The sequence below is a fragment of the Pedobacter cryoconitis genome, assembly GCF_014200605.1.
GTDB classification, from domain to species: Bacteria; Bacteroidota; Bacteroidia; order Sphingobacteriales; family Sphingobacteriaceae; genus Pedobacter; species Pedobacter cryoconitis_B.
The window spans coordinates 1,326,443-1,384,113 of record NZ_JACHCE010000001.1 but is presented as its reverse complement, the minus strand read 5'-3'; the positions used below and the strand labels follow the sequence as shown (position 1 = coordinate 1,384,113).

Genomic DNA, 57,671 nt, shown 5'->3' with positions numbered 1-57,671 from the left:
GCGATAGCGGCCGATTTGAAAAGCAGGACCGATACGGTACTTATCTTATGGGAACATAAAGGCATCAGTCCTATTGTTAAGAGTTTAGGCATTCAGGATAACAACCTTAAATGGCCTGACAATGATTATGATAGTATCTGGATTGTAACTTTTAAAGATGGAATAGCGAAGCTGGAAAAGGATAAAGAAAATATAAATCCCGCTAACGGATGTGAGTTTTAAATTGTCTTTCTGAAAGACAGCCCTTTTCTTCTCTTAGATTTTTCGGAGAAGAAAAGGGTAATTAACCGGATTGTACCACCGGATAATTCAGCACAATGGTTTGATCAGCTGCTTCAGGTATACCCGCCTTCTTTTTCCTGTAAAAATAAACATAAGAAAGCCCGGTCCCTGTAAGGCCAATCATAGATACGATTCCAGCTCCATGTACAAAAAAACTGCCCCATGATAATGTCGTATGCCCAAACTGTTTAAACAGCAAAATACAGACGCTCCCCAGATAACCTATAGAATCTGCCAGATAAATCATAAAACCTACATTGCTTTTATATCTGAAAGTGGCAATCAGCCTTTCAAAGAAAATAATTGAATAAGGTACATAGGCCAGGTAAAGACCTAATGTAACGATATACATATAAGTCATGTTATGGATTATATCTCCGGTAAGTGCCCATGTTCCCATACCAATCAGCAGGAACCCGAAACCGATGCAGCAATGGGCAAGTTTAAAAGCAAGGAAATTCTTTTTGACCAGCATAAGGAGTGACATCAGCAGCAATACTACAATTGAAATTGGTATATCAATCTGACTGTAGATACCCGGGTTATTTTTATAACCAAAGTCTGTCCAGATCTCCACTTCAAAGTTATCCCTGAAATCCCGCATCACGGTCAGTAAAACATAGATCGCAATATTAAAAACCAGACCGGGCAGAAAATATTTCACAAAGGCTTTACGTTCTTTAGCAGTCATAGGCAGACGCTGCGTTCTTTGTTTGATATCTTCTGCTGTAGGCGGCGGCACCTGTTCTAACAGGTATACAAAGAATATTAGCGGCAGGACAAATAAAAGTCCGACCATAAAAGGCATCCATTTTTCGGATATAGACCAATGCACCATCATAAAACGGCCTATGGTTTTTATAATCCCCGACGAGAAGATGAAGCTCGTACATAACACAGCCCCAATAAATTCTGCACTCTTTCTACCTTCAATATAAGTAAAAATCAATCCCCAGATCAGACCCAGAGGTATTCCATTAATAAACAGACAGACAATATTATAGGGAGCAGGAATGATAGCAAAACCCAAAAGTGAAAGCCATGCCGCAAAGAGCAAAAGAAGGATAGCCCTGCCCCTGCCCTGTGGCTTTATTTCTGCAATAAACCTGATACCAGCAAACTTACTCAGTGCATAACCACCAACCTGAGCAATAACAAGCCAGACCTTGAAATCAATTCCCAACAATTGATTTTCAAGGTAAGTGCCGGCAGTAAACCCCTTACGAAAGGCATAAGTACAGACGTAAATACAAAATGCAGCCATTGCACATAATACAGCGGTATAGGCTTGCGGCATCTGCATGAGCCTTGTTTTGAACGGGGATATTTTCTCCATGGGTTCAGGATTTTAGTTTCAGTAAGTAGCTGTATGTTAAGTCTTTCATTTGCTGAACTTCGGCAGCAAGAACGGGTCTGTCTGCATCTTTTCCAAGATCATCCCAACGACGTATTTTAACGTAAACCGGTGCCAGCGGGTCTTTTTCAAATTCGGCAGCTTCTTCGGCAGTCATTTTGCCTCCCTGAAATTCCAGCGTAATCTTACTGGCTTCTGAAAGCTCATTATAATAAGACGGCTCAGCGTAGGTAAGATATTTTTTTGCCGCCACATGACTTGACACCAGGTCAGCCATCTTTTGCGGAAAACCCAGCTTAACCAGACATTTCCCACCCAGGGCATCGTGATTTTGTGTTCCATAAATATCCATTTGCTCGTCTCCTTCAAAGAAATGGCCTATGTCATGGAAGAATGCTGCAAGTACAATTTCATCGTCTTCACCGGCCTGTTGTGCTAACTGCGCACACTGCATCATGTGCATGAGCATACTGACACGCTCCCCATATTCATGCGCTCCGTAAGCTTCATATAAGCTAAATATATATTCTACTGTATCGTGTATTTTCTGTTGTTCCATAATGAGTTTGTTTGCCGTTTTAAAACCTGTTATTGATTAAGCTGATTTCACAAGCCGCGCTAAATCACGTTTCAACACACTGAGTTTACTTAACAGGCCATCCCTGTCGGCATATGTCCCTTGTAAAAACCTTTGTCCTGTAGTTCCGTCGTAAGCACTACGCCCATGCATAACCCTTTCGTTATCAACTATAAAAAGATCAGAAGCCTCCATTTTGAATTGAACAAAATAACGTTCATCATCAATCAGCTTTGCGAGGTACTGATAAGCGGCATAAAATGCAGTCATATGATCTTCGTCTACTTCAAATGGCTGCACAGAACGGTTATTGAACCGGATAGCATTGACTTCACCAAAAACATCGAGGCCAATAATAGTTTCAGTCCTTTTAATGTGGTTATATTGGTCTGCAAACCTGAAAGTTACCGGGGTTGTTGATAGTAAATGAAACATCTGTGGAGAATGAGCTTTCAGATCGGCAATGACTTTAAAACCGTCTACCACGATAGAATTTCCTCCAACCGCACTCGATTGCAGGCAGTGTAAAAGTTGCAGTGTCGGTGTTGGATTCCGGTATGGATTGTCGGTATGCGCACTCAATCCAAGAGATGTGAAGGCAAGATTATTAGGATTAACTGTTGTTTTAACATCAAATAATTTCCCATAATTAGTTTCCCTTACATAACCAAAAAGCGATACGACTTTGCAGACCATACCCGGTTCTGCAGGTACATTGCGCAAAATGGCAAAGCCATACTTTCTAACCTGTTCCAGCCAGACACATAATGCTTCATTGCTGGCAGAAACCGCCGCATAATCTCCGGCAGGAAGATTATTATTCAACTGTTCATCCCATAATACCTTTCCATCCATTGCATTTCGCTTTGCATGGCGTTCTGCAATTGCAGCTTTAGAAAGGCGATGATCAAACAGCCATTGCGCACTGAATAAACTGCTGTGTTTTTCACCACTCCAGTCAATCTGTACTTCATTTTCTTCTGTAAGGGTAGTATTTTCAGGACTTATAGCAGGGTTGATGCCCGATGTTTCTATCAGTTTCTGTCCGTTGCTGTGTATCGTTGATAAGGATGGACAGTTATCACGCAGATATAAATATGGATAATTTGATACTTCTCCATTTGCCCAATAAACAACGAGTATGCCTGGGGTTTCAACTACTTTTTCAATGTGTGTTTCTATGCTCATAATAATTGATTTGCTTTTGTTATTTTATATAATCCTGATAAAATTCATACCTGCCTGTCAGGGGTTCAATTCCTGCTTCAGTATTCTTAGCTTGCTCAGCAGACCGTCTCTGTCTGCATAAGTCCCCTGAAGATGTCTTTTCCCCTCTTTACGATCAAAGCTTGTCCGCCCGTGAAGGATACGCTCATTATCTGCTATAAAAAGCTGACCGGGTATCATCTTGAATCTCACCTGATAAGCCGGGTCGTCAAGCATCCGCGCAAATGTCTGATAGGCACGATAAAACTGCGGGATAAGTTCATTATCCATCTCAAAAGCCTGTATAGACCTGTTATTGAATCTCAAAGAATGGAGCTCCTTTTGCGGGTTAAGACCTATAATAGTTACCTTTCGTTCAATCCAGTGGTCTTTGTCCCGAAAACGAAAATTTACAGGAATAGTACTCAGTAATTCAAAAAGACCGGGATGTGCTGTTCTGAGCATTGTCGCAACTTTAAAACCGTCTGCGACGATGGTGTCCCCTCCCTGTACTTCATTTTGCAGACAATGCAATAATTGCAATGTAGGGGCCGGGTCCCGATATGGATTATCTGTACGCGGACTTAACGCCAGTGAGGTACTGGCCAGATTATTCAATACTGCAAATCCATAACGGCGCACATATTCTAACCAGACTGTTAAGGAAGTTTTATCTTCATTGACCTGATGATATTCTGCCTGAGGGACACCAATACCTAATGTACTATCCCATAGTTCAATGGGTTCAAAAAGCTCATTTCTGGCTTTACGCTTTTCGATTTCCTGTTTTGAAAGACAATGATCACGCAGCCATCCGGCAGAAAAATTACTTTCATGCCCGTCCCTTTCCCATACTATAGTTAGAAAATCATATGGGGCTATAGTCTCATTTTTTATCAGTTCGGTATATGCCGGCCTTATATCCGGGTCCAGTTGCGCAGTTTCTGTTATCTTCTGTCCGTTTTCATGAATATTCTGCAAAGAAGGACAGTTATCCCTTAAATAAATATAATAGAACACACTGGTATGACCGTCCGCCCATTGGACAGTGAGTGCATCTTTGTCCGCCAGATAACTAATTATACTATATTTCTCCATAATGAACCGGTCAACACTATTTACTGTGGTAAAACTCAGTAAATAGTGTTATCAGGAATTTAACATCAGGTTATGTATTATAGCTCTTTGTTAAGAAAAAACAGAGAATTAAAGATAAAAAGAGCAAGGTTTGCCCCTGTACAACAAAGAAAAAAGGCTTAAAAAAGCCAATAAATTAATACAGCTGTAACATCAGGTTCATTTTTCATTATCTGACTGAAAGAGATTTAATAGCGTATATTAAGGTATTGTTAAATAATCACTTACACCCTTTATTTATTAATATGACTTCTATCTTTGCAGCGAAGTACAAGTGCTACTCTCAAACGCAGGGCGCTGAATTATGGCGGCAATAGAAGGTTCGATCCCTTCCTCTGCATCTACAAGGATCTTAAAATAATCAGTCTTATCAGAAAAAGGTAAGACTGATCAGATCTTAAATATTTTGATGAGCTTTTTCAGGCCCCCTGCTTAATCATCTAACCCTTTTCCGCTAAGAATCTGCGGTATATATTTTTCTACCCTCGACTCCCGGGTTTTAGCCTGTTTAGCCGCAGAAAAATAAAGATGATATGCTTTTTGTCTTCCAGGCGTTAATGCTTCGAAAGCAGTTTTCAGGGCAGGGATCTGATCCAGTTTATTTTGAAATTCTTCTGGATATATAAGCTCCGTACTTTTTTTGAAATCCACCTTTAAACCTGCTTTTTCTATAGCAATGGCTTCATCAATATAGGATATAATAAGGGGCTCCAAATCAAATATTTCCCGGATGTTAGTAAACCGGATCTGCCTTGCGGACTGGGTATTTTCCGTTTGCCGGATTAGAATCCCATTGGCATCATTTAATAAAGCGCCTTTGAAAAATAAAAGCGCACAGTATTCCTTAAATACATGCATTAAAACGATGTTACTTTTTTGAAGTGTGTAACAGGGAACACCCCATTTCAATTCTTCAGACAGCCCGGTGTCAAGCATGATCTTTCTCAATTGATCCAGCTCCTGCTGCCACTTTTTAGCTTTAGTAAAATAAAAATCAACTTTAGGATTCGTACCGCTCATAGCTTAAAATTAACTTAAATAAATTTTCTGTCCAAGGCCTGAAATACCAGGATACCACAGTCAGGGCTAACAATTATAATTGATATTTTAATTTACCTGCGATATCTTCTAAACGCTTATGCGCCATATTCAATCCCTGAGCAAATGGCAATTTCAATAACTGATCTCTTTGTGCAACTGATTCATAGATAACATGCATATTAAGCTTGCTGGTATCTCCGGTAACTTTTTCAAAGTTCAGGAATTCAAGCTGGACACCAAAAGGCGAATTTCCCATTTCAAATGTCCTTGTGATTTTCTGGTTCGGAATAAATTCATGGATTACACCGTTTGCACTGAATACCACATTTCCCTGAGCATCTGAGGTTTCAAATTGCCAGCTGCCATTCTTTTTACTTTCCAGTTTCAGCACTTTTGTTCCCATCCACTGCGCTACAATTTCAGCTTCTGTATATGCTCTGAAAAGTAATTCCAATGGCAAATCAAAATCCCTTGTAATGACAATTTCCTGTTTACCGTCTTCGGCATTGATTTTTGTTTTCTGTTCCATACCATTTATTTTTTTGGTTTATATTTTTCCATTATAGATTCCAGTTTATTGAACCTGTCATCCCACATTTGACGAAATGGTTCAATAAATTCTGCTATCTCCCTGAATTTTTCAGGATTCAAATGATAGTAAATTTCTCTGCCATTTTGCTCCTGTTCAAGCAATTCACATTCGGTAAGTATTTGCAGGTGTTTGGAGACTGTCGGCCTTGCGGTATCAAAGTTTGAAGCTATCGCCCCAGCTGTCATAGCTTGTGTGGCCACTAAAATCAATATAGCCCTTCTGGTTGGGTCCGCTATGGCCTGAAATACATCTCTTCTTAAATTCATTATGTAGCTATTTGACTACAAATATAAACGTAGTCATTTAACTACACAAATGTTTTTATATTTTTTTATTTTGCCCCGCAAGGAATATACAACTTATTGAATTCATAAAAACAGGTTTATATGAGTACAGCAAAGACACAACTGGACATCGGCTACGGGCAACCAATCGAAATTAAAATTGAATTTCCCGTATCAGTCCTTTCTGAATATAACGGACCGGATAATCTCGACGAGACCTGGGATGAAAACATCAGTTATATTATCAATGAATCCTTAAATGATAACAATTTATTGATTAAGGAAGCAAGAATTGAAATATATCCGGTTTCAGTAAAAATTGAGCCTGCTCCGGCCAGGAATGATGAAGTTTTCAGTTACGAACTCACCTTAATCATCAAGCCTCCGGGATGTAATTTTCAATTTATTGCAGATAGCCTGACCAGTGCAGGTTATCAAAAGGGATTGTGCATCAAAAAAAAATCTGCATACAATGGCTTTGAAACCATATATACAGATGAATATTATAATTTAAATAGATAATAGTGTATTATAAAATTTGCTCAGCCTGCTCTTTCACTTTCTCATTCATCAGCTCAAAACCCCTTTTTGTATTGTTATCAAGTTGTTTTTTCAAGAAAGTAACCAGCACACCCTTGAATTTTTCACTCTGAATAAAGGTTGTAGTCCCATTTCCATTGTCAACAAGCTCAAATTTGTGTTCCCCGTCAAAGATCCCGGGAAACAATAATCTTCCGATCCATTTAAATTCTTTATTGCGGTCAAAGGCAAGCACTTTCGGTTTAAAAGTCATACCTTTTGCCTCAGGAGGTGCAATTTGTACAGTAATCTGCTGACCGACTTTAATATCACCTTTGAGCATTTTAATAAAGGGGTTCCATTTTGGATAATTATCAAAATCAACCAGTACTGTCCAGACTTTTTGCGGTGTTGCGTTGATTAGAATTTCAGTTTTAATTTCTTTTGTCATCAGGAGAAGTTTAAAATAAAGGTTAAAACACCTCAGGATATTTTTGAATAAATAATCTTCGGTGTTTTCATGTTGTTACATGATTAAATAACCCTATTCAAAGGTCTTTAATAAAGAATAAAACACCCTTGATAAAAATCAAGAAATAGTTATTTTTTTCTGATCCTGCTAAAGGTCTCAGGCGTCATGCCTAACATAGAAGCAATATATTGTAAAGGGACCTGGTTAAAAAGTTCCTTATTATTTTCAAAGAAAAGATGATACCTTTCTTCGGCTGTCATAGAAAGATGTGTAAAAACACGGTCCTCCAGTGTCGTAAAACATCTGGTAATGAATAGCTTCTCAAATTCCTGCCATCTGGGCACTATCTTTCCTATTTTATTATAATCCTCTTTACTGATCGTATATAAAACTATATCTGTCAATGCCTGAATTGTCCAGCGGGCAGGCTGGTCAAAAATAAAACCGGCAAGATCTGTGATAAAATATCCTTTTGTGGAGATCCATTGCGTAACTTCTTTATCAGCTGTGATTGCAAAAACCCTCAGCAGGCCTGATTGTACAAAACTCATTTTGTCCGGTGACCTTCCTGTTTTCAGAAAATAGTCACCTTTTTTAAGAAGTTCAAGCCTGAAAAACGAACTAATAGTCTCCAGTTCATCACTTTTAAGATCGCCAAAGTAAGAAATAATATACTTTTGAAGCTCTTTTACAGCCTCTGTTTCCGTTACACTACTGCTCATGGTTTTCTCTTGCTTTTACCGGGATCTGAAACCAGAATTCAGATCCTTCGTTTTCAATACTGTTCACCCCTATCTGACCGCCATGCCTGTTAATGATCTCTGCACAAATATAAAGCCCCAGGCCTAAACCAGAAAACATAGACGAAACAGCATCTACTCTAAAAAAGCGATCAAATACATTTTCAAGCTTGTCCTGAGGTATACCAATACCAAAATCTTTAACTGTGACCCTTAAATCGTCACCTATTAATTCTGTATATACCATAGCAGTTCTGCATTTTGGAGAGTATTTAATAGCATTTGACAAGAAATTATTGACAACCTGTTCTATTCTGTGCTGATCTCCAAAAACCTCGATATCATCGATATGATTGATTACAATTTCATAGTCTTCAGTATGCCTGATATCATCGATACACTCTTCTAAAGCACTTTTAACGTTAAAATAAGCGTAATTAAACTGCATTTTCCCAGCCTGTATCTTGGTTACATCCAGTAAGTCATTGACAAGAGAAGTTAAATTGCCAATCTGTTTTTCGGCCTTTCCAATGAGGGTTAACATTTGTCTATTCTGCTGACTTTTCTCTGCAGTTCTTAAAGCCAACTGCAAAAACCCTTTGATGCTGGTAATCGGGGTCTTTAGTTCATGGCTTGCAATACTCATGAACTCATCCTTTTTATGCATCAGTTCTTTGGTTGTTTGCTGTGCTTTTAGTAAATCAGTCACATCAAAACCAAAAAATGCAATCCCATCAACTTTACCATTTTCTGTATAAACAGGAATAAATGTAAAGTCAAACCAATGTTCTCTAACCTGCTGATCAGCATGCTTATATTTTATATTGAAAGATTTTGCAATATAGGTTTCCCCACTTTTCAGCACCTGCTGTTCAATTTCTGCTATTGGTGAATTCAAGTATTTAGGATGAGCCGCTGCCGAAGTTTTTCCTATAAAATCATCAGTACCAACAAACTCATTAAATTTATTATTGGTAAACTCATAAACCAGCTCGTTTCCTCTGCGGATAGTAATTAATGCAGGCGCATTTTTAAAGATCCTGTGAAACTCTTCCTGCTGTTCTTTGATCATTTTTTGAAGCTCAGCCCTTCTTTGTTCAGCAACTTTCTGTTCTGATATATCAATTACATAAGTAACCGCTTCGGCTCCTTTACCTAATAATGCTGATCCTATCATTACAAAAATACGGCTGCCATCTTTACGTATATACTCTTTTTCGTAAGGTGGACAGACACCCTCTGTTTTTAATCTTAAAATTGCTTCTTCAGTCACATGATTATATTCCGGAGGTGTGATTATAGCCCAGTCCAGGCCATCGTTCAGGTCATCTTTTCCATAACCAATCATTCTCAGAAAAACGTCATTTGCATCCGCAATTAATCCGGTATCAATATTAGAAAACATCATCCCGATCATATTGGAATGAAATACCTTCTCGAATTTCTCTTCACTCGAGGTAAGTTTAGCTTCGGTTTCGATTAATTTTGTCACATCAACCATAGAGCCAACCATCCGGTATGGGGTGTCAAAGTCATCATACATAATTGATCCGCGATCCAGGATAACAGCATAACTTCCATCAGATTTCTTCACTCTGTATTGTGCAGACCATTGTTTTTTATTGCTGTTGATTGCATCGTACACACTATCCTGAACAGCTTTTCTATCTTCAGGATGGATACGCTCAAACCAAAAACTAATATTACCATTCTCCAGGCCAGACTCATAACCAAACATGGAATTGAAATTATTACTCCTCCAGATCGTATTCTGAACAAGGCTCCAGTCCCAGATGGTATCATTGGTTGCCATGGAAACCTGGCTAAAACGCTCTTCACTTTCAGACAGTTCCCTGGTACGCTCAGCGACTTTAAGTTCAAGTCCGGTATTGAGGTCTTTCAAACTCTCCCTTGCAACAATCAACTCATTGTAATTCTTCTTTAACCTGTCTTCTGCAGCCTTCTGATCTGTAATATCTGTCAGGGTGGCTACAAAACCATCAGCCATTTTTACAGCTACAATTTTATACCATCTGTTTTGCAAGTCCTGAAATTCAGTTTCCAGATTTTTCCCTTTTTCTATCAGGCTTACATACTTATTAAACAGATTTCCCTGGATCAATACAGGAAGCTGTTTAACTAATAATGCATGATCCAGCTCGGCCTTATCTTTTTGAAGTAGCCTTAAAGCCGAATCATTGAACGATGTACATTTAAAGTCAATAATAACACCTTCTTTATTGCGTACTGTTGTGAAAGCAAGTATCCCATTCAGACTGGCATTGAAAACACCTGAAATGATATTGTTTAGCTCAGTAATATGCGAAATATCAACAAAAGTGATCACTACCCCATCTCTTTTTTTATCCTTACGCACATAAGGCATAATCCTCATCAGGCTTCTTTTACCATTTTTTAAAGTAACTTCTTTCTCTATCATGGCTGTGCCTGATAAAACGGAACTTACATCTGTAATCAGGTTTTCTGCAATCAGATTGTTAGAAATCTGTACAAAAGAACGGCCAATATCAGCATCAATCATGTTGATGATATGAATCGCAGCTGCATTAAATTTACGGATATAAAGATTTGCATCCAGAAATACCTGGCCAATATCTGTACTCCTGAAATAATTATCCAGGTCATCATTCAACTCAACCAGTTCTTTAATCTTGACCTGATGCTCTGTATTTAACGTATAAAGCTCTTCATTCAATGATTGCAGCTCTTCGTTTCCGGATTGCAGTTCCTCATTGGCCGAAAGCAATTCTTCGTTAGTAGACTGGAGTTCTTCGTTAGTCGTCTCCATCTCTTCCATAGCCAGCTGAAGATTGCTCCTGCTTTCATTCAGCTCTGCTTCCAGTTCAAATACATATTCATCATACTGCTCTGATGATAAAGGGGATGTATTGGAATCCTCTTTATCAGGAATACTATCAGCTACATGCTGTGTAAAAGATAACATGGTATATCCGGCTTCATCAGGTGGCTGAATAGATATATTAAGCAGCAACGATATTTCATTGCGATTTATCCTGAGCCTGTTTAAATGCACCGGCACATTTTCTTTCCAGACTTTTCTTAAAGCAGTATTCAATACAACGGATACTTCTTTAGGAACCATTTTCAGAATATTTAACTCAATTTTCTGATCTGGAAGGGATAAAAAGTTCTTATAGTTGCCTATAACTTCTTTAATTATATATCCTTTATCAATGAATATACCAGCATAACCAAGCTCATCTATTATAAATTTATTGAAACGCTTTTCGAAATGACTCTGAGGAGGCTCTTGCAGGGGTTTCCCATTTTTTTCTTCTGAAATTAATAGTCTTCCGGAAGTATTATAGGTATTAAAAGATGAATAGTTAATAGCGCCCGATTTTTGATAAATTTTCCATTTATCTGCGGTTTCAGATATCCCGCCCTTTAGAATGTTAGCAGTTTCACTGGATCCCAAAAATAAATAACCACCTTTATTTAATGAGAAATGCAAAGTAGAAAGTACTTTTTCCTGCAATGCTTTATTCATATAAATCAGCATATTCCGGCAGCTCACCAGGTCATTCTTAATAAAGGGAGGTGATTTGATGACATCATGTTTTACAAAAACCAATTGTTTTCTGATTGCAGGGCTTACACTATAAAAGTTACCTTCCTGAATAAAGTATTTTTTAAACAATGCGACCGGCACTTCCTTTCTGATATTTTGCGGATATTGGTTTTTGGAAGCTATTTCTATACTTTTAGGGTCTATATCGGTAGCGAAAACTTTCACTTCCATAGTTTTACCAGCTTTTTCCAGGCACTCATTAATCAGAATAGCAATAGAATAGGCCTCCTGACCTGTACTGCAGGCACAAACCCATACTTTTAAGATCTCTCTTTCCTTCTTGCTATTAATGATATCAGGTATCACCTTCTTTTCTAAATAGTCAAAATGATCCTTATCCCTGAAAAACTGAGTTACGCCAATTAAAAAGTCCTGTCCAAGTATTTTTACTTCATTTAGGTTCTCTTTTAAATACCCGATATAAGTTTCCAGCGTATTTATACCATTTTCATTCATCCTGCGGCCAATACGCCTGATGATAGTCGGTGTTTTATAAAGATTAAAATTATTACCACTCTGTTCATGCACCATTTTGAAGATGACATCGAGCATGCCTTCATCAATATGGTTGTGATCCAGTATTTCTAAAGGATCTTCATTGACATAGTTAAATAATTCCTGGTACATTTTGGCAGGAGAAAGAATATGATCAACTTCTCCCATTGCAATCGCACTGTTAGGCATTCCATCAAACTTTGCAGTTAAAGGGTCCTGGACTAAAACCATCCCCCCCTGCTCCTTGATACTTTGAATTCCTTTTGTACCATCTGTACCTGTACCAGAAAGAATAATTGCGATAGCTTTTTCCTTCTTGTCTTTGGCCAGTGTATGCAGGAACATATCAATTGCCATGTTGGGCGCTTTAAGCTTTGACTTATCGGCAAGTTTTAACCGCCCGTTGCTGACTGTCATCAGCTTATTATTAGGTATAATATAGACAAAGCCCTGTTGAATAGCCATATCATGGGCCGCCTCAATGACCTTCATCTGTGTATGTTTAGAGACCAGTTCTACCAACAGGCTTTTATGCTCTGAGGAAAGGTGCTGAATAACAACAAAGGCGAAATCCGAACTTTGAGGCATGTTGTCAAAAAATTCATGAATAGCCTCTAATCCACCTGCAGAAGCACCTATAGCAACAATATATTTATCATCACCCTTTAAATAATTAGTATTGTTGTGATCCTGCATACCAGTCTCCATCTCTATTTTTTTTCTTTGATTTTCTATTGCTGTGATTGTTTAATTGCAAATTCGAATAAAAAGCTCCTTAAAGATTCTGCAACCTCTAATTCATGTTTATTCCAGGGTAAAGCTTGTTTATAGACTGTTTGTTTCCAATTTTCAAATGAATTTCTGGGATGATACTTTTTCCCGTCTGCTGTAAAATTAATTGCCTGATTGGGATCACCCCCCCAATTAATATCTTCTATAGCCTCCCGCCTGAAACACATCAGAAAATCACCTTTCACATTATTTATTGGTATAAAAAGCAGCCCGCTTGCTGAATTTGAATATTCACCTGCATCTTCAAATAAAGACGCAAGGGAATTTGTTGAATATACAGTATTTAAGTTTTTACTTTCAAGCCACTGGGTTAAATTAAACAAATCATTTCTATCAGGCACCTCGCCTTTAGTTTCTGATCTCCCGTTTATGCTTATCAATGCCCCCGAAGCATTCAGTAAATGAAGGATATCCTGCTCATCGTCTTTGAATAAACCAGCAGTAATATCATCGTAAGCATAAACCTGATCGGATAATTCAACACGCTTCTGTTGAATTTGTTTAGAATTTCTGTAATCCTGCTTGTTAAGAATCAGAGAAATTTTAGTCGAAATAACCTCAGATAACCACTCAAAAATTGAACAAAGCTCATAACCAATATATTTTGGTTCCAGATGATGACATGAAATCAAACCCCATAAAGTTTCATTGTATATGACCCTGATCGACATGGAAGCTTTAACATTCATGTTTTTCATGTATTCCAGATGGACTTTAGCCACGCTCCGTAAATTACAGTCAGAAAGATCAATAAAAGCATTGGTTACCGGATTAATAACCGGATATAAACGCACGGGTTCAAAATCTCTGTTTGGGATCAATCGATATGGATTTTTCAAATACATCTGTCTTGCTTGCTTTGGAACATCCGAAGCAGGAAAAGTTTGTCCGAGATAACGCTCAAGGCGCTCATCTTTTTCTTCTGCAATAACAGTCCCGTTCCAGTCTGTATCAAACCGGTACATTAAAACACCATCAAATCCCGATAATTTACGCAGTTCGTGAATGGCAATGTCACAAACTTCCTGAACGCTGTCAGCCTGATCAATAGCTGTACTAATATATTTTATTTCCTGAAAGACATCAGCGAAACTTCTGTTTGAATTTTCCTGCTGTTTTTCAAGCTCAATAATTATATAGTCAGCTTTAATATGTAATAATGCAAGAAATAAATCAGTGTTGTCCTGTTTATTAAACTGAAGATAAAGCGGGATACTTTTGGAAATCCCTTTTTTCAGCAATGCTTCTATTTTAGCCAGATCTTGTGTCTGAATAAAATCAGCAATATTTTTATTGATCAGATCTTCGGCCCTGCTCTCCAAAAGACCGGAAACATTCTCACTTAATTGTATAATATTCAGTTTTTTATCAAGAACCAGTAAATAGCCATAATCTTGAGTTGAATTGATATGATGTAAGGGTATGCTTCCGCAGAAGTCAGAATCAAAGTTTTTTTTATCGGTCATGCTAATTAGAGGTCTCTGTTAATTATACTAAATATAGGGTAAAGGAATTTCTATATTTTTTTCCTTTACCAAATAATATACCAATTGCAGTTTTGTTATGCCAAATCTTTAACGGTATATATGATTATTACACGGGTAATAATGAATAGCTTCTGCAGATTATTGCTATTTTCGCCCCCATATAAAAGACAATTATGATCAGTTCAGTTATTAAAGAGGCCACCATGCCTGCACATCAAAAACTGGAAAAGGAAGTGATTTTAAAGCTTAAAGCTATCCGCAGTGATGAAGATTATGCAGCACTTCTTAAAAATTTCAATGATTATTTTAATGCACTTGAAAATGCAATATCGCCATATATTACCCACGAAGTTCTTTCGGATTATAGCCAGCGAAGAAATTCTGCCTATATCAAACAGGATATAGCAGAACTTGGAGGTGATCCGGCAGCAGCAGAATCAATCGAAGTACCTGAAATTAAAGATGCGCTGGATGCGATGGCTGCACTTTATGTAATGGAAGGTTCTATTATGGGCGGAAAAATCATTGTTCAGATGCTGGCTAAAGCAAATATTACTAAAGGTGTTTCTTTCTTTACAGGTTATGGTGAAGATACCGGAAGAATGTGGGGAACATTTATTCAGGCTTTAGATAAAACCGGAACAAATGAAAATGATGAAAACAGGGCTATCGGGATAGCAAATGACACATTCAACTGTTTTGCAAAGGTATTTTAGCTAAAATCAAGACACCGCTTTCAACTTCATATTACTGTGCTCAAATTAAATGCGCAGAGTATGAAGTTAATAGGAATAACAAATACTTTACCAGTAAAACCGGTCTGATTATTGAAGGGTGAAAATATTTTAACGTACCTGATCGCACGCTTCCATTTGGAGCGATCTGAAATTTTTCATCAATTAATAATTTAATGACAAATATTTTTAAACATTCCGCAGCCGGATTTTTTGTTGCCGCCACCCTTACGCTTTCTTTACTTCTTCAATCCTGCAGTGAAACACCAGACAAATTCTTTGGTATCGCCATTTTAAACACTAATAATGTTGCCAGATTTGCAACTCCCGCACTGGCCAGACAAATAGATGGCGAAACAATTGAATTTGCCGACAGGCCTTCTACAAAGAAAAAAGGTGATGAAGCACTGAATTCTGTTAAAAATCAAATCTTAGTTATAGAAAAGGCCCTTAAAGATGTGAAAGCTTTAAATGCGGGTGGGGAAAGAAAAGAGATTCAGGATGAAGCTATAGGGCTTTACGAATTTGTACTTCCCGTATATAAAAACGAATATACTGAATATGCAAAATTATGTGACGCCAGGGCGCCACAGGAACAAAAAGATAAAATCATTAAAGCTATTCAGGAAAAATATAATACAGCGTTTGAGAAAAAATACTCGGCCCTGTTAAAAAAAGGTAAAGCTTTCGCAGAAGAGAATAACTTAAATGTAACCTGGTAATTATGGAATTTTACAGAAACAGAAAAAAATCAGTTAATCTCCTGCTGATCTATACAGGAATACTTATTTTAATGGTATTGATCCTGCTTTATAGCATTGGAATCTTATCGGACAGTATAATTGCTAAAGGAATAGCCCTCTCTTCGATATTCATTTTAATCTTTGGCTTTACCATCATCAGGACATTAATCTCCTTAAATGACAAATCTCCTTTAATTGTATTAACACCAGAAGGAATAACAGCCAGAGTTACCGCAGTGAGTAAAGCTGCAGGATTAATTTCATGGAAAGACATTACTGATATGGAGGTCGGCAAAGCTGGCGGTGATACATTGATTACTTTAGTGATCTGCAACGCTGAACCCTATAAGCTTTCAATTCGCAAAAAACTGAGTGCTATAGCGCTTGATAATGCAAAAGACCCTGGTGGAGATTTATATGTTTATCTGACTGCCTCAGTGCTGGACATTGATGCTTACGAACTTTTCAATAAAATCAAAACCTACAAAGCGCAGGTGCATCCTGCAATTGTTAACGCATAAGCTGTAATTGATTATGGCCTTATTGTGTTCGTAGTTGAGAGGGTGTTGGAAGGGTCCGTTACCCTTCCAACACCCTCTCAACTACGAACACTTACAGTTGTTAAAGGGTCGCCTTCAAAACATGGCGTATGGAGCAGTATAATTTGAGCTCAACCAGTCAAGATCTCTTTTTCACATAGAATTTGTAACTTATCTATATTTGTCTACTCTTATCTAAGGAATACCTTAATTAATCAATAGCCAATCAATGAAAAAGTACTTTATTCAATTTCTACTGCTGGTAACTGCTGGTTCAGCTTTTGCACAGAACAATAATTCTAATTATAAGTATAGTCTCAACTTGAATAATGTTGCAGATGATAAACTTCAGGTGACTTTACTTACCCCCGGATTAAAAGTTAAGGAAACAGTTTTCCATCTTCCTAAAATGGTTCCGGGTACTTATGCCATAGCCGATTATGGACGTTATATCTCAGATCTGAAAGCCTTTGATCATAAAGGGAATCCACTAAAAACCGATAGGACAGATTCAAATTCATGGAAAATAACTGAGGCTGATAGATTAGCAAAAATCACTTATATAGTAGATGACAGCTGGGACAGCCCCGAAGTTAAGGGAGTTGAAATATTTCAACCGGCTGGTACCAATATAGATAAGGATAAAATGTTCGTGATTAACAATTTTGGTTTCTTTGGTTATTTTGACGGTCAAAAAAGTATTCCTTTTGAAATCACAGTGACTAAACCTGCCGATTTCTATGGATCAACCTCGCTGAAGGCACATCATGTAAATGCAACTACCGACCACTATAGTGTCCCTGACTATTATAGCCTGGCAGATGCACCTATGATGTATAACAGACCGGATACTACTACTTTAAACATTGGCGGTACTGAAGTCCTGGTTTCGATATATTCACCTAATCAGAAAGCGACATCAGCAGCTATTGCGAAAGTGATCAAACCAACCCTCGAAGCTCAAAAGGAATATCTTGGCGGCAAACTGCCAGTGGATAAATATGCTTTTATCATTGCTTTAACAGACAATAAAAAAATAAGAAGTTATGGTGCTTTAGAACATTCATATTCTTCTTTATATTTTCTTCCGGAATATTTCAGTCCTGAAAAATTAGCTGAGAATATTAAGAATGCAGGATCTCATGAGTTTTTCCATATTGTGACTCCTTTAAGTATCCATAGCCACGAAATTGGAGAATTTGATTATGACAGCCCAAAAATGTCTGAACACTTGTGGATGTATGAAGGGTTGACAGAATATGCCGCACACCATATGCAGGTAAAATATGGAATAATAACTTTCCCGGAATATCTGAAAGTTCAGACTGATAAGTTAGATAATGCGATGCGTTATAATGATACACTGGCTTTCACCAAAATGTCTAAAGGTGTTTTAGATACTTATGAGAAAGAGTATGGAAATGTTTATGAAAAGGGAGCGCTGATTGGGCTTTGTCTGGATATTAAACTCAGACAATTATCAAAAGGAAAATACGGGACGCAAAACCTGATGGCCGACTTGTCAAAAACTTATGGAAAAACAAAGTCTTTCAATGATGACGAGCTATTTGCAACTATTACCAAATTAACCTATCCTGAAATTGGAGAATTCTTAAACACTTACGTTTCAGGCACAAAGAAACTTCCTTATAAAGAAATTTTTGCTGCTATAGGTGTAGATTATGAACCATTTGTGATGGTTAAAAGAGCCGGTATGGGCAAAATAGGAATTGGTTATAATGGTAAAAGCTTATTTATTGCCGAGACTAAAGGGATGAATGATTTTGGTAAAAAAATGGGGTATCAGAAAGGGGATGTATTTATAAGTATCAATGGAAAAACTATTCCTGATGCCTCCATGTTACAGCAATTCCTGACCAGCCTGCGTGAACAGACCAAAGAAGGAGATCAACTGACTGTAGTCGTTTCAAGAAAAGATAGTACTGGCAGGGAAAATGTAATTACATTGAGTCAGCCGGTTGAACTGCAGGATGAAAAGCAGTATAATGTTTTAAAAGAATTCCCGGAATTAACTGCTGAACAAGCTGCCTTAAGGAAAGCATGGCTGAATACAGCTAAAAACTAATTTTCAGTTCAGCATATTTACTCAGAACGGGCAGTTATCAGACTGCCCGTTTTAATTTACGGCAGACCGGCTTTTTATATCAGGTATTATAAAAAATAAAATGGGCCATCCAGTGCCTGTACCCTGTTTTCTGATATTTAACCTTTTTTAACTTCCTGTTATATAGAAATAGTCAACAAAATATAACATCTTGGGATACCAATATTATTTACATGAAGAAACTATTATTATTTTCAATATTCCTATTAACCACAAGTATAACATTTGGCCAGCAATTCATTCTCAAAGGTGTCACCTCCGATCAACAGGGTACACTCCCTTTTACCAGTTTATATATTCAGGGAACCAGTAAAGGGACTTCTGCCAATACCAATGGAGAATTTCAGCTTAAGCTGGACAAAGGGAAATATATTTTAGTTTTTAAGGCCGTAGGTTATAAACAACTGGTTAGGGCAGTAGAAATCAATGCCGATACTTATCTCCCTGTAACACTGGAAGCAGAAGCTTATCAGTTAAAAGATGTAGTCATTAAAGCGAATGCAGAAGATCCGGCTTACGAAATTATCAGGAATGCGATTAAAAAACGTAAACAGCATTTAACCGAGGTGAAAGCTTTCTCGTGTGATGCTTATATCAAAGGGGTAACAAAGCTTAAAAATGCACCGAAAAAAATATTAGGCAGGAATATCCAGGATGACCTTAAAAACATAGGGCTGGATTCGGGCAAGAGAGGAATACTTTATCTTTCTGAATCCGTTTCTAAATTCAATTACCAGGAACCAGGCAAAGTCTACGAAGAAATGATTTCTTCGAAGGTAAGCGGGAACAGCAACGGCTTTAGTTTTAATCAGGCTAATGGTTTTGTGGTCAGTTTTTACAAAAACAACATTGATATCAGTGAACTGAGCCGTGTTGGTTTTGTTTCCCCTATTGCCGATAATGCGCTGTTGTTTTACCGTTATAAATTCATGGGAACTTTTAGAGAAGGGAATAACTGGATCAACAAAATACAGGTTATTCCCCGCCGTAAATATGACCAGGTATTTAATGGCTATATCTATATCATTGATGATAGCTGGCGCATCCATAGTACAGATCTGACCATTACCAATAAATCAATGATTGAGGGGATTGATACCCTGCATATCAAACAGCAATTTATCCCTGTGAACCAAAATAAATGGATGCTGGCCAGTCAGCGTTACGACTATTCGGGAGGTATATTTGGTTTTAAGTTTATGGGCAATTATACGGGTGTATTCAGTAATTACGATGTTGACCCTAATTTCCCGCCAAAATTCTTTACGAACAAAATACTGAAAGTAAATGCAGGTGCCAATAAAAAAGATTCTACTTATTGGGCAACCATAAGGCCTATGGTTTTAACTGCTGAAGAGCGCAGGGATTATGTCAAAAAAGACAGTATCAAATTAGTTCACGGATCTGATAAATACCGCGATTCTTTAGACAGAAAAGAGAATAGGATTAAACCGCTAAAGATCCTTACTTTAGGTTATGCCCACCGCAATACGAAAGATAAAGAATACTGGAGTATTAGCGGACCACTATTTAGTGTCAACTATAATACAGTAGAAGGCTGGATCTACAATCCTAAACTGAGCTATAGAAAAGTATTAAAAGATAGTACTTCGCTGGTTATGCAGGTTAATCCGCGTTATGGTTTCGAGAATAAAGTACTGAGTGCAAATGCGAATGTGTCTTATAGATATGCACCTAAACAAAATGGCTATGCTGGAATAAGTGGCGGAACAAGCTACACTGACTTTAACAGTAATTTCGAAGCCATACCCGCTCTTTTTAATACAATAACTACTTTATTCAACAAGGAAAATATCTTAAAACTATATAAGAAGGATTTTATAAATATTTATTCGGGCAGGGAACTGAGCAACGGGCTCTATCTTTCCGGTAATCTGGAATATGCCAGCAGAACACCTTTGATCAATACTTCTTTCAGAACGATAAAAGACTTCCCTGATAAAGAGTTTACAGCCAATAATCCATATCCGATGACAGGAAATGATTATGCTTTTACAGCGAATAAAGCACTTACCCTGGGTTTAACCCTTAATATTGCCTTTGCCCAGACTTATATAGAGCGCCCTGATTTCAATATCAGACAGGGCTCTGTCTATCCAAAACTTCAGCTTGATTACCGCAAGGGGATAAAAGGCATACTTAATTCGGATGTGGATTTCGATTATATCGGGGCCCGTGTTTTTGATTCCAACAAGAAATTGGGTATCCTGGGTGTTTTTAAATATAGCATTGGTGCCGGTAAATTTATCAACAGGAACAATTTGTATTATATGGACTTCAAGCATTTTGCGGGTAGTAATATTATTATCTATACCCAATTTACTGATGGTTTTATGATGCTCAGCCCTTATGAGTTCAGTACTGGGAACAAGTTTCTGGAAGCTCATTTCGAACACAATTTTGGCGGCCTGTTTTTAAGCAAAATACCACTGTTTAAAAAATTAAAAATGGAAGAAGTCATTGGTGTAAATTACCTGACTTCGGATGTGATTAAAAATTATGCAGAAGCCTATATTGGTATACAAAGATTTGGATTGAGGTTTAATTTTATTAAAACTTTTAATTATGATAACCTGAGTAAAATGGAAGGCAGTCAAAGTACTGCCGGCTTCAGGGTATCAGCTGGATTTTAATGCAGCAATAAGGTCATGCGATGAATGACCGGAATATTCAAAATAAAAAAAGGATCTAAGGTTAAACGCTGAGCGCATAACCTTAGAATCCTTAATCAACAGAGAGGGGGATCTGTTTATTTATTATTTTAATGCTTCTAAAAGACCTTTCAAATAACCACCCATTGTAGTTCCGTTTTCACCAAAGGTCATATTAAAGTGATCTCCAGGGGTAACTGAGGCTTTGATCAGATCTGAATGGGCAAGCCAGCCCAAATCTTCTTTAAAACCATCGTTTTCCCACTTCTGGATATCCGCCCTGATAATAGTTAGCGCTGCATTTACTTTGCCGGAAGTGACATAATTATAATTGGTAGAGTTAAATACCAGTAAATAAACCAGCTTTAAATCAAATTCAGTACCTTTTTTAAGATCTCTGTATTGAGTCACGATGAAATCAAGCATAAACTCACGCATTTCATGTGCTGGTAACTGATGAATCTCAGATTTGAATTTCAATAACCAATCCGGATGAGGCTGATCTGCTTTAATAAGCTCAAAGACTTCGAGGTAAGCAACTGCATCCTGTATCAGTACTTCTGCTCCTGATGGCATAATATCCCTTGGGGATACATCGATAATAGCTGCTAACTCTACCTTTTCGTTCATGGCTTCAAGGATTTTTGTCATTTCAAAAACAATCCATCCCCCTAAAGAATGCCCTGCAAGACGATATGGACCTTTGTTTTGTATTTTTCTGATCCATTTGACATTCTGCTCCGCGATATCTTTCATATGCTGTAATGGGGTTTCGCCCTGCAGTGAACCAACCATATTAAGCCCATAAACCGGTGCTACTGTTTCTATTTCCTTCGCTATTTTATCATATCCGTCAACCAAACCGACCCCGCCCGGCAAAATAAATAAGGGTGTCCCTGCTTTCGCCTTATTCAATAAGATGATATGTTTTTTATTGAATTCTTCAATTTCTGCCTCTTCATCATCTGCTGTACCATTAAGAACTGCAGATTGTCCGGCAATAGTTGGGAAAGTCATCAGGTCACTTAACTGCATGCTATATCCAAGGTTTCTGATCCGCGATAGCAATCTTACAGCAATTAAGGAATGACCGCCCAGTTCAAAGAAATTATCATGGATACCGATTTTCCGGACCTGCAATAACTCTTGCCAGATATCAGCCAGCGCCTGCTCTGTATGGTTACGGGGACCGGTATAGATTTTAGCCGATAATAATTCCCCTTCTGGTTCCGGCAATGCTTTCTTGTCTATTTTACCGTTGGCAGTTAACGGCAGCTGATCCAGTCTGATCAGTACCGGAATCATATACTCTGGTAAATGTTTTTTAAGATAGCCGGTCAGCGCCTCATTGCTAAACCCTTCCTGTTGCGATAATGCATCTGTGTCTTTTGAAGACACAAAATATGCGATAAGACGTTTAGTTCCCTGCTGGTCTGATTTGGCAATAACAATGCTTTGTTCTATAGCAGGATGCTGGTTGAGTACGTATTCTATTTCTCCTAATTCTATACGGTAACCACGGATTTTCACCTGATCATCAATCCTGCCAAGATATTCAATTGTACCTTCGGGCAGAGTCCTGCCAAGATCCCCGGTTTTATATAGTTTATTTCCTGAACGGAAAGGATCTGCAATAAATTTCTCACTGGTCAGTTCTGCCCTGTTCAGATATCCTCTGGATACGCCTATACCGGATACACAAATTTCTCCGGGCACACCTAAAGGGCAAATCTGCCCATAAGCATCCAGGATGTAGATATGTAAGTTCTGGATCGTTTTCCCCAGTGGTACATTGCTGGTCTGAGGTGTACTGTGCATAAAATGATGGGTAATATCATCCGAAGCTTCGGTCGGCCCATAAGCATTCACTACCGGAATACGCCCGTAATCAGGATGTGCAAACCATTGTGCCAATACAGATTGGCTTACAGCTTCGCCTGTAACCAGCAGATATCGGAGATTTTTTAAACGCACACTGGTTTTCTCTTGCAGGACTGCTGCCAGATAAGAAGGGACCAGTTCCAGAACAGTGACCTGATCTGCTTCTACCTTTGAAATTAACGCTGCCGGCTCAAGAATTAATGCCGCAGGATACACAACTGTACAGCCCCCGGTAAGTAAAGCACAGAACATTTGCCATACTGAGATATCAAAAGTATAAGAGGCGGTATAGGCAATAACCGAATTCTGATCTAATTGCAGCTCATTAACTTTTGCATACAGGTGATTTAGCATTCCCTGGTGTTCAACAAGTACACCTTTTGGTTTACCTGTTGAGCCTGAGGTATAAATCATATAGGACAGATCCTGGCCAGCAATTCTATTTACCGGCGAAGTAACCCGCTGGCCTGTAAGAAACCCGCTTCCCCCCAATAGAATCAATGTTTTCTGCAAATGTGCAGGAAGGGCTCCCCTGCTCTGCTGATCACTGATAATTAAGTCTATACCGCTATCATTTAATAAATAATCAACTCTTTCTGCAGGATAAGAAGGGTCAATAGGTACATAAGCACCACCTGCTTTCCAAATGCCCAGGATACCAGTGATCATATCCAGTGAACGCCCGATACAAAGACCGGTCAGCTGATCAGCTTTCATGCCTTTATCTATCAGGTAATGTGCCAGCCTGTTTGCTTTCTCATTTAACTCCTTATAGGTATAAGCTTGATTTTCAAACAAAACAGCTACAGCATCCGGAGTTTTCAATGCCCATTCTTCAAATATGGCTACCACATTGCTCTGTTTGGGATAAGCTGTTTCAGGTCCGCTGAATTGTGCTAATAAGGAAACCTCTTCTGCTGAAGTCATCATTTTTAACCGGTTAATCTGCGTATCAGATGCGGCAATAACAGCACGCAACAACTGTTCATAATGACCTGCCAGTCTTAAAATAGTGTCTTCAAGGAACAGATCTGTACAATAGCCTATTTCAAGTAACAACCCTTCTTTTTGTTCAGTAACCACAAAATTGATATCGAATTGCGAAGGGCTGTAATCGGGCGCCTCTTGTGATACAGTCAGTTTATGAAGTACCAGTTCTGAGTTATCAGGTGTATTTTGCAGAATAAACATCACCTGGAATAAAGGATTTTTACCCAGGTCACGATTGCCAGCTACCATTTCCAGTGCTTTTTCAAAAGGCATATCCTGATGTCCGTATGCTTCCAGCAAAGTTGTTTTCACCTTTTGTACCAGCTCATCAAAAGATGGCTCCCCACCAAGATCACTTCTTATAGCAAGGGTATTGATAAAGAATCCAACCAGGTTTTCAATTTCCTGCTGTGTTCTCCCTGCAACCAATGTACCTACAGTTACATCTTGCTGACCGCTATAACGGTACAACAATACCTGGAATGCACTTAAGAGTGTCATGAATAAGGTAACCCCCTGTTCTTTGCTGTACTGATTCAATGAAGAAGCTAAATCTCCGGGCAGATTATAATACAGAATATTACCTGCTGTACTCTGCATAGCCGGTCTCGGGAAATCTGTTGGCAGCTGTAAACTTTCTGCACCGGCTAATTTATGTGTCCAGTAATCCTGCTGTAATTGTAATAATTCGCCTGTTATGTGAGTTCTTTGCCAAATGGCATAATCTGCATACTGTACCGCTAATGGATCAAGTACTGGTTCAAAGGCACCCGAATAAGCGTTATAGAGTTCGGATAATTCTTTCACAATCACAGATAATGACCAGCCATCGGATGCGATATGATGCATCACCAGTACCAGTAAACACTCTTCTTCGGCCAGACTTAAAAGTCCTGCCCTTAACAGATGGTCTGAGGAAAGATTAAATGGCTCATTGATAAAACCGGCTACAGTAAGTTTGGAATCACCTTTTACAGTGATCGCAGATAACTGCCATTGATTGGCTGGTAATACCAGCTGATAGCCAATTCCATCATCTTCTCTGATCACTGTTCTCAGTATCTCGTGACGGTTAACAATGCTTTGAATGGCCTGTTGCAGGGCAGCACGATTCAATTTTCCTTTTAGCCTTAATACCGCAGGAATATGATAATGTGAACTTCCTTCCAGCTGATCGATAAACCATAAACGTTCCTGACTAAATGATAGGGGAATCAATTCTGGCCTGTTGTTCAGGATAATCGATGGTAATAGTTTTCCTGTGCCGGGGGTATCCAGATAGGCTGCTAATGCAGCGGCCACAGGATATAAAAACACATCTTTAATGGCCAGTTCTATGGAGAGTTCTTTGCGTATCGCAGCTGTTAATCGGGTTACCAGCAACGAGTGCCCGCCCAGTTCAAAAAAGCTATCCTGTATCCCTATTTGTGGAATACCCAATAATTCCTGCCAGATATTGACCAGTATCTGTTCTGTTGCGTTACGGGGAGCAACAAATTCTTTACTGCTCAGCGCCCTGACATCAGGGTCCGGCAAAGCTTTACGGTTCACTTTACCGTTTACGGTTAATGGAATTTCATCCATAGACACCCATAAAGCCGGAACCATATATTCTGGTAAGTGAATTCTCAGGTAGTCCTGAATTTCTTCTTTGTTTAAAACCCCTTCTGGCACGACATAACCTGCCAGATACTGATTTCCATAATTATCTTTTTTGGCTAGTATAACATTCTGACGTACCAGTCCGCTTTGTTCCAGTATACTTTCTATTTCACCCAATTCTATTCTGAAACCTCTGATTTTAACCTGATCATCGATACGGCCAAGATATTCTATTGTTCCGTCTGCATTCCAGCGGGCAAGGTCACCTGTACGGTATAACCTGGCTCCGGGTAATAAGGAATGCTGAACAAAACGTTCTGCTGTAAGTACCGGTAAGTTTAAATAACCCCTGGCCACCCCTGCTCCGCCAATATATAGTTCACCGACTACACCAATTGGGCTGAGATGCTGAGACTGATTAAAAATATAAGCACGTAAAGTAGGGATTGGTTTACCAATCAGGCTTTGGCTGCTTTGCAGGTGAACCGGCAATAATTCCTGATAAGTTACATGAACAGTCGTTTCTGTAATCCCGTACATATTAATTAAACGGCAGTTCTTATAAAGTTCATTCCATGGTTTTAATTTGACAGGATTTAAAGCTTCACCACCAAAAATCACATAGCGGATAGCTACCGAAGAAGCATTTTTAGTCAGATAATCCTGCAATACATAAAATGCAGATGGGGTCTGATTGAGTACCGTTACTTTTTCTTCCAGTAACAGTTTGCCAAATAAAGCTGTATCCTGTGTTGCCGCTTTAGGCACAACAACTAACCGCCCGCCATAAAACAGCGCACCATACATTTCCCATACCGAGAAGTCAAAACAGAAAGAGTGGAACATAGTCCATACATCATTCCCGTTGAAATCAAAAAGTGGCTGATCGGTCTCAAATAAACGCACGACGTTGATATCTTCAATAATCACCCCCTTAGGACGACCTGTTGAACCTGAAGTATAAATCACATAGGCCGCATTTTCGGGAACACGTTCCGAATCAAATCCGGTTATCGCTTCTGCCCCGATCAGCTGGTGGTCTGTATCCAGTTCTATGACCTGACCACTAAATTTTTCACATACCACACTGCAATTGCTATGGCTGATGACCAGTAAAGCCCCGGTATCTTCCAGCATATAACTGATCCGGTCTTCTGGATAAGATGGGTCCATAGGTACATAAGCCCCTCCTGCTTTCAGCACACCCAGAATAGCAACGATCATATCCAGGCTTCTTTCCAGACAAACAGGAACCAGTGTTTCTGCCTGAACACCCTGATTACGCAGGTAACGTCCAAGCTGATTAGATTTTTCGTCCAGCTCACGATAAGTTAATTGCTGCTGTTCATAAACTACAGCTACAGCATCCGGCACCCTTTTTACCTGTGCGGCAATCAGGTCTGTGATGGTTGTATCCTGTGGATAACCTGCTGCCATTCCACTGAATTCTTCTAATAAAAGAAGTTCTTCTGCTGGTTGCAGCATTTGTAATACAGCAATATTTTCATCGGGATCAGCTATAATTGCCTTTAACAATTGTTCGAAATGGGTAATCAGTCCCGATATAGTTTCCTCTGCAAAAAGATCTGTACAATATTCTACAGATAGGGATAAACCTTTTTCACCCTGCTGCATGGTAAATGAAAGATCAAATTTAGATGTTTTATAATCTGGTTCTTCTACCACGAATGGGATATCTCCAAGGTTCAGTTCAGAAGCATCAGGTGTATTTTGTAAAGCAAAAAGTACCTGGAACAAAGGGCTCCGGCTTCTGTCTCTGTCACTCACTACTGCATCAACTACTTTTTCAAAAGGAATATCCTGATGATCGTAACTATCCAGTAAAGTGTTTTTAACCTGTTTCAGTAGATTATTGAAAGACAGGTTACCACTCAGGTCACTGCGTATAGCTAAGGTATTGATAAAAAATCCGATCAGGTTTTCTGTTTCCTGACGCAGCCTTCCGGCAATTGGTGTTCCCACACAAATATCATCCTGACCGGTATGACGGTATAATAAAACCTGGAACGCTGATAATAAAGTCATAAACAGAGTGACTTGCTGCTGCTGACTCAATTCATCCAGCTGATCGGCAAGCTCCTTATTTAAAAGAGTTTCAATAACAGCACCGCGTGTACTTTGTACAGCCGGTCTGGCATAATCTGTGGCCAATTGCAAAGGCTCCAGTCCTGCCAGCTGTTTTTTCCAGTAAGTTTGCTGGCCTGCCAGTAAATCTCCTGAGATATATGTTTTCTGCCAGATCGAATAATCAGCATATTGTACAGCCAATACAGGCAATTTTGGCAACTGATCATGCGTATACGCATAATAAAGTTCAGTCAGTTCATTCACAATGACTGATAATGACCAACCGTCTGAGGCAATATGGTGCATGACTATTACCAGTAGTTCTTCATTTTCGGCCACAGGAAACAAGGCTGCCCGAAGCATATAATCAGCTGATAAATTAAAAGGCTGATCTATAAATTCAGCTACCTGCTGATCCTTTAAGGTATCAGAACCCTTGTTAATTTCAGAAAGCGCCCATTGATCAGTACCCATTATCTTTTGATAGGCAATCCCATTTTCTTCTCTGAATACAGTTCTTAATACTTCGTGACGGTTGATAATCGTTTGCAATGCATAGGTTAATGCATCCTGGTCCACCACCCCATGCAAACGTAACACAGCCGGAATATGGTAATGTGTACTGCCTTCTAACTGATCAATAAACCATAATCTTTCCTGACTGAAAGAAAGTGGTATTTGTTTTCCTTTGGGTTGAACAACCAGATCGGGCAGTACTGTTTTTCCTTTTTTACCGTCTATATAATCAGCCAGTGCTGCAATGGTCAGATGCGTAAATAGATCTCTCATACTGATTTCTACTGCAAACTCATTGCGGATTGCAGTCATCAGCCTCATGGCAAGCAGAGAGTGTCCGCCAAGATCAAAGAAGTTATCTAAAACACCCGCACGTTCCACACCCAGCAAATTCTGCCATATAACAGCAAGCAAATCCTCTGTTTTATTGCGTGGTGCAACAAATACCGCAGTTGTAGTATCTCCTTCACTAATTGACAATAAAGCTTTACGATCAATCTTTCCATTATCAGTCAGTGGAATTTCTTCCATTTCTATCCATAATCCAGGAACCATATATTCTGGTAACCTTTCTTTAAGCCACGATTGCAATTCTGTTTTTGAAAATGATGGCTCAGGAACAATGTAGCCAATCAGCCTTTTGTTATTGTGATGATCTGCTTTGGCAAGCACGATCCCATTACTGATTCCAGGGTATTGCAGTAAAACATTTTCTATTTCACCTAACTCTATCCGGTAACCACGGATTTTGACCTGATCATCGATACGGCCAAGGAACTCCATATTACCATCCGGAAGCCAGCGTACCAGGTCTCCGCTTCTGTACAAACGCTGACCTGAATTCAAAGGATTGGATACAAATTTATTTTCAGTCAGCTCGGGCAGGTTCAGGTAACCCCTTGCCAGCTGTACCCCGCCTATACATAATTCACCTGCAACCCCCAGCGGAGAAACATTTAGAAAACCGTCTACGATAAAAGTAGTTACATTTGAAACTGGTTTTCCAATAGGTGGTAAAGTATCGCCGTCCAGATCAGTTAAAGGATAATAAGTGGCAACGATTGTATTTTCTGTCGGCCCGTAATTATTGACCAGTATAAAAGGCAAATCTTTTACGTCCATTGCACCAAGCCTGTCTCCCGCCGTCATCAGATATTCCAGACTGGTTATAGATTTACGAAGGATATTCACCACATCAACAACTAAACCTGTAGCAATAAAACTATGGGTAATTTCGTGATTGATATAATAATTCACCAGCTCTTCGGGTGCGACCCTGATCTGATCCTCTAATAAATGTATGGTAGCCCCGGTTCCTAAATAAGGCCAGATCTCCCAGACTGAAGCATCAAACCCTATGCTTGACATTACTGTCATACTGCTTTCGGCCGTTACATTATAGATGGAAACATGACAGTCAATCATATTTAAAACACCTTTATGCGTGATCATTGTGCCTTTTGGCCGGCCTGTAGATCCGGAAGTATAAATGACATAAGCCAGATTCCCCACCTGACTGTCATGAGGTACATTTGATACCGGACAAGCCAGTAAAATCATTTCAAGCTCATCCAGGCAAAGTAATTCAATTCCCGGATCATCAGTCTGACAAAGATCTGCAAAACGTATGGAAGTAATGACCATGGCACAACCTGAATCAGACAACATAAAGCTGATACGGTCTGCCGGATAATTGGTATCAACCGGAACATATGCCCCGCCAGCTTTTAATATCCCAAGGATAGCGATCACCAGTTCAGTACTTCTGTCTAAGCAGATCGGTACCAGTGTTTCTGGTTTAACACCCTTACTTTTCAGATAATGTCCCAGCTGATTGGAACGTTCATTTAATTCTTTATAGGTTAAACGTTCATCTCCATAGACAAGCGCAATGGCACCCGGCGTTAGTGCAGCCTGCTTTTCAAATAGATTTGCAAGCGTCTGGTCTGCTACGACGCGTTCACCACCTGCATGACTAAATTGCTTCAATTGCCTGTTCAATTCATAATCAGGCAAAATTATACTATTGGCTACCGGCGATGTATAATCCTCCAGGTAGGCAGTAATTACATTTTTGAAATAAGTTTGCAGCTCTTCCAGTTTTTTGCCGGATTTCAGTTCTTTCCGCAAGCTAAAACTAACCGTAAGCGTATTTGCAGTGATACTGGTTGTACAATCCAGATAAGTGTTGGTTAACTCATACCCGTTAATTGTTAAGGATTCATCTCCTGTTTCGTATTCATTTTCTTTGGATACATCAAAACCTATATGGTCATAAACATGGAAATTGATAAAATTGAAAACAGCATCAAAGAAAGGGTTTTCATCTGTAGATGATTCTCTGGTTATTTTCTTGATTTCCATCAGACTTGTCCGGTCTCTTTCCTTAATCCGGAATAACTGATCTTCTATCTTTTGGAAATATAACTGCCAGGTCTCCTTACTGTCCATTTTATGGAACCTGAAAGGAATACTGTTTAGAAAACAGCCCAGCAACTGATCCCCATCTTCCCGGACCGGTCTGTTATTGGTAATTAATCCTACAGTCAGTTCATCATCATAAGTCATCATCCCTAAACAATGCAGGTAAGCACCAAAGAAAAGACCTTTCAGAGAGATTTTATCACGTTTTAACTTCTCCTGTAATCTTTCAATATAGGCAGAATCGCATGTCCACTCACACATTTGCAGGTTATCTTCCTTTAAAAAGATGTCCAGTCTTTTATAACCGGATAACTCCTGTTTCCAGAAGGTTTCATCTGCCCCCTCTCTTTTGGCGATCAGACTTTCTATAATAAAGTCTTTATAGCTTCCTGTTAACGGAAGCAGGGAAACCTGTTCAGACTCAGTAAGCAAACGCTGACATAAATTATATAACTCTGTATTTAAAGAAGCAACACTCCAGCCATCCAGAATAGCATGATGAAACTGGAAGATAAGAATATTGTATTTTTTGTGTCCAAAGACACTGGCTTTCCATAAAGGTGCCTTGCTTACATCAAATGGGTTTTTACGTTCTTCGGCAAGGTATTCTTCTATAGTGTCTTTTAGCTTTTTCCCATTTACAAATTCAATATTGAAATAATCAATATCAAATTCAATGCTTTTATAAACTACCTGTAAATCTTCCGCAGCCTGAGGAAAAGCAGTTCTTAATATATTGTGTTTTTGAACAAGTAAAGTAAGGGCCTTTTTCAGTAAGACAACATCCATGCTTTTAGGCATTTTCAGGACGAACTGATCATGGTAAAGTGCTTCTTCGGGATTTACAGAAGAAATATAAACCATCCCGCGTTCAATATCACTCATTGGATAAATGTCTTCAATCTGATCTTTATCGGGAAAATTAAGCAATGCAGCATTTTTAAATTGCTCCAGTTCTTCTTTTACTTCATTATAGTTTTTTACCTGGGCCGAATGATCTGCTGTATGTTCATCAATCAGCGCTGCTAATTCCAGAATTGTCTTAGCTCTGTAGACATCAAATACCCGGACTTCTTTACCGAAAACATCTGCTATTTTACTCACTACGCGGATTACACGGATAGAATCGCCGCCAAGCTCAAAGAAATTATCAGCAATGCCAACCTGCTCAATTCCTAACAGGTCCTGCCAGATACCAGCCAGTTTTATTTCTGTTTCACTACGCGGTGCAATATATTCTTTACTGCTTAATTCAGATACGTCCGGATCTGGCAGCGCTTTACGATTCACTTTACCATTCACAGTCAGGGGAATTTCATCGATCGAAACCCATAGTGCAGGTACCATGTACTCAGGTAAATGAAGTTTCAGGTGTTCCTGGATTTTCTGCTTATCTAAAGGCCTTTCCGCTACCACGTAACCTACCAATCGTTTATTACCCTGATGGTCTGTTTTAGCCAGTACCACACTCTGACGTACTAAACCACTTTGTTCCAGCACACTTTCTATTTCGCCCAGTTCTATTCTGAACCCTCTGATTTTCACCTGATCATCAATACGGCCCAGATATTCAAGCGTGCCATCTGTATTCCAGCGGGCAAGATCACCTGTACGGTATAATCTTTTACCAGGCAATAAAGGATGTTCAATAAATTTCTCTGCAGTAAGACTTTCCCTGTTCAGGTAACCTCTGGCTACACCTGCCCCACCAATATAAAGCTCACCATTAACCCCAACCGGAGATAAATGCTGACCGCTGTTAAAAATATAGGCCTGTAAGGTAGGGATCGGTTTACCGATTACACTTTGACTGCTTTCAATATGAACAGGTAATAATTCCTGATAAGTTACGTGAACAGTCGTTTCTGTAATCCCGTACATATTGATTAAGCGGCAATTGCTGTAAAGTGAAGACCATGGTTTTAATTTACTTGGGTTTAAGGCCTCACCACCAAAAATAACATAGCGTATTGCTACAGATGAGGTATTTTTAGTCAGGTAATCCTGCAATACATAAAAAGCAGAAGGTGTCTGATTAAGGACTGTTACTTTTTCATCCAGTAAAAGTTTGCCAAACAGCATGGTGTCTTGTGTTGCAGCCTTAGGGACAACGATCAGTTTACCTCCATAAAATAATGCACCGTACATTTCCCATACAGAGAAGTCAAAGCAGAAAGAGTGGAACATAGTCCATACATCATCTCCGTTAAAATCATAAAGAGGTACATCCGTTTCAAATAAACGGACTACATTGAAATCTGCTATGATTACACCTTTGGGACGACCGGTTGAACCCGAAGTATAAATTACATAAGCAGCATTTTCAGGAGAACGTCCGGATTCAAATGGGGTTAACGGCTGTGCCCCAAACAGTGCCTGATCTGTATCCAGTTCGATAACATGGCCACTGAATTTTTTACAGACCAAACTGCTGTTGCTATGACTGATTACCAGTAAAGCCCCTGTATCTTCAATCATATAACTTACACGGTCTTCGGGATAAGATGGGTCCATGGGTACATAAGCCCCTCCTGCTTTCAGAACACCAAGCAAAGCAACGATCATATCCAGGCTTCTTTCCAGACAAACAGGAACCAGTGTTTCTGCCTGGACCCCCTGGCTGCGCAGATAATGTCCCAGCTGACCTGACCGTTCATCCAGTTCCCTATAAGTTAGTTTTTCATCTTCATAAACTACGGCTATGGCATCCGGCACCCTTTTAACCTGTGCATCAATCAAATCCAGAATAGTTGTACCCTGCGGATAACCCACTGTTAAACCACTAAATTCCTGCAGTAATTGATATTCTTCATGATGCCGAAGCATTCTTAAAGCGCCAATATTTTCATCTGGCTTAGCGATAATCGCATGGAGCAATTCTTCGTAATGCGCAATAAATTTCAGGACCGTTTCTTCTTTGAAAAGATCTGTACAGTATTCTGCAGACAATGATAACCCCTGCTCACTTTGGCGCAGGTTAAAAGTCAGATCAAATTTAGCCGTAGTGTTTTCAGGTTCTTCTATAGTAACCCTGAGATCACCCAGACTTAAATGGCTATCCGGCGTATTTTGCAAAACAAACATGACCTGGAATAAAGGTCCGCGGCTCATGTCCCTTTCTTTGACTATAACATCTACTATTTTTTCAAAAGGAATATCCTGATGGTCATAACTGTCCAGCAAGGTATTTTTTACTTGTTTCAGCAATGCTGTGAAAGATGGATTATCACTCAGATCACTGCGGATAGCCAGTGTATTGATAAAATATCCGACTAATTCTTCTACTTCACGACGGAGCCTTCCTGCAATTGGGGTACCTACACAAATATCATCCTGACCGCTGTGGCGATATAATAATACCTGGAAAGCAGCCAGTAAGGTCATAAACAGCGTTACATCGTGTTTACGGCTCAGTTCATTCAACTGCTCATGAAGCGCTTTGCTGAACACTTTTTCTAAAACGGCACCCCGGGTACTTTGTACTGCCGGCCTTGCGAAATCAGTAGTTAATTGCAAAGGTTCAATACCTGACAGCTGCTTTTTCCAGTAAGCCTGCTGTCTTTGCAGCAAGTCTCCGGATATATATGTTTTCTGCCAGATCGCATAATCCGCATACTGTACAGCCATTACTGATAATTCAGGAATACTGCCTTTGGTATAAGCCTCATATAATGCGGAGAGTTCTTTCACAATAATAGAAAGCGACCAGCCATCTGAAGCAATATGGTGCATCACGATCACCAGTAGTTCTTCATTTTCAGTGACCTGAAATAAACCAGCCCTTAACATATGCGCTGCCGAAAGGTCAAAAGGCTGTTCTATGAATGTCTGTACCGATGACATTCCCTGGTCATTAAAGACATCCATTTTCCATCGGTCCGCTTTCATCACGTGCTGATAAGCTACCCCATCTTCTTCTCTGATCACAGTTCTTAAGACTTCGTGGCGGTTGATTATAGTTTGCAATGCCATTTCTAATGCAGCATGATCAACTTTCCCTTTCAAACGCAGTATAGCAGGAATATGATAATGTGTACTTCCTTCCAGCCTGTCTATGAACCATAAACTCTCCTGACTATAAGACAAAGGTATATGTGCCGCATATTGACTTACAGGTACTACATTGGTAATTATAGGCTGCCCCTTTTTCTGAGGGCTGTGATCTCTGAGATAGGCAGTCAGCTGAGTTTTGTTATTTCTTAGTTCATCCCAAAAATCCTCATCTATTTCTACTTCTTCCGAAGTTTCGACAATCAGTTCATCATCTTCCAGGAATATTTCTACTCCCATTGCATTAGCTCTTTTTAATAATCCTTCTATATCTGTTAAATTCTGACTCAGCATTTTAATAATTTTATGATTGGTTACTATAATTTTATTCTCTTACGTTTTTTTGACTCTTCTGCCTGACGATTGTTGATATATTGGGCCAGGGCATCAATAGTTGCCAGATCAAAGAAATTCCTGATTGAAATGGTGATATTAAACTGTTCCAATACGGCTGATGCTAAACGCATAATCAGCAGCGAATGCCCGCCCAGATCAAAGAAGTCATCGTAAATCCCTACCTGTTTGATTTGTAGTAAGTCTTGCCAGATTTGAGCCAGTAGCTGTTCTGTGGCATCACGCGGGGCAACATAAATCTGATCAGAGAGTAAATCCCCATCTGGTTCCGGTAAAGCTTTTTTATCAATTTTACCATTAGCAGTTAATGGCAGCTGATCCAGTCTGATCAGTACAGGAACCATATACTCTGGCAATTGTTCTTTGAGGTAAGCCAGGATATCTTCCCGGTCAGCATTCAGATCGGCAACAATATAGCCTATCAGACGCCTGCCCCCCTGTTCATCAGATTTTGCAATAACTACACTTTGTGCTACTTCTGCATGCTGATTTAAGACATGCTCAATTTCTCCCAGTTCGATCCTGTAACCACGGATCTTTACCTGATCGTCAATACGGCCGAGATATTCAATAACACCTCCGGTTAGCGACCTGCCAAGATCTCCTGTTTTGTACATTTTATGCCCTGGACGGAACGGATCTGCAATAAATTTTTCCCTGGTCAGCGCTTCTCTGTTGAGATAACCTCTGGATACACCAATACCGGATACACAAATCTCTCCTGGTACCCCTTCAGGACAAAGTTGTCCATGACCGTCAAGAATATAAATCTGTAAATTCTGTATAGTTTTCCCTAAAGGAACATTTCCGTTTTCGGGTGTACTGTACATCAAATGATGGGTAATATCATCCGAAGCTTCTGTTGGCCCATAAGCATTAATTACAGGGATATGCCCGTATTTAGGATGTGCAAACCATTGGGACAGTACAGACTGGCTCACAGCCTCTCCGGTAACCATCAGGTAATTAAGGTTTTGCAATTCTGCTTTTGGATTTTCCTGTAATACCGCAGCGAGGTATGAAGGTACCAGTTCCAGTATATTAACATGATCGGTATCAACCTGACCGATCAGCGCAGCGGGTTCCATAATCAGATCAGATGAATAGATCACAGTTTGTCCTCCGCTAAGCAGGGCACAGAACATTTGCCACACAGATATATCAAAGGTATAAGATGCGATATAGGCAACGATACTATGCTCATCCATTTTCAGTGCATTGATTTTAGCATATAAATGGTTTAACATTCCACGGTGCTCCACAAGGACGCCTTTGGGCTTGCCTGTAGAACCTGAAGTATAAATCACATAGGAAAGATCCTGTGAAGAAATATGGTTTTCAGGCGAAAACACGGGTTGTTGCGCTAAAAATTCAATGTTATCCAGTAAAATGACTGGCATACTTACCGGCAGTACAACTTTGCTCTGTTCATCACTTATGACTAGTTTTACACCACTGTCTGCGATTAAATAGTCAATCCGCTCTGCAGGATAAGATGGATCAATCGGAACATAAGCACCGCCTGCCTTCCAGACCCCTAAAATTCCGGTAATCATATCGGCTGAACGTTTGATGCAAAGACCAACCAGCTGATCTGCTTTCACCTGCTGACTGATCAGGTAATGTGCCAGTTTGTTGGCTTTTTCATTTAGCTGCTGATAGGTATAACGCTGCTCCTGGAAAACCAGTGCCGTTGCATCCGGTGTTTTAACCACCCGCTCTTCAAACAGCGCAATGACATTACTGTAATCAGGATATACGGTTTGCTCACCGCTAAGCTGCTGCATCAATTGCTCAGATTCAGCTATGCCAAGCATTGGCAATGCACCGATTTGCACAGAAGGCTCACTAACTGCAGAACGAAGTAATTGTTCATAATGTCCGGCCATCCGGGCGATTGTGTCTTCAAGGAACAGATCTGTACAGTATTCTATGGCTAATGCTAATCCATCCTTTCCTTCTTCTATAGTAAATGTAATATCAAACTTCGCTACCGGAAGATGAATATTTTCCAGCTCCAGCTTAAGATCACCTAGTTTTAATTCTGGTGTATCGGGGGTATTTTGCAAAACAAACATGACCTGAAATAATGGGGTCATGCTTTTATCACGTCCCTTGACTACCGCATCAACTACTTTTTCAAATGGTGCATCCTGGTATTCATAACCCTCAAATAAGGTGTTTTGAAGCTGTTGCAGCAGTTCATTAAATGAAATTGATCCATCCAGTTGACTGCGGATCGCCAGCGTATTGACAAAAAAGCCCACCAGGTCTTCTATTTCCTGCTGTGTTCTGCCTGCCACAGGTGTGCCCACACAAATATCCTCCTGACCACTGTAACGATATAACAATACCTGGAACGCCGCCAAAAGTGTAGTATATAAGGTAGTCCCCTGCTGTTGACTCAACTGGTTAAGTGCAGCGTTTAAATCAGCAGGGATATTGAAGTGCAAAACAGCCCCGTTTGTACCCTGTACTACAGGTCTTAAAAAGTCTGTAGGCAATTGCAGGGTCTCTGCGCCCGATAATTTTTCTTTCCAGTAGCCCAGTTGCGTTTGCAGTAATTCATCTTTGATATGTGTTCTTTGCCAGATCGCATAGTCTTTATATTGTACTGATAATGGTTCCAGATGAGCAGTACGACCTTCAATATAAGCACTGTATAATTCTGTTAATTCTTTAACCATCACTGTTGCCGACCAGCCATCAGAGGCAATATGATGCGTGGAAATAACCAACAAATATTCATCAGCCCCTGTTTTAACCAGGCCTGCCCTCAGCATATAGTCTGCGGCAAGATCAAATGGCTGTTCAATAAAATTAACCATAGCCGCATGCGGATCGTCTGAAGGGTCAATGGTTGCTAATTCCCAGTGATCAGGAGATAATACCTGCTGATAAGGTATGCCATTTCTTTCTCTAATTACTGTACGCAATACTTCATGACGGCTGATAATAGTTTGAAGCGCATACTGCAGGGTATCCTGATTTAATTGACCAGTTAAACGTAAGGCGCCTGGTATATGATAATGTATACTTCCTTCGAGTTTGTCAATAAACCATAAACGTTCCTGACTAAACGATAATGGCGTATAATCCTGTATTGGCTGTGCCGTGATAGCAGGCAGGTTTATTTTTTTTTGCTGCATCTCCATATGTGCAGACAATTCTGCAATGGTAGCATAGCTAAACACGTCTTTCACAGCAAGTTCTACGGACAATTTTTTACGTATAGCGGCAATCAGCCTCATCACGAGTAATGAATGTCCGCCCATTGCAAAGAAGTTATCGTGAATACCGATCTGCCCGGCTTTTAATAGTTCCTGCCAGATATTTACCAGTATGCTTTCAGTTTCATTACGCGGCTCTGTATATAAGCTGCCAGCCAGCAATTCACCTTCTGGTTCTGGCAAAGCTTTTTTATCTATTTTTCCATTAGCTGTTAGTGGCAAATGGTCCAGGCTAATCAGTGCCGGAATCATATATTCCGGTAAATGTTCTTTCAGATAAGCTATAATAGTCTCATTTTCTCCGACCTGTATATTTTTTGAAAGAACGATATAAGCAACCAGACGTTTAACCCCCTGTTCATCCGATTTCGCAACCACAACACTTTGTTCTATACTGTTATGCTGGTTGAGTACATATTCTATCTCTCCCAGTTCAATACGGTAACCACGGATTTTCACCTGATCATCAATACGGCCCAGATATTCAATAATACCTCCTTTAAGGGATCTGCCAAGGTCTCCGGTTTTGTACAATTTGTTTCCTGTACGGAAAGGGTCTGCAATAAATTTTTCTCTGGTCAGTTCTTCTCTGTTGAGATAACCTCTGGATACACCGATACCGGATACACAAATCTCCCCGGCTACCCCCAAAGGACAGAGTTGTCCCTGAGTATCCAGTATATAAATATGCAGGTTCTGAATAGTTTTTCCCAAAGGAACATTACTGCTTTCGGGTGTGCTATACATAAAATGATGGGTAATATCATCCGAAGCCTCCGTAGGCCCGTAAGCATTCACCACAGGGATCCTTCCATATTCAGGATGGGCAAACCACTGTGCCAGAACAGATTGACTTACAGCCTCTCCGGTTACCAGTAAGTAACGTAATTTTTTCAGACTGGCCGCCGGGCTTTCCTGTAAAACTGCACCAAGATAAGAAGGAACGAGTTCCAGGATGTTAATCTGATCTGCTTCGGCCTGGGTTATGAGCGCAGCAGGCTCCAGGATCAGTGCTGCAGGATAAACAACAGTACAGCCCCCGGTCAGTAAAGCGCAGAACATCTGCCAAACTGAAATATCAAAAGTATAAGAAGCAGTATAAGCAATTACAGCATCCTGATCAAGATTTAACGCGTTTATCTTTGAATACAAATGATTCAGCATTCCACCATGTTCAACCAGTACACCTTTAGGTTTACCTGTAGAACCAGAGGTATAAATTACATAAGAAAGCTGTGGAGAAGTTATACCGTTTTGTGGTGAAGTAACTGGCTGTCCGGCCAGAAATTCAATTTTATCGAGCAAAATTACCTTTTCCTGTATTGCTGCAGGAAGGGCCTGAGAACTCTGCTGATCACTGACAACCAGGTTTACACCACTATCATTTAATAAATAATCAATCCGTTCGGCCGGATACAAAGGGTCAATAGGGACATAAGCTCCGCCAGCTTTCCAGATACCCAATATACCAGTGATCATATCCAGCGTACGCCCGATACACAGACCAACCAGTACCTCTTTTTTCACGCCTTTACTCATCAGCATATGAGCCAGCTGATTTGCTTTCTCATGAAGTTCACGATAGGTATAAGATTGTTCTGCAAATAAAGTTGCTATGGCATCAGGGGTTTTCAAAGCCCATTGGTCAAATAAAGCAATCACATTACTTTCTTTGGGATAAGCCGCTTCTTCACCGCTAAGCTGTGCTAATAATTCATCAGATTCTGTTGTAGTGAGCATTGGCAATTTGCTGATTTGAACCGAAGGCTTTACAACAATGGCACGAAGCAGCTGCTCATAATGACCAGCCATCCGGGCGATAGTTTCTTCACAGAACAAATCAGTGCAATACCCTATATTTAATATCAATCCTTCTTTTTTCTCAAAAACAGTAAAATACAGATCCAGCAATGCAGGATTATAGTTTACTGTTTCCTGTACGATAGTCAGGTCACCCAATTCAAAAGAAGGCATTTCAGGCATATTCTGTAAAACAAACATCACCTGGAATAAAGGGTTTTTTCCAAGATCCCGGTTGTTCACTACAGTTTCCAGTGCTTTTTCAAAAGGCATATCCTGGTGTTCGTATCCTTCCAGTAAGGTTGTTTTTACCTGCTGCAGCAGTGCATCAAAAGATGGTTCACCGCTCAGATCACTACGGATAGCCAGTGTATTAATAAAGAAACCTACCAGTTCTTCAATTTCCTGCTGTGTTCTTCCTGCGACTAATGTACCTACGGTAATATCCTGCTGACCGCTGTAACGGTATAACAATACCTGGAATGCACTTAAAAGTGTCATAAACAGGGTGGCTCCCTGCTGCTGACTATATTGATTTAACGCATCGGTTAAATCCCTGTCCATATTGAACTTAAAGACGGCACCTGCTGTACTTTGAATTGCAGGTCTTTGAAAATCAACAGGCAACTGTAAAGTTTCTGCACCTGCTAACTGAACTGACCAGTAATCCTGCTGCTGCTGTAACATTTCTCCCGAAATATGAGTCCTTTGCCATATCGCATAGTCAGTATACTGAACCGTTAACGGTTTTAATGAAGCCGTATTTCCTGAAGAACAGGCCGCATAAAGCAGAGAGAGTTCCTGAACGATAATCGAACTTGACCAGCCATCTGAGGCAATATGATGCATAACCACCACTAACAGATTTTCTTCTTCATTGAGCCCGATCAGGCCTGCTTTGAGCATATAATCTGCTGAAAGATCAAACGGGTGATGAATAAATGAAGCTATTGCCGCAGCTGTATCAGTCGTTTTTTCGATGAATGACAATTTCCAGTTATCCGCAGGCAATACCTGCTGCCAGGCAATTCCCTCTTCTTCTGTTATTACGGTACGCAGTACCTGGTGGCGGTTAATAATTTCCTGTAATGCAGATTGCAATGCATTGATATTCAACCTGCCTTTTAAACGTAATACTGCTGGCAAATGGTAATGCGTACTTCCTTCCAGTCTGTCAATAAACCATAAACGTTCCTGGCTGAAGGATAAAGGAACATGTGTTTGTTTTGGCTGTATCGTAATCGCAGGTAAACTGTTTTTATTAGTTTTCCCCTGCATATAGACTGATAAACCGGCAATGGTTGGATGCGTAAACAGATCTTTAACAACCAGCTCTGAATTCAGCGTTTTACGAATTGCGGCAATCATCCTCATCACGAGCAAAGAATGTCCGCCCAGTTCAAAAAAGTTATCGTAAATCCCTATCTGATCTGCTTTCAGTAATTCCTGCCAGATATCAGCCAGCCCCTGCTCTATAGCATTTCGCGGAGCTGTATAAACTGTAGTGTTTAACAATTCACCTTCTGGCTCCGGTAAAACATTTTTATCTATTTTTCCATTGGCAGTAAGTGGTAATTTATCCAGGATGACCAATAATGGCACCATATATTCTGGCAGCTTCCCTCTCATATAAGAGGTAATTACTTCACGGTCTGCATCTGGTCCAGCTACGATATAACCAACAAGCCGCTGGATACCGTGCATATCCGTTTTTGCAATAACTGTATTCTGTATCACATCAGGATGCTGATCCAGAACATGTTCTATCTCTCCCAATTCGATCCGGTAACCTCTGATTTTCACCTGATCATCTATACGGCCAAGGTATTCAATAGTACCATCTGGCAACCATCTGCCCAAATCACCTGTCTTATACATCCTTTCACCCTCATGAAACGGATCTGCAATAAATTTTTCCCTGGTAAGTTCTTCCCTGTTCAAATAACCACGGGATACCCCAACACCCGAAACACAGATTTCTCCAGGCGCACCTAATGGACAAAGCTGTCCGATGGTATTCAATACATAAAGACGTAAATGCTGCACAGGTCTGCCCAAAGGAACATTAACACCCTCAGGAGCGGTATACATAAAGTGATGTGTAATATCATCCGAAGCTTCCGTTGGCCCATAGGCATTCACTACCGGAATACGTCCGTAATCCGGATGCACAAACCATTGGGCTAACAGTGCCTGGCTTACCACTTCACCAGTAACCAGCAAATAACGCAGTTTCTGCAAATCTTCTTTTGGCTTTTCCTGTAATACAGCAGCCAGATAAGACGGTACCACTTCCAGAATATTCACTTCATCTGCCTCAACCTGAGCAATTAATCGGCTGGGTTCAAGGATCAGACCGGATGGATAAATAACTGTGCGTCCCCCGGTAAGCAAAGCACAGAAAATCTGCCATACCGAAATATCAAAAGTATAAGAAGCTGTGAAAGCAACTACAGCATCCTGACCTAATTTTAATTCATTGATTTTAGCATATAAATGGTTCAGCATTCCACGATGTTCTACCAGTACGCCTTTAGGTTTTCCTGTAGATCCTGAAGTATAAATTACATACGACAGATCCTTCGATGCTGTGATATTTTCTGGTGAGGTGACTGGTTGCTGTGCTAATAATTCGCATTCATCCAGTGAGATAATTGTTTCCTGTACGAAATCCGGAAGGCTCGTTCTGCTCAGCTTACTGCTGACAATCAGGTTTACGCCACTATCTTCCAGTAAATAACTGATACGTTCTTCCGGGTTTGCCGGATCAATAGGAACATAAGCTCCGCCTGCTTTCCAGATTCCCAGTATACCGGTCACCATTGCCAGTGACCGTTCGATACAAAGACCAACCAACTGATCTGGTTTTACGCCTTTAATACGCAGATAATGTGCCAGCTGATTGGCCTTTTCATTCAATTCACGATAAGTATAACTTTGATTTTCAAACACCAGGGCTATGGTGTCTGCCGTTTTCACAGCCCACTTTTCAAACAAGCTGATCACATTGCTTTCCTTCTGGCCTATCCTCGGTCTTTTCTTTGGTAAAACGGGCAGGTCAAATTGCTGATTATTAAAACTATGCAATAGCTCTTTTTCTGCCGGCGGCAGGATATCAATCACAGAAGTATCCTGATCAAGATTTGCCCTGAACTGCTTTAAAATAAACAGCAGTCTTTGCGCCCACAGTTCAATTTCTTCTTTTTTAAAGTACTGTTTCTGGAAATCAACCCGCATTTCCAGAGGCTGTTGGGGTCCCAGGTCAAACCAGTATAATTCGATCGGAAAAGAAAGGCTTCCACTAAATCGCGGGTTTAAAACTGCATTTATCCCTGATCCGAAATCAAGATCAAAATCAATCGTTGCATTATTGACAACGATTTCCAGCAAAGCATCTTCTGCTGAGTTAAGATTCAGTGATCTGCTCAGGTCTCCCAACAAGTAATGCTGATAACGGTAATCATTGCGCTGACTCGAAACCAGCCCTTTGATCAGATCAGTTAGTTTCATGTTCGGTTCATAACTACCTATAAAAGGCAGAATCCCGCTAAATGTACCTGCTATATTACGGACGTTTTTATCTCTTCTTCTTTGCGGAATCCCAAAAACAAATGTTGATTCGTTGCTGATTCTTGAATAATAAATCATCAGTGCAGCCATTGTTAATTGCTGCAGATTCGCATTGGTACTGCTAATTAATTCTGACAGTTCCTGTCTTGCACTGCCATCTATAGTAAGCCGGGTTGATTCTCCTTTATTTGCAGAAGCACCTTCCTGTCTGTATTTTCGTTGTAATAGTTTACCGGGAGCTTCTTCAAATCTCCTTTTCCAGTAAGCACCCTCTTCCTGGTATCTTTCTGAGGCATGAAAGGCTGAAGCTTTTGTGATATCTTCAACATAGGATGCGTAATTAAAAGAAACCTCTTGATTTTCAACAAGGGATTTATATTTATTGGCAACATAATGATTTACAGCCGACAGGCCGAAACCATCCATCACCAGGTGGTGATACCTGAAAAAGAACCAGTGTTCATCTTCAGAAATTTCAATCAGATACTGTGTGACTGGCACCAGTTCCTTTTTTAATTGATAGGTGGACGAAAATTGCTGACCAACCCATTGTTCGCAGTATGCTCTTTTTTCTTCAATTGTGGCAAATTCTTCAGAAATCTGCAGTTCAGAAATTTGAAAACGATGAAACTGATCATCCATATAACCAGCAGGAACAGCGTCATTCAAATCAAATCTCAGCTTAAATACATCAAATACTTCTGGCAGTGAATTAATGGCCAGAATCAGTTTCTCTTTATCTATAGGGCCTGTTATCTTTAGATAACCGCCAACGTTATAATGTGGACTTTCAAGATTAATTAATTGATCAATATATATATCTTTTTGAGAGGGATGCAGCGGTACAGCTTGGTATGACATTGATATCTTGGATTTACAGGGACACGAAATAAATTACACATACAAAGAATGATAGCATTTATACTGTCATTCTTTGTATTGAATAAGGGGGGATTTTAATCAGGCATTTCAGAGCCTACACTTTCCAGCATAGCCTCCTGGTAATAATATCCTGCAACAGCAATATCAAATATTGCCATCCCCATAGGATTGAACATCACAACATCTGTTGCCGAACGCTCATCCAGGATACCTTTACCTACAATATCAGCGATAGAAAATGTATCACTTTCCTGTAATCCTTTCAGCTTATGCATGTTTTCAATATCTGTATTCTGACGGTTTACTTCTTCCCAGTTATCTACTACGATGATATCCATATAGTCTTTCATATCAGCGTTATAATCTCTAAGAGAAACATTCAGTTGCAGAGATCCTTTTTTAGGGGCAATACTGATATAAGGTGCTGCCGATACTGTGCAGGTCATAAAGATATCTGCATGGGTATAACACTCTTCCCAGCTTCCGGCAATGATTACATTTTTATAGGCAGCTCCGCTAATTCTGGTCTGATCAACCGGATTAATATCATGTATCAATACCTGGTCTACTGAATCACCAAGGATAGCAAGGATCATATCCAGGTGCATCTGACCAATAGGGCCAAAACCATTGATACCTACACGCAATTTCTGATCTGAATGACGTGTTTTGATAAATTCTTTAACCATTAAACCTGAAACGGCAGCGGTTCTGACTGCACTGATCGTAGCAGTGTTGATGATACAACGTGGTATACCTGAATCATGCTCATTCAGAATGGTAACCGAATGTGCCCTTAATTTTTCCTTGTAAATATTATCAGGAAAACTGGCAATCCACTTGATACCTGCCCATGGATTATCTCCGCCAATGTAAGCTGGCATAGCAATAATCCTGTTTTTAGGATCACCGTACCTTAAATATGGCTTAATTGGCTGTGAGTAATTATTGACGTGCAACTGTTCTACGGCACCTTTAATTACAGTTGTTAATTGCTCCCAATTAAAACCGATCTCTTTGATATTATTAGCATTCAGATATAACATGATTTTGTTTTTGTTTTACGGCTTAAAAATTGGCGGAAAGGACTTCTTCTTCTTCGTTTAATTTGGTGGCAAGCTGAGCGCCCCACTCCTGGTTATAAATTGTATCTAAATAAGTATGGCCTTTATCTGGAAAGATCAGCAGGGATGTAGCTTTTGATTCTTCTATATCATTGAATCTGAAATAGTTCTTGGCAGCAAGATAAACCGCACCAGAAGATGCCCCTGCAAAAATTGCCTGCTCATTTAATAACTCAGCACAACCTTTGATAATACTCATTTGTGATACGATGACTGTATCATCAATAAATGCGTTTTCTATAATCGGAGGGACCTGGCTGGCGCCAATTCCTGAAATATAACGCTTAACTGGTTTGGCATTAAAAATAACCGACCCCTCTACGTCCACACCTACAATCTTCACTTCAGGTCTGTGTTTCTTAATAAAATCAGAAATACCTGTAATGGCCCCGCTAGAGCTAACGGCAACAAAGATGTAGTCCAGATGGCTGAAAGAGGAAATAATTTCTTCTCCTAAACCATAATAACCTTTATAATTATTAGGATCGCCATACTGATCAGCAATGAAAGAGTCTGGTGTGTTTGCATGTAATTCATTTACAACATTGATCCTGGTTAATAAATAACCACCGGTATGATCTCTTTCTGTAACTTTAACCACTTTATAAGCCATTAAGTTTAACAGGGTTTCGTACGATGCATTGATATTCGGATCAATTACAGGAATGAATTTCAGGTTCAGTCTCTTGCTGATAGAAGCTACAGCGATAGCCAGGTTTCCTGAACTGGAAGCAATAATAGTAGTGTTTTGAGTAATTTTTCCTGATTTGATACCATTGTAAATGATACTGTAAGCAGCGCGGTCTTTTGAACTGCCAGAGAAATTATTGTACTCCAGTTTCGCAAAAAGGTTGGCATTGTCGTTTTTTAATTCAATAAGTGGGGTCGCGCCAATATAGGCTGACAACTTTTCAAGTTCCTTTAGCATAAATAATTTTTTTAAAATGAGAGATGAGAATAGTTTGCGTTTGTAATTCACATGATTACCCTGTCGGCCGACCGGGATAAAAACAGCAGGAACACTGGTGAATTATTAAGAACTTCTGCCTGGCAGAATATCAGGTAATAGCATGTTAAGACAACATGAATTTCTTTTTAAATAAAAACTAATTAATATTACGTTATTCAACGGCCCATTAAAAGATTTTTTCTGCATCAGCTTAATATTTTTTCTTAATAGAGTAGGCCTTTCCTGTTTTTCACTACTCTATTTAGAAAAAAAATAAATAAAAATTTACATAGGGATATTGACATGTAAAGCGTTTATTAACTGCATAAACAAAAAATGCCGGTGTAATTTATATTTACACCGGCATTTTTTGTTTTGATCTGCAGCCCTGAAAAATGCTGAGTTTAATTTGTAAATTGCATTTCACTTAAATTCTTATACAATCCACCACTAACACCGATCAGCTCACGGTGGGTTCCTTCTTCAACAATCTGTCCTTTGTCAAGCACGATGATCTTATCGGCTTGTCTTACTGTAGCCAGGCGATGGGCGATTACAATAGAAGTACGCCCTTCCATCAGTTTATCCAATGCATCCTGTACCAGTCTTTCTGATTCTGAATCGAGTGCAGAGGTCGCTTCATCCAATATCAGGATACGCGGTGCTTTAAGTACTGCACGGGCAATAGCAATCCGCTGACGCTGTCCGCCGGAAAGCTGTATTCCACGCTCTCCAACTATCGTATCCAGACCAAGCGGAAATCTTTGAATAAATTCCCAGGCATTAGCTTTTTCTGCTGCTGCAATAATTTCACCTTTAGATGCCCCTCTTTTGCCATAACCGATGTTTTCTGCAATAGTACCTCCAAAAAGAAAAACATCCTGCGGAACTACAGCGATCTGTGCCCTAAGCTCAGACAAAGGAATACTGGTACTATCTCTCTCATCAAAAAACACTGCGCCTTTTACCGGATCATACAATCTCAGTAATAAAGATACAATTGTACTTTTACCAGCACCACTTGAGCCTACAATAGCCACCTTCTGGTTAGCAGAGGCTTCAAAGGATACCCCCTGCAATACATTAATATCTTCCCTTGTAGGATAATTGAAATGGATATTGCTGAAATTGATCTTTCCATGCAATTGATTTTCTGGCGCTATGGTTTTAAAGTCTGTAAGTGACTCTACCGGTTCTTCCATCAACTCAAAAAGATGGGTGGTCGCTCCGATACTTTTCTGCAAAGAAGTATAGACCCCTGCTAAACCAGTAATTGAACTGACAATATAGATAGAATACAATAAGAAGGAAAGAAGTTCACCTGAAGGTACTCCTGTAATTACCCCCCGCCAGATTACAGCAACCAGCGTCCCGAAGATCCCAACGGTAATGAATGAGTCGAACAGACCTCTGTACTTCCCGCCTTTCATACCTAATCTGGCCATTTCATTAATTTGTTCGCGATAACGGCTCATTTCGAAAAACTCACTTACAAAAGCCTTTACACTAAAAATCCCCTGTAAGGTTTCTTCTACAATTGTATTAGAAGCCGCGACTTTGTCCTGTACCCTCATCGAATATTTATTGATAAAGCGGCCAAACACTTCTGCCAATACACCCATCACAGGTAATAGCATCAACATGAAAATAGTCAGTTGAAAAGAAGTAATCATCAGTAAAACCAAACCACCAATGATAATAACCAGATGTCTGACCATCTCTGCGAGTGTATTGTTAAATATTTCCTGTAATAAGGTGATATCTGCCGAAATTCTGCTGCTCATCTCTCCTACACGTTTATAAAGAAAAACACGCATTGGCATTTTCACCAGGTGACTGTATACCGTCTGGCGCAATGCAGCCAATGTTTTTTCAGTTACATTGACAAACAGGACTATCCTGAAAAAAGAGAACATCGCCTGTATCAGCAGAATACCTAATAATAACCAGCCAATATAGAGCGTCGCCCCAGAATCTATACCCTTTTTGCCCCCGTCAATTAATTGACCCAGTAACTTGGGCAGGGCGAGGCCGGATATGCTGGCAATGAACAGCAGGAACAGCCCTGCACAGAACTCCAGCCAGTATGGTTTTGCATAATAGAATAAACGAAGTAATGGTTTAAGAGAATTACCCTTAATATCTTTGTCTTTAACGGATGTCGGATTCTGCATTTTAATAGCTTTTATATTTTTTTGTAATATATATAGCCCGCAATATTGCGGGCTATATTCTTCTTATCCCTTAAATTGTTGCAAGTACGCTGTTAATTCAGCTCCCAATACCTGTACGTGAGCATTTCCCACCAGTGAATCGTGATCGCCGGGCACAGTAATAGCCTGTGTTTTTGCAGCGAAGGCTTCCCAGCCCAAACTTTCACTACTTTCTTCCCAGGGGGTTTGTGCAGCTTTTACAATTAAAAGGCTGGCATTAACAGGATCTGTAACTGTATATTCCATAAATGCATTACTGATAACCAGATTTAATATCCTTAAAATAAAGCTAGCATAATGCTTGTTATTTCCAATATTTTCCAGGACAATTGAAGTCACTACCGGCATGATTTTTTCCCTGTCTGCTAAAGAAAATGCTTCTTTCAGTTTCCAGATCCATTCAGGGTAAGGTTTAGTTACAATACTGCCCAGTTCAAATACGACCATGGCCAATCTGAAGAGTAATTCCCCATTATCCTCATTACCGTGGACCGAACTGTCCGTAGAAGTATCCTTATCTAAAATAATCCCTGTCTGTACTTCTTCGCCCGCAGCTTCCAGCTGTTTTGTCATTTCGTGAATCATGATCCCCCCCATAGAATGTCCGATGAAACGGTACGGGCCGGCAGGCTGTACTTCTTTCATCCAGCCAATATTACGGGCAGCAATCACGGCTACATCATGTTCAGGAGCTTCTCCTTCAAATACCCCCGGCATCTGTAATCCATAAAGGGCACAAGTGTCGTTCAGTGAACTTCCTAAAGCAGTATACACTTCACAAATACCTGCTGCCCCCGGCAACATAAATACAGGGAATGAAACCGGACCATCATTTAACAATATTACATGCTCACTATAAGAATTTTTCCATATATCTGCAGAAAGGCCGGCTTCTTCTATTCGCAGATACAGGATTTCAGCAAGTTCAGCTATAGTCGGATAATTGAAAATATCCCGGACACTAATTTTCAGATCCAGTTCTTTTTTAATCACCGAAACTAAACCAATCACTAAAAGAGAAAGTCCGCCAAGCTCAAAGAAATTGTCATGGATACCAACTCTTGGTACGCCCAGCATATTCTGCCAGATTGTAGCCAGTGCAGCCTGTAAATGATTATTTGGTGCGATGTAGGCCGTAGCAAGTAATTCATTGGTATCCGGATCGGGCAATGCTTTCTTATCTATCTTACCGTTAGCAGTTAATGGAAGTTCCTGAAGGGTGATAAAAAAGGATGGCACCATATATTCTGGCAGTAATCCTTTTAACCAATTTAGCATTAACTCTTTATCATAATTGGTATTAGTGACCAGATAAGCGATCAGGCGTTTATTCCCATTTGCATCGTCTTTAACCACCACAACTGCCTGACTGATATCTTCGTATTGCTGTAAGACATTCTCAATCTCCCCAAGCTCAATCCGGAATCCACGAACTTTAACCTGATCATCAATACGGCCAAGGTATTCGATATTGCCATCGGGCAGCCAACGGCCAAGGTCACCCGTACGGTACATTTTACTTGTCGTATTAAACGGATTGACAATAAACTTTGCAGCAGTCAGGTCAGGACGGTTTAAATACCCTCTGGAAACCCCTATACCTGCTACGCAGATTTCACCAATCACACCTATCGGACAAAGATTTAATTCATTATTCAGCACATATACCTGCAAATTCTGGATCGGACTACCCAGTGGTATATTAATTTGCTCAGGGGTTTCATGCATCACATAATGACAGATATCATCCGAAGCCTCTGTAGGCCCATAAGCATTCACTACCGGGATACGGCCAAAATCAGGATGTCCGAACCATTGAGCTAACAATGGCTGGCTAACTGCTTCTCCGGTAACGAGCAGATATTGCAGTTTTTCCAGCTTAGTGGTCAGCTCTTCACGCAGAACAGCTGCCAGATAAGAAGGGACCAGCTCTAATATAGTAACCCCGTTTTCTTCCACTTTCTCTAAAAGTGCAGCCGGCTGCAGCAGCAGATTTGAAGGATAAATAATCGTATGCCCCCCGCTTAAAAGGGCTGAGAAGATCTGCCATACAGAGATATCAAAAGTATAAGAAGCAGTAAAAGCAACGATACTCTCTGCATTCAGCTGCAAATCATTAACTTTTGAATACAAGTGATTTAACATACCTGCATGTTCTACCATTACCCCTTTTGGCTGTCCGGTAGAACCGGAAGTATAAATTACGTAAGCCAGATCCCCTGGTTTTACCTCGCCTGCTTCAATAGCAGATGGATACCTGTTAATGACAGCAATATCCTGATCAAGCAATACCAGCGGCACATCAGATACCTTATAAATGCGATGGCTGATATCTCCGGTAGTAATCACTATTGAAGCTTTAGTATCGGCCAATATATAACTGATCCTTTCTGCCGGATATGTTGTATCCAGGGGTACATAAGCCCCGCCTGCTTTCATTACACCCAGAATAGCCACAACCATTTCAGCTGATCTTTCCAGGAAAACCGGAACCAGTGTATCAGTTTTCACGCCTTTAGTGCGCAGATAATTAGCCAGTTTCCCTGAAGCTTCATCCAGTTTACGGTAAGACCAGGTTACCTCCTCAAATACAATTGCCGGAGCATCAGGCGTAAGAACGGCCTGCTGTAAAAACAGATCGACCAATGTCTGCGTATCCGGATAGGCAACAACTTTATTGTTAAAAGTAACCAGCAATTGCTCTTGTTCCCCGGCCGTGATCAATTCAACTTCTTTCCAGGTTTTCACTCCTTTGTCTACCAACTGCAAGAGCACTTGTTTGAAATGGCCCATCATCATTTCCACCGTCTTTGTATCCAGCAATTCATCATTATGAATAAACAACAGATTGATCTCCCTGCCTGTGATCACATTAATGGTCAGCGGATAATTGGTTTGCGGATGCACAACTATATCACTGACTTCAAGTTCTCCGCCTTTTTGCAGGTCAGATTCATTGACAGGAAAATTCTGGAAAACAATAGAAGTGTCAAAAAGATCGCCTTTGATACTGGTCAGCCGCTGAATGTCATTCAGGGTAGTATATTGATATTCCCTGCTTTCCAGCTGTCCCTGCTGTATTTCCTGCAACCAGGTGCTGATATCTACAGATTGATCCACATGGATATATAGCGGTAAGGTATTGATATACATCCCTACTTTTCTTTCAATACCTGCAAGATCTTCGGGACGGCCGGATACAGTAACCCCATAAACGACATCGGCACGGCCGGTATATCTGTATAAAAGATAGGCCCAGACACCCTGCATCAGCGAATTAACTGTTAAATGCTGCTGTTTTGCATAATTTGAAACCTGCTCAGTCAAAATAGCATCAAACTGAATGATACTTTCATTCATTCCGATACCACGGGTACGGTCTGCTGTTGCGCTAACAAAAGGAAGTAAACATCCTTCTTCGACAGGTGCCAGATGATTACGCCAATAAGCAGTTATCTGATCTTTATCCTGCTTTTCGATATAACGGATATAATCCTCGTAACGGTCTGCAGGTTGTTCTTCTACAGGTTTACCAGCTTCGAGCTGTTCATAATTACCAAACAGCTCAGCTAATAATACAGGTACAGACCATCCATCCAGCAGAATATGATGGAAGCTCCATAACATTCTGTATTGAGCATCAGAAAGCTGAATCAGACAAATCCGCATTAACGGTGCTGTTTTCAGATCAAATCCTCTGATCCGGTCTGCATCTTCATATTCCTTTATAGCCAGTTCCTGCTCCTGCACGCTCATACCGCGATAATCCAGCAAAGTTGTCGAAAGCGGCACCTCTTTATAAACACATTGTACCGGTACAGAGAATACATCATGGTGGAAACCCGTTCTTAAAATACTATGCTGTTTAATCAGCATTTCCCAGCACTGAATGAATTTATCTGTTTGCAAAGTCAGCAGATCGCAGGAAAGCTGCTCTGTAAACGCACCATGTTCATTGTATAACTCATGGAACAGCATTCCTTCCTGTAAACCACCTAAACGGTAAATGCTTTCCAGCTGTGACCTTCTTGGCGCACCCTGATAATCTTCATCCAGGAACCTGTCCAGCTCATTGACAGTAACCAAACCATTCAGACCATAATCAAATGGAGTAAAAGCCGGTGAAACCTGTTCAGCACAATGGCTGATCAGGTTTTGCAAATGCTCCATATACAAGCTGGCTAACTGATCAATACTTGCCTCATCATAATGTCTGGCACTATAACTCCAGTCAATCAGCAACTCTCCACCCTGAATCATGGTATTTACTGATAACTTATCCGTGAAAGGATAATCATCTGCAATACTGTTACCGGCCTGTTCATTGGCCATACCTATTTCTCCCTGCTCACTGACCATGTTGTCCAGCTGTCCAAGATAGTTGAATATGATATTCCATGAACCTTTCCCCTGCAGGGCAGCCAGTTTCTCTATGTATTTCAATACCCCAAAGCCTATTCCTTTTGCCGGTATTTTTCTTAATTGTTCTTTAATTGACCTTAATGCATAACTGGCATCCCTGCCGGCTTCTGTTTCCAGAGATACCGGATAAAGATTCGTAAACCAGCCCACAGTACGGCTGGTATCAATACCGGCCATAATATCTTCACGTCCATGTCCTTCCAGTCCAATAGAAATCCGCGAAATACCGCTCCACTGTGACAGGGCCAGTACAAGTGCACATAAAAGCACATCATTGATTTCTAAATGATAAGCCTGTAGCGCCTCCTGCAATAAACGCTGAGTTTCTTTGCTATCCAGCCTGGTCACTTTGGTTCCCATATCATCCATCGTCAAATGCGCTGTATAGTCATGGTCTTCAGGTAAAGGAATATAATGTTTTGCAACATCTGTCCAGTAAACATGCTGTTTGGATATCGTTTTTCCATACCCTTCCAATGCATTATACCATTGACGGTACGAAGCACTTTTATTTCCCAGAACAGACAATGCATTTTTGCCCGGCTGTTTGATCAGGAGTTCAAGGTCTTCCAATAAGATCCTCCAGGAAACACCATCCACTGCAAGGTGATGAACAACCAGTAATAAACGGTTATTCTGATCTTTTTCAGGAGTTAAAAATAATACTGCCCTAAAGATAATTCCCTGCCCGATATCCAGGCTGCGTTGTGCCTGTTCACCATATTGTCTGATCGCAGCAGCTACATCAGCAACGTCCAGTTCTTCCAGGTTTATAGTTTCCAATGCCCCGGTGTAGATACCATAATCCTGTTCCCATTTATCTCCTTTTTCTGTATAAGTAAACCTCAGAGCATCATGATAATTAACCAATTGCAATACAGAATCAGAAATCACATCAGAATCTATCTGCTTAGAAACAGTTAAAAGCATATGCTGATTAAAGTGTGATACCGAAGGATTTTCCAAATCAAAATACCATTGCTGAATAGGTAATAAGCCACTTTCACCAGTAAGGAAACCTTCTTCGGCATAAGAAACAACATGCGTTCTTTCTTCCAGCAATCCGGATAATCCAGCTATGGTATGATTTGCAAATATGTCTTTCGGCTGAAATTCATAACCAGCTCTTTTAGCTCTGCTCACCACCTGAATGGTAATGATTGAATCGCCGCCCAATTCAAAGAAATTGTCATGGATACCAACCTGATCCACACGAAGCAAATCCTGCCAGATAGCAACCAGGGCCTGTTCGGCCGCAGTTCGTGGTGATTCATAATTACTGTTCACCAAAGTACTGACACCCGGCTCAGGTAACATTTTCTTATCTATTTTACCATGACTGGTTAAAGGCAGTTTTTCAATGGACACCCATAATACAGGGATCATATAAGCCGGAAGTTTCTCTTTCAGATAGGCAATAATACCTTCCTTGTCAAATGGTCCTTCTGGTACAATATAACTTACCAATTGTTTATGACCACGATCATCGGCTTTAACCAGCACAACTGCATTTCTGACTAAATCACTTTCCTGCAAAACATTTTCTATTTCACCTAATTCGATACGATAACCACGGATTTTCACCTGATCATCTATACGGCCAAGATATTCAATATTGCCATCAGGTAACCAGCGTGCAAGGTCTCCACTGCGGTACATTTTCCCTCCCCAATCTGTATGGAAAGGATTTTTCACAAATTTCTCTGCAGTAAGAGATTCCCTGTTCAGATAACCTGTTGCGATACCGGCACTACTGATACATAATTCTCCGGCAACACCTACCGGGCTCAGTTTATTTTCTGAATTCACGATATAAACCCTGGTATTACTGATTGGAATACCTATTGACGGTGCTGTATTTCCATCTTCAGCAGAAAGTATATGACTTGTTGTGACAACACTATTTTCTGTCGGGCCATAGTTGTTGACAATCTGATATGTTAATCCCCTAAGATCTACTGCGGCAAGTTTATCCCCACCGGCCTGTACATATTTCAGGGCCGGAATTTTCTGATCTCTGCTGGCCGATACAAATTCAGGTACCATGACAGTAGATAATAAAGTATGGGTAATGCTTTCTTTATTATAATAATCTATTAAACCAGATGGTGATAAACGCAGCTCATCATCAATGATATGAAGGGTCGCCCCTATACTAAGGGCTGGCCAGATTTCCCAGCCAAAGGCGTCAAAACCTACCCCTGCTGCAGTAGTAGTCTGACTATCCGCAGTCATTTCATAACGTGCCAGATACCAGCTTACCATGTTGGAGACCCCTCCATGTGAAACTTGTACCCCTTTTGGCTGACCAGTAGAACCTGAAGTGTAAATTACATAAATCAGATCCGCTAAACTTAAAGTGATACCAGGTGCAGTCACAGGATACTGGTTGAGCTCCTCATTTAAATATTCAGGATTAATTAATTCCAGCTCAGGAATTACTGGTAAACCTGCTAATACTTTTTCATTAGCGATCAGCAGTCCTGCGTCAATATCAGACAGCATGTACTGAATCCTGTCGGCAGGATAACCCGGATCGACAGGAACATAAACCCCGCCGGCCTTCAAAATAGCCAGTATAGAAACCAGTATCCCTGCAGATCTTTCCTGACATACAGGTACCAGAACACCAGTTTTCACACCTTTTGTCAATAAATAATGTGCAAAACGCGATGAGCGTTCATCCAGTTCTTTATAAGTTAAAGAATTAATTCCTTCAACGATTGCCAGGCTTTCAGGGTTTCTGGCTACCTGTTCAGCAAAGCGGGCAATAACGGTCTGTGAAGGCTCAGCTGAAATACTCTTATCATTAAAATCATGAAGTAAATGTTCTTTTTCAACCGTTGTGAATAGATCAATATCCCCGAATTTCAGGTTTTTAGAAGAAATAATCTGTTCCAGCACTACTTTGAAATGACTAGCTATTGCTTTGACATAACCCGGTTCTAAAAGACTGTTATAGGTGAAATTTATCGATACTTCTTTGCCGGCAGCGATGATAATACCTAAAGGAAAATTACTATGTTCTTGAGTGGAGATATTCTCTACGTTTAATTTCCAGGGCTGCGCATCCAGTGTTTCGCTCACCGGATAGTTTTCAAAAACCATTAGTGTATCAAACAGATCACCTCCAATACCAAATAAGCGCTGTATTTCACTCATACTGTTATATTGGTAGGCCCTGCTTTCTGACTGTTCAGTCTGCAGCTGTTGTAAACCTTCAGCAATAGACTGTGATAAATGTATTTTGTTGTGTAACGGTAAAGTATTGATATACATACCCACTGCATCTTCTACACCTGATAAATTCTCCGGACGGCCAGAAACAACAACCCCGAAAACAATATCCTTTCGTCCTGTATACCGGTATAGAAGATATGACCAAACCCCCTGCATCAGGGTATTGATGGTGACCCGGTTCTGCTGTGTATAAGCAAATAAGCGCTCAGCATATGCAGCATCAAAATGTAATTTCTCATCACCATATCCGCCCTGTACCTTGGTACGCTCAGAAATAGTTTGAATAAAAGGCAGTAAACTTGCTTCTTCCAGTCCATCAAGATATTTCTGCCAGTACGCCGTTGACTCTTCTTTATCCTGACGTTCGATATAACGGATATAATCTTCGTAACGGTCGGGAGTTCCAACCTGTATCGCTTTTCCGCTTGCAAGCAGCTCATAGTTATTGAACAGCTCTTCCATAAGGATTGGCATAGACCAGCCGTCAAGCAGGATGTGATGGTGGGTCCATAACATGTGATAACGGTCATTGTCAAGCTTCAGCAGAGAGATATGCATGAGCGGCGCAATTGTAAAATCAAAGCCTTTTTTAAGGTCTTCTTCTTTATACTTATTGATATAATCCTGCTGTTCTTCCTTGTTCAGCATACTGCAATCCAACACCCTGAAAGGCATTTTTACATCAGAATAAACAAGCTGTACAGGAATTTTAAATTCCTTGTAATTAAATCCTGTACGCAGGATCGTATGATTCTGTATTACAGCATTCCAGCTTTGTATGAAAAAATCAATGTTAGGTGCAACCAGGTCACAGCAAAAATGTTTACTATAAGCTCCGGTCTGCTCGTCGTAAAAACTATGAAACAGCATCCCTTCCTGTAAACCACTTAAACGTGACATGCTTTCCAGTTGCAAACGACGCGGGGCACCGT

General features: G+C 40.0%; 24 protein-coding genes (2 of these 24 running past the window's edge). 7 read left to right on the top strand and 17 right to left on the bottom strand.

The window, feature by feature from the left end:
• Window positions 1-222, top strand: partial view of a histidine phosphatase family protein gene (locus HDE68_RS05690; protein WP_183879743.1) — the 3' end only. The gene continues 336 nt to the left of window position 1, outside the view; the window shows 222 of its 558 coding nt (coding positions 337-558); the start codon falls outside the window, past its left edge; the stop codon is at window positions 220-222.
• Between the two features lie 61 nt (window positions 223-283).
• On the opposite strand, the gene HDE68_RS05685 is transcribed toward HDE68_RS05690, so the two are convergent.
• The 7 genes from HDE68_RS05685 to HDE68_RS05655 all read right to left on the bottom strand — a co-directional run bounded on the left by HDE68_RS05685 (window position 284) and on the right by HDE68_RS05655 (window position 6,455).
• On the bottom strand, window positions 284-1,618 hold the full coding sequence (locus HDE68_RS05685) for a DUF5690 family protein (RefSeq protein ID WP_183879741.1): 1,335 nt from the start codon (window positions 1,616-1,618) through the stop codon (window positions 284-286).
• 4 nt (window positions 1,619-1,622) lie between these two features.
• On the bottom strand, window positions 1,623-2,195 hold the full coding sequence (locus HDE68_RS05680) for an HD domain-containing protein (protein WP_183879739.1): 573 nt from the start codon (window positions 2,193-2,195) through the stop codon (window positions 1,623-1,625).
• Window positions 2,196-2,231: 36 nt separating this feature from the next.
• Window positions 2,232-3,401: a TauD/TfdA family dioxygenase gene (locus HDE68_RS05675; RefSeq protein ID WP_183879738.1), complete on the bottom strand. Its 1,170-nt coding sequence runs from the start codon at window positions 3,399-3,401 to the stop codon at window positions 2,232-2,234.
• A 57-nt stretch (window positions 3,402-3,458) separates the two neighbouring features.
• Window positions 3,459-4,517 (bottom strand): TauD/TfdA family dioxygenase, encoded by a 1,059-nt coding sequence (locus HDE68_RS05670; protein WP_183879736.1) that lies wholly within the window; start codon window positions 4,515-4,517, stop codon window positions 3,459-3,461.
• 471 nt (window positions 4,518-4,988) lie between these two features.
• On the bottom strand, window positions 4,989-5,576 hold the full coding sequence (locus HDE68_RS05665; RefSeq protein WP_183879735.1) for a YdeI/OmpD-associated family protein: 588 nt from the start codon (window positions 5,574-5,576) through the stop codon (window positions 4,989-4,991).
• Between the two features lie 73 nt (window positions 5,577-5,649).
• Complete coding sequence (locus HDE68_RS05660; RefSeq protein ID WP_183879734.1) at window positions 5,650-6,126, bottom strand: SRPBCC domain-containing protein; 477 nt, start codon at window positions 6,124-6,126, stop codon at window positions 5,650-5,652.
• A gap of 5 nt (window positions 6,127-6,131) precedes the next feature.
• Window positions 6,132-6,455: an ArsR/SmtB family transcription factor gene (locus HDE68_RS05655; protein WP_183879733.1), complete on the bottom strand. Its 324-nt coding sequence runs from the start codon at window positions 6,453-6,455 to the stop codon at window positions 6,132-6,134.
• 120 nt (window positions 6,456-6,575) lie between these two features.
• Here HDE68_RS05655 and HDE68_RS05650 point away from each other — a divergent pair, with 120 nt between their 5' ends.
• Window positions 6,576-6,995, top strand: a complete 420-nt coding sequence (locus tag HDE68_RS05650) for a hypothetical protein (RefSeq protein ID WP_183879732.1) — start codon at window positions 6,576-6,578, stop codon at window positions 6,993-6,995.
• A 7-nt stretch (window positions 6,996-7,002) separates the two neighbouring features.
• Here HDE68_RS05650 and HDE68_RS05645 read toward each other — a convergent pair whose 3' ends face one another.
• The 4 genes from HDE68_RS05645 to HDE68_RS05630 all read right to left on the bottom strand — a co-directional run bounded on the left by HDE68_RS05645 (window position 7,003) and on the right by HDE68_RS05630 (window position 14,570).
• Complete coding sequence (locus HDE68_RS05645) at window positions 7,003-7,443, bottom strand: SRPBCC domain-containing protein (protein WP_183879731.1); 441 nt, start codon at window positions 7,441-7,443, stop codon at window positions 7,003-7,005.
• Window positions 7,444-7,592: 149 nt separating this feature from the next.
• Window positions 7,593-8,186: a Crp/Fnr family transcriptional regulator gene (locus tag HDE68_RS05640; protein WP_183879730.1), complete on the bottom strand. Its 594-nt coding sequence runs from the start codon at window positions 8,184-8,186 to the stop codon at window positions 7,593-7,595.
• Window positions 8,176-13,020 (bottom strand): chemotaxis protein CheB, encoded by a 4,845-nt coding sequence (locus HDE68_RS05635; RefSeq protein WP_260171628.1) that lies wholly within the window; start codon window positions 13,018-13,020, stop codon window positions 8,176-8,178. Before HDE68_RS05635 ends, HDE68_RS05640 begins: the two co-directional genes overlap by 11 nt.
• Window positions 13,021-13,043: 23 nt before the next feature.
• Window positions 13,044-14,570, bottom strand: coding sequence for a GAF domain-containing protein (locus HDE68_RS05630; protein WP_183879727.1), 1,527 nt, complete (start codon window positions 14,568-14,570; stop codon window positions 13,044-13,046).
• Between the two features lie 194 nt (window positions 14,571-14,764).
• On the opposite strand from HDE68_RS05630, the gene HDE68_RS05625 reads away from it, so the two are divergent.
• The 5 genes from HDE68_RS05625 to HDE68_RS05605 all read left to right on the top strand — a co-directional run bounded on the left by HDE68_RS05625 (window position 14,765) and on the right by HDE68_RS05605 (window position 21,386).
• Window positions 14,765-15,307: a biliverdin-producing heme oxygenase gene (locus HDE68_RS05625; RefSeq protein WP_183879726.1), complete on the top strand. Its 543-nt coding sequence runs from the start codon at window positions 14,765-14,767 to the stop codon at window positions 15,305-15,307.
• A gap of 194 nt (window positions 15,308-15,501) precedes the next feature.
• Window positions 15,502-16,047 carry a hypothetical protein gene (locus tag HDE68_RS05620; RefSeq protein WP_183879724.1) on the top strand — a complete coding sequence of 182 codons (546 nt, stop codon included), beginning with the start codon at window positions 15,502-15,504 and terminating at the stop codon, window positions 16,045-16,047.
• 2 nt (window positions 16,048-16,049) lie between these two features.
• Window positions 16,050-16,589 carry an STM3941 family protein gene (locus HDE68_RS05615; protein WP_183879722.1) on the top strand — a complete coding sequence of 180 codons (540 nt, stop codon included), beginning with the start codon at window positions 16,050-16,052 and terminating at the stop codon, window positions 16,587-16,589.
• Between the two features lie 247 nt (window positions 16,590-16,836).
• Window positions 16,837-18,693: a peptidase M61 gene (locus tag HDE68_RS05610; protein WP_183879720.1), complete on the top strand. Its 1,857-nt coding sequence runs from the start codon at window positions 16,837-16,839 to the stop codon at window positions 18,691-18,693.
• A 212-nt stretch (window positions 18,694-18,905) separates the two neighbouring features.
• Window positions 18,906-21,386 (top strand): DUF5686 and carboxypeptidase regulatory-like domain-containing protein, encoded by a 2,481-nt coding sequence (locus HDE68_RS05605; RefSeq protein WP_183879718.1) that lies wholly within the window; start codon window positions 18,906-18,908, stop codon window positions 21,384-21,386.
• Window positions 21,387-21,509: 123 nt separating this feature from the next.
• On the opposite strand, the gene HDE68_RS05600 is transcribed toward HDE68_RS05605, so the two are convergent.
• The 6 genes from HDE68_RS05600 to HDE68_RS05575 form a co-directional block, all read right to left on the bottom strand.
• Entirely contained in the window at window positions 21,510-35,249 is a 13,740-nt protein-coding gene (locus HDE68_RS05600) for a non-ribosomal peptide synthetase (RefSeq protein ID WP_183879716.1), read from the bottom strand.
• Window positions 35,250-35,272: 23 nt separating this feature from the next.
• Window positions 35,273-44,770 (bottom strand): non-ribosomal peptide synthetase, encoded by a 9,498-nt coding sequence (locus HDE68_RS05595; RefSeq protein ID WP_183879714.1) that lies wholly within the window; start codon window positions 44,768-44,770, stop codon window positions 35,273-35,275.
• Between the two features lie 95 nt (window positions 44,771-44,865).
• On the bottom strand, window positions 44,866-45,837 hold the full coding sequence (locus tag HDE68_RS05590; protein ID WP_183879712.1) for a 2,3-diaminopropionate biosynthesis protein SbnB: 972 nt from the start codon (window positions 45,835-45,837) through the stop codon (window positions 44,866-44,868).
• A 22-nt stretch (window positions 45,838-45,859) separates the two neighbouring features.
• On the bottom strand, window positions 45,860-46,843 hold the full coding sequence (locus HDE68_RS05585; protein ID WP_183879708.1) for a pyridoxal-phosphate dependent enzyme: 984 nt from the start codon (window positions 46,841-46,843) through the stop codon (window positions 45,860-45,862).
• Window positions 46,844-47,268: 425 nt separating this feature from the next.
• On the bottom strand, window positions 47,269-49,038 hold the full coding sequence (locus HDE68_RS05580) for an ABC transporter ATP-binding protein (protein ID WP_183879706.1): 1,770 nt from the start codon (window positions 49,036-49,038) through the stop codon (window positions 47,269-47,271).
• A gap of 63 nt (window positions 49,039-49,101) precedes the next feature.
• A protein-coding gene (locus HDE68_RS05575; protein WP_183879705.1) for a non-ribosomal peptide synthase/polyketide synthase crosses the window boundary here: on the bottom strand, window positions 49,102-57,671 show its 3' portion. Its footprint extends 9,355 nt past the window's final position; only the last 8,570 of its 17,925 coding nucleotides appear in the window; the start codon falls outside the window, past its right edge — the gene reads right to left on this strand; its stop codon occupies window positions 49,102-49,104.

Bases quoted from the DNA above. Each gene is read 5' to 3' on its own strand.
- HDE68_RS05685 (WP_183879741.1), bottom strand. From the start codon at position 1,618: ATGGAGAAAATATCCCCGTTCAAAACAAGGCTCATGCAGATGCCGCAA.
- HDE68_RS05680 (WP_183879739.1), bottom strand. From the start codon at position 2,195: ATGGAACAACAGAAAATACACGATACAGTAGAATATATATTTAGCTTA.
- HDE68_RS05675 (WP_183879738.1), bottom strand. From the start codon at position 3,401: ATGAGCATAGAAACACACATTGAAAAAGTAGTTGAAACCCCAGGCATA.
- HDE68_RS05670 (WP_183879736.1), bottom strand. From the start codon at position 4,517: ATGGAGAAATATAGTATAATTAGTTATCTGGCGGACAAAGATGCACTC.
- HDE68_RS05665 (WP_183879735.1), bottom strand. From the start codon at position 5,576: ATGAGCGGTACGAATCCTAAAGTTGATTTTTATTTTACTAAAGCTAAA.
- HDE68_RS05660 (WP_183879734.1), bottom strand. From the start codon at position 6,126: ATGGAACAGAAAACAAAAATCAATGCCGAAGACGGTAAACAGGAAATT.
- HDE68_RS05655 (WP_183879733.1), bottom strand. From the start codon at position 6,455: ATGAATTTAAGAAGAGATGTATTTCAGGCCATAGCGGACCCAACCAGA.
- HDE68_RS05650 (WP_183879732.1), top strand. From the start codon at position 6,576: ATGAGTACAGCAAAGACACAACTGGACATCGGCTACGGGCAACCAATC.
- HDE68_RS05645 (WP_183879731.1), bottom strand. From the start codon at position 7,443: ATGACAAAAGAAATTAAAACTGAAATTCTAATCAACGCAACACCGCAA.
- HDE68_RS05640 (WP_183879730.1), bottom strand. From the start codon at position 8,186: ATGAGCAGTAGTGTAACGGAAACAGAGGCTGTAAAAGAGCTTCAAAAG.
- HDE68_RS05635 (WP_260171628.1), bottom strand. From the start codon at position 13,020: ATGGAGACTGGTATGCAGGATCACAACAATACTAATTATTTAAAGGGT.
- HDE68_RS05630 (WP_183879727.1), bottom strand. From the start codon at position 14,570: ATGACCGATAAAAAAAACTTTGATTCTGACTTCTGCGGAAGCATACCC.
- HDE68_RS05625 (WP_183879726.1), top strand. From the start codon at position 14,765: ATGATCAGTTCAGTTATTAAAGAGGCCACCATGCCTGCACATCAAAAA.
- HDE68_RS05620 (WP_183879724.1), top strand. From the start codon at position 15,502: ATGACAAATATTTTTAAACATTCCGCAGCCGGATTTTTTGTTGCCGCC.
- HDE68_RS05615 (WP_183879722.1), top strand. From the start codon at position 16,050: ATGGAATTTTACAGAAACAGAAAAAAATCAGTTAATCTCCTGCTGATC.
- HDE68_RS05610 (WP_183879720.1), top strand. From the start codon at position 16,837: ATGAAAAAGTACTTTATTCAATTTCTACTGCTGGTAACTGCTGGTTCA.
- HDE68_RS05605 (WP_183879718.1), top strand. From the start codon at position 18,906: ATGAAGAAACTATTATTATTTTCAATATTCCTATTAACCACAAGTATA.
- HDE68_RS05600 (WP_183879716.1), bottom strand. From the start codon at position 35,249: ATGCTGAGTCAGAATTTAACAGATATAGAAGGATTATTAAAAAGAGCT.
- HDE68_RS05595 (WP_183879714.1), bottom strand. From the start codon at position 44,770: ATGTCATACCAAGCTGTACCGCTGCATCCCTCTCAAAAAGATATATAT.
- HDE68_RS05590 (WP_183879712.1), bottom strand. From the start codon at position 45,837: ATGTTATATCTGAATGCTAATAATATCAAAGAGATCGGTTTTAATTGG.
- HDE68_RS05585 (WP_183879708.1), bottom strand. From the start codon at position 46,843: ATGCTAAAGGAACTTGAAAAGTTGTCAGCCTATATTGGCGCGACCCCA.
- HDE68_RS05580 (WP_183879706.1), bottom strand. From the start codon at position 49,038: ATGCAGAATCCGACATCCGTTAAAGACAAAGATATTAAGGGTAATTCT.